Origin of the sequence: Thiocapsa roseopersicina (assembly GCF_900106925.1) — a bacterium.
GTDB classification, from domain to species: Bacteria; Pseudomonadota; Gammaproteobacteria; order Chromatiales; family Chromatiaceae; genus Thiocapsa; species Thiocapsa roseopersicina.
This window is the reverse complement of record NZ_FNNZ01000006.1, coordinates 170,286-225,839: the sequence shown is the minus strand read 5'-3', so window position 1 is coordinate 225,839 and position 55,554 is coordinate 170,286. Positions and strand designations below refer to the sequence as shown.

Sequence of the window (55,554 nt, the reverse complement as noted above, 5' to 3'; positions counted from 1 at the left end):
TGTTGTTCAAGCACCCCGAGGGAGGCCCACCGCTCTCCCTCATACAAGTTGACGATTTAAGAGGAAAAACCCATCAGGGAAGGTGGCCGTACTCACCGGCGCATAGGGCCAAGGCCAAGAGGTGGCGAGCATGCCGATGGAGCGCACCTTGCCGATCTCGTTGTAGAGCACTTGATGCGTATGGCCGTGGATATTGGTGACGTTGGCATAGGGCTCGAGGACCTCGTGCAGCTGCCGCCAATCGCGCACCCAGAAGTTCCACGGGGGGTAGTATTCGTAGATCGGGTTGTGGGTGAACAACACGATCGGCGCATCCTTCGGCCAATCGGAGAGGGTCTCGCCGAGCCAGATCAGCTGCTCCGCTCCGACCGCTGCCCAGGCGCCCCCGAGTGTGCCGTCCAAGGTGGCCATGTGGCCCATCCGCTCCTTCGGGCTCATCTTGCGCGAGGTCCAGAAGTCCTCCGCGCGGCTGACCGTGTCCAGGCCGATGAAACGCACACCCTTGTGATCGAAGGTCCAGGGTGTCTCCCCGAACATGCGGTTCCAGGTTTCGCCCATGTCGAGATACCAGTCGTGCTCGCCGGGGATGAAGACCTTCTTGATCGTCACCTCCTCGAGCAGCTCGGCGCCGAGCTCGAGCTCGACGGGGTCGCCGAGTTGAGCGAGATCGCCGCCGAAGATCAAGAAATCGGCGGGCGGGTCCATCGCCTGGACCTCTTCGATGGCACGGACCGTCTTCTCGACGAAGCGGCTGTTGAGATCCCTCGGATACAGATGCGTGTCGGAGATCCACGCGAATTTGAATGGCTCGCCGCCGGCGGCGAAGGCGAAGTCAAGCGTATTGAGCAAGGGAAAGAAGCCATAGGCCGCGGCGCCGGCTGTGCCGAGAACGAGCGACTTATGCAGGAAGATACGACGGGTCATGCGTATCGCGTTTGACGGCGTCTCGCCGGATCGGCGCAGCAGCCGGTCCATGTCACGCCGATGTAATGCCTGTTCGTTCATCGTTCGGTCTCCTCCAAGACAGGAAAGGTGCGTGCGATATCGACCTCAGGGCTTGCTCAACTCGATGGTGAGCGCCTGGACATCGCCGCCTTTCACCGTCACGGTCGTTTCGGTGTCGCCCGTGTAGCTCTGGGTTGCCACCAGGGTGTAGTCCCCCGGTGGAATGTCGGTCATGCTGAAATGGCCTGTTGCGTCGGTCAGGGCGTAGTAGGGGTTGTCCGCTACGAAGACATGGGCCAGCATCCAGCCATGGGCATCGCATTCGAGGCGGACCATGCCGGGACGCGGAAGCTCTTGGGTGACCTGATCGCCCGCGTTCGGCAGGGCAACGTTGAATGCGGAGCGGCGGCCGTAGAAGGCGCGGGTGTTGTGCAGGACGGGATCCGAATTGTGAATGTCGATCTCGCCCGCGCGAATGATCTGCATGGCGGGATGGAAGCGGCAATCCTTGTTGTCGATGACCGGCGTCTGCTCGGGCTCGCCCCAGGGCTTTCCTCGCGAGACCTCCTTTAAATAGACGACGGCATCCTGCACGCCCTTGTCCGGTCCCACATACACCTGCGGCTCCTCGCGGGGCCCGCCGCAGACTTGACCGTCTTTCGTGGGGATGATCTTTTTGACCGGGACCCTGCCTTCATAGATCACCCGTCCCTCGAGGGTTCCGCCACCGGCGACATCGATGGCCTCGTAGGCTTGCGTTGCCCCGCAAGCGAGGACCAGTGAAAGGATCCCGAGGCCGCTTGCGACTGAGGTTTTGCAGCTCATGAGGTTTCACTCCAGATCCGGTTTCAACAGGGCCCGCCGGTCGATTCGATTCGCCTCGATTTCCGACTACCGCGCTCACCTATACGAATAGGTCAGCGCTCCGAGCAAGCCAAATTGATTGTGTAGATCACGGTCATCGAGAAATGACGATGACGGCCGGTAGGGGCGCCGATGCCGCTTTGTCCTCGTTGACCTCGGGACGGTGCAGGACCGACGATCAGATGCGAGTCGAGCCTGCCGCGTTTGCGAGCGACAGGGGTTCCACGATCGTCGGCAGATTGGCGTGCAGAAATCGCGCTAGCCCTAGGAGCGACGGCGCTCGTGAGTAGCCGCGGCGCCAGGCGATCCCGAGGGTACGGGTGGGCACCGGAGGTGCGAGCGGACGGAAGCAGACCGCGTCGGGTCGACCCCCGACGACATTCGGTGAGGCGGCCAGCGCCGGCAAGAGGCTACAGCCGGCGCTGGCTGCCACCAGTTGGAGCAACATCTCGAGACTGCTTGCCTCGATCGCGTCGGGCCGATCTGCGAGGCAGGTCGCCAGGTAGGCGCTCACCTGGTCGCGCAGGCAGTGCTCCGGGCCGAGCAGCAGCAGGGTGTAGCGGCACAGCTCCTCGGGGAGGATGTCTGTCTCGGACGCCAAGGGGTGGTCCTTGGGCAAGACCGCCATCAAGGGCTCCCGGAACAGCGGTAAGACCTCGATGCCGCCATACTCCGTCGGGAGCGAGAGGAGCAGCGCATCGAGCTCGTAGCTGTGCAGCGCATCGAGCAGACGTGTCGTCGGATCCTCGCGAACGACGAGACGGAAATCCGGGAAGTCGTGTCTCAGTGCGGAGAGCACGCGGGGCAAGAGAAACGGGGCAAGGGTCGGAATTACCCCGAGTCGCACCGTGCCGTCCATCGGGTCTCGCGCCTGACGGGCAAGCTCGCGGATCTCGCCGAGCGCCTCGAGGGCAACGCGCGCCCGTTTGATCACCTCCTCGCCGATCGGGGTGGGACTCACATGGTGATTGTCCCGCTCGAACAGGGTGACCTCCAGGTAGTCCTCGAGCTTCTTGATCTGCATGCTCAGCGTCGGCTGCCCGACGTGGCAGATCGCGGCGGCCCGGCCGAAATTCTTCTTGTCGGCCAACGCCACGAGGTAGCTCAGCTCCCGGATCGTCATGGGTCGCCTCTTGTCGCACGCTCCGAGGCAGGTGCCTCGGAGCGCCCTCGATCGGATGTCCGAACCTTAGAGCCGCGAGCCTTCGATCTCGACATCCGCCCCGGCCCACACCCGCGCGAGCTCGAGCGCAACGCTCTGCGCATCGAGGCTCTTTCCCTGCGCGAGCAGACTCTGCTCCAGCCCGGCCAGGGACCACCCGTTGTGGGGGTAGATCTCGAGATCCTTGCGGTAGACCGCTTCTGCATCCGCTGGCCTGTTCGCGGCGAGCAGGGCCGCCCCGAGGTTTTGGCGGGCCGGCACGTACCAGTCCGAGGGCTCGACGTAGGTCAGCGCGTCTTCCAGACGCACCGCCGTTTCGAAATGTTCGATTGCGGCATCGAGCCGACCGCCCTCCTCCAGCGCGATCTCTCCGGCCAGCACCTCGCGCGCGATCGTGAGAACCTGAGCCATGCTGTTGGTTTCCCAGATGCGCGTGGCTTCCATCTCGGGGTCGTCGGCGATCGATGCGAGCGCCGAAAGCGAGCTCTTCGCCCCGGCGAGGTCATGTGTGCGCGCCAGGGCCAGGCCCCAGGCGTAATGCCATATGCCGGTCGGGTAGATCAGATCCTCCGCGGGTTGCGGTTCGGCGAGCACATCGTCCCAGCGTCCGAAGCGCACCATGACGAAATAAGGCAGCGCCCAGTAATGTTGCAGGGTGGCATAACCGGCCTCGCGCATGAGCTCCTGATCCTGGTGGGCCTGCGTGTGCCGCGCAGCATCGAGGGCCTTGCGGCTCTGCCCGATGAAGCTCGCCGCCGCGGCGAGGAAGTGGTGGTTGTGCGGCATGTAGGCCACCGGGTAGAGACCCTGGGCATGGCACTGCGCGATGTAGGCATCGTCGGCGGCGATGGCCTTCTCGTTGGCGAGCACCGCCTCCTCGTAACGCCCGACGCGGATATAGATGTGCCCCGGCATGTGCACCAGGTGACCGGCGCCCGGCACCAGGTCGCGCAGCCGATCTGCCGCCCCGATGCCGCGCTCGGGATGGACCTTCTCGACGGCGTGGATGTAGAGATGATTGGCCAGCGGGTGATTCGGATGCTCGGCGAGTACGGTCTCCAGTGTCGCGAGGATGGTCCGGGTGACGGGCTTGGGCGAGCCGTCGTCCTCCCAGTAGTCCCAGGGCGTGGTGTCCATCAGGGCTTCGGCATAGAGGCTCGCCGCATCCGGGTCCTCGGGAAAGCGCTCGGCCACTTTGCCCATCGCCTCCGCATAGGCTTGGTCGAGCGCGCCGCGGTCATCGGGTGCCTGCTCGGTATAGCGCTCGGCGAGTGCCTCGATGTAGGTCCTCTCGCGCTCGGTGGCCGAGTCCTTGAGGGCCAGAGCGCGTTGAACGGCGGCATAGGCGCGGGGATTCTCGGCTACATCCATCCCCGCGTTGATATTGGGGCCGAGCACCAAGGACTCCCCCCAGAAGCACATGGCACATTCGGGGTCGAGGGTCTGCGCCTGGCGGAAGGAGCGCGCGGCCTCCTTGTGATTGAAGCCGAACGACAAGACGAGGCCCTGATCGAAATAGCGCTGTGCCTGCGGCGAGTCGGTCGTGATGTCGTGATGATGGTTGCCCATGCCCTCGAGTAAGGGGGCGATCGGTTGCTCGGGGGCAGCCGCGGAGACCAGCGACGTGACCATGAGCAAACCCCAAGACACTGCTGGAATGTCGCGAAGGTTCATGTTGACCTCCCGGACGATATTTAGCCGGCACCGGAATCGGGGGTGTGCGCACCGTATAGATCCTTGTTGCGCCGAGGACCGGGAGAGGAGATGGCCACGGCCGCCCCGGCGGCGATCGGATGCGCGTCCGGATGCTCTCACTTAACCTTAGCAAAATATTCCGATTAGACCAGTCGGGATTCCGTGTGGATGGCCCAAAGATCAGCACTTCGGCCTGCGCATCCTGGAGCACGCAGGGGATCATGCCGAGCAGCTCGACCGGGAATCCAACCCGTGCACCGCATCGGCGTGCAGGATGGTCTCCGAGCTTGAGGTTATCCGCTGCACACGCCCCCGCGCCGCGGCCATCCGGCCCAGCTCGTCCTGGTCCAGACTTACGCTCTCGCGCTGCATTCACGGCGCTCGGCTCCATTCGGAGTCGGGATCCTCACGTGTCTCGGTCGTCTTGCCAGTCCGCTCCTCAGCGTTTAACGTTCAGGCCCGGTTTGTTGCACCGTCAACGCACGGAATATCGCACTTTGGTCGTCCTCCTTGCTCGCGGGGCCACTTTGATTTTTTTCGGGGACAGGATGGATCGCGCCGATCAGCATGCGCAGGGCCAGCGCATCGTCGCAGGGCGGGACGGGGCCGAACCGACCCGGGCAGGAATCAAGGTGCCTGTCGCTGTCCTTCGGGCGCGGTTTCGACATGAGTGACGCCGGCGCCCTGTCGGCCAAGCTGGCATTTGCGCTTGATCAGCTGACTTGGCTGGCAACCTATGCAATCGCCGCATTCGGTGCCGGACAGCGGCTGCTCGCGCCGCTTGCGATGGCCGATCTGGATGCGGGGCTTCGGAGCAGCCTACGCCTTGCAGCGGGCATCGGCGTCTTCGTCGTGAGCTTGTTCCTCCTGGCTGCGACGGGCTTGCTGGTGTCGAACGCCATCCTGCTGCTGGTGTTGTCGGGACTGGTGGCCGCCGCGGCACATGGCCTGACGGTCGTACGATCCTCGCGGAAGATCCCGGTCTCGGTTCGGCCGGGGCAGGTCAGCCCGCGCGAGTGGTTCTGGATCCTTCTGATCCTCTTATCGGTCATCCCGCTGCTCACCCGGGCGCTGCAGATCCCGTTTCAATTCGACGAGCTGATGTATCACCTTCCGACCGCCCGCGATTGGGCCCGGGAGGGCGGCCTGACGGTCAACGAGTCGCTGCGCTACCCGCTGTCGGCCTTCAATTTCCACCTGCTTTACGCGGCCGCGCTGGTGCTCGGCAACGATGTGTTTCCGCATCTGATCCATGCCTTCGCCGGGGTGCTCGTTGCCGTCGGGGTCTACTCGGTCGGTCGTCGTTATTTCGACCGGCGCACGGGCTTCGTGGCTGCCCTTCAGACGATCATCGCAACCCTCTGGTTCTACGAAACGGCCTATGTCGATCTCGGCGTCGGGTTGTTTCTGTTCTTCGGATTCGTGGCGCTCGCGCTTGCCTACGAGCAGCAGGATGCGCGCTGGATCTATCTTGCGGCCTTTTTTGCGGGTCTGGCGGTCGGGACGAAGTACCAGGGTCTGTTCTATCTGCCGGTGCTCGTCCTGCTGGCGCTTGCCGTGGAGCGACGGCCATCGGTCCTGGTGCGGGCCTCGCTCGTGTTGTTTTTCGTGGGTGGGTACTGGTACCTGCGCAATCTCTGGATCTCCGGAGACCCGTTGCATCCCATCGGCGGGCGTTTCTTCGGATATTGGCTCTGGAATGCCGATGATTTGAGGGCGCAGTACCGGGATCTCGATGGGGTTCGCGGTTGGCCCGAGTGGTATCTCTGTGTCGCCGCAGCAAGTGTGTTTTTTCTGAAAGGTTCATCCGGGATCTACCGCGGCCTGGTCGCGGCCGTGCTCGGCTCGGCCCTGATCTGGATCCTGGTCTCCGGCTATCCGCGCTATCTGGTCCCGGTGTATCCGCTGTTGGCCTTGCTCTCGGCCTTTGTCTTTGTCAGGGTGTCGGATCTGATCGGACTCGGCCGCAGGGTCGGAGCCCTTTGGGCGAGGCTCGGCAAGCGCTGGCGCGTCGCGCTCCCGAGCATCCTTTTGCTGATCATCGGGTTCAGCTACATCGACGACGCCAAGCTCGCGTGGGGGCGCATTGCGCCGACTGCCGACGCGCGTGACGCCGTGTTGCGCCAAAGGTCTGCCGCCTACGAGATCCTGAGCGATGTCGACCCCGACGACGGATTGCGCGTTTTTCAGCTCGGCTTCGAGGGGGAGATCTATTACTTCCCCGTGCCGGTCACCGGCGACTGGTTCGGTCCCGGGCGTTACTCGGAGGTGGCCCGTCGTTTGGGCAAGGGTGCGGAGCTTGCCGGTTATCTGGCGTCGATGGACACCAACGCCCTCCTGATCAATCGACGTCATCCGTCCTTCGCGGACCTCGCGCTTGATCCGGATATCGACCGTTATTTTACCCTCGTGCGCCGTACCGATCGCGTCGAGCTCTACCGCTTGAAGGATCGGCGTTGAGACCGCCGCGACGGTCTCGGTCGTTCCGCGCAGGCCCGTGGCCTGCCGCCGGAGTGCGGGCGGTCGAGGCCGGCGTCGTTGCGTCGAGGAGGCGACTATGCATCAATTGATCGAGATCGACGGATCTTCGCCCTGTCCCGATCCGGATCTTGCGGCACTGCGCACGGCGGTGCTGATCCCCTGTCACAACGAGGCCGCGGCGATTGCGGCCGTGGTGCGTGATTTCAGGGCAGCCCTGCCTTGGGCTCGGATCTACGTCTACGACAACAACTCGACGGACGACACCGCAGCGCAGGCCCGTCAAGCCGGCGCCATCGTCCGTCGCGAAACCATGCAAGGGAAGGGCTATGTGGTCTGTCGCATGTTCAGCGACGTCGATGCGGATCTCTACGTCCTCGTGGACGGCGACGACACCTATTGCGCCGCCAGTGCGCCCGGACTCCTGCGACGCCTCGTCGTCGAGCGTCTGGATATGGTCAGTGCCGCGCGCATCGGAGAAACCCGCGAGGTCTATCGCCGCGGTCACCGGTTGGGCAACCGCATCCTCACCGGGATGGTCGCAGGCCTGTTCGGAAATCACTTCCGGGATATGCTGACCGGGTACCGGGTGTTCTCGCGTCGCTTCGTCAAGTCCTTTCCGGCCCTGTCCGCCGGTTTCGAGATCGAGACCCAGCTGACGGTCCACGCGCTGGAGATGCAGATGAAGGTGGCCGAGGTTGAAACGCCGTATCGAGAGCGGCCGGAAGGCTCGTACAGCAAGCTGCGCACCTTTCGCGACGGCTGGCGAATCGTCAAGACGATCGGGGTCCTGTTCAAGGAGGAGCGACCGCTTGCCTTCTTTTCTACCTGTTTCGGCGTGCTGGCGCTCGGCGCGGTCGCTCTGGCTTGGCCGATCTTTGCCGAGTTCGCACACACGGGTTTGGTCCCGCGTTTTCCCACCGCGATACTGGCTACCGGGATGATGTTGCTCGCGTTCCTCTCGCTGGCAAGCGGCTTGATTCTCGACACCGTTGCCCACGGCAGACGCGAGCTCAAGCGGCTGCATTATCTGGCGACCCCGCCCTTGCCGGCGATGGATTCGGCGTCCGAGGAGGACCCATGAGCAAAGCCGGGTGTCCGCAAGCGCGCCTGCGCACCGAGGCGTTGCGTTTCGCGATGATCGGCGCGATCGGGTTTCTGGTCGACGCCGCGGTCTTGACGGGTTTGGTGAGCGGGCTCGATAGGGGACTCTACGAGGCCCGTGCGGTTTCCTTCAGTCTCGCGGTGTCCGTGACCTGGTATCTGAACCGGCGATTTACATTCATCGATCGAATCTCCGCGGACCGCACGCGCGAGTATGCCCGCTATGTTGCGGTCCAGATCGTCGGCGCACTCATCAACCTCGGGATCTACGCCCTGGTTGCGAGTGGATTCCCGGCGCTCGCGGCCTACCCGGTCATCCCGCTGGCCGCCGGTTCCGCTGTTGCGATGCTCTTCAACTTCCTGGCCTCGCGACGATTCGCCTTTATTGCTCCGAGCGTGCAATCCATCCCATGCGCATCACAGCCGTCTTCTTCTCGTACCTCCTCGCCTGCCTCCTCCTTGCCGCGCTCTTGACCTACCCGGTCATGTCGACCGGCTGGCTCGACGAGGATCCGCAGCGGGTGATGGGGCGTTTGGCGCAGGTCTTCATCCTGCTCGGGGTCTGGCCCTTTCTCAAGCTTATGCGGCTCGCGGACCGGACCGCGCTGGGTTACGGTATTGCAAAGCCGGCCTTCCGGCGCGCGGTCGCTCTGGGCTGGGTCGAAGGGGTGGCGATCCTCCTGGTGCTGGCGCTAGCCCTCGTCGCCTTGGAGATCCGTCTGCCCGATGCGGACCTGGAGCTCTGGCCCTTTCTGGCAAAGAAGGCACTCCAGGCCCTGATCGGCGGGCTCCTGATCGGCGTTTTGGAGGAGACCTTCTTCCGCGGTGCCCTTTACACGGCGATCCGCCGGCGCGACGGTGTCGCCTCGGCCGTGGTCTGGACGGCGTTTCTCTACATGCTGGTCCACTTCATGAAGCCGAGTGAATTGCCCGCGGGCGTAGCCTTCGATTGGACGGGCGCGTGGCAGATGTTCGGCGCCGTCTTCGTCGACGTCTTCCAGTGGAAGCATCTGAGCTCGATGGCCGCGCTCTTCATGGTCGGGGTCTTTCTGGCCTTGGTGCGCGAGCGCACGGGGCACATTGCTTGGGGGATCGGGCTGCACGCGGGCTGGGTCTTCGTGATTCAGGTCACGCGGCGGATGACCGACGGCAACCCCGATGCCCCGGCCGCCTTCCTGGTCGGCAGCTACGACGGCATCATCGGCTGGCTGGCGGCGGTATGGATCGGCCTGCTGGCGCTGCTCTTTTGGGGATGGACACGACGTTCGAGGTCCTATGTTGCTTGAGTCGAGTGTCCGGAAGATGGCGGGATCAGCCGCGCAGCCGTTGCTCTCAATCGTCTCCCTGCATCCGGCGGCGAACCTCGGGCAGGTGCCTGCGGCTGATCGGGAGCTGTTCCGCACATTCGCGCAACTGTATGAATGAGCCTCCGTCCGCGCGTTTCTCCAAGCCGGCGACCCGGTCACGCGCGACCAGTGCGTTACGATGAATGCGCAGGAAGCGCTCCGCGAACTCCTGCTCCAACCTACGCAGCGACTCGTCGATCAGGAGCTCGCCGTCGACATGACGCACCGTCACGTATTTGTGCTCGGCGCGCAGATAGATGACGTCCTCGATCCGCACGGTGCGTAGCCCGCCCCGGTAATGGGCGCTGATCTGGCGCCGAGGGGCAGCTCGAGGCGGATCCCGATCGCATGGTGTGCCCGGCCCGACACACCGAGCCGGCGTCGGATTCTGCAGGCGCAACAGTGTCTCGCACAGGCGCTCGGGGCACACCGGCTTCACCAGGTAACCCGCGAGTTGGTTGCCGAACGCAACCAGGGCCTCATGCTCGAAGGCCGTCACCAAAATGACCGCCGGGGCGGGATCCAGCGCGGCCAGTGCTCGCGCAGCCTCCAGCCCGTTCGTGCCGGGGATCTGCACGTCCAGCAACACCAGATCGATCCGCTGCGTCCTGCAGATCTCGATCGCCTGCAGTCCGTCGGTCGCTTCGCCGGCCAGGATGTACCGCCCCTCGGTGTCGGCCAGCAGCCTCCGAAGCCGCTCGCGTGCCTGTGCTTCATCGTCGACGACCAGGATGTTCATAACCTTTTCCATGGATCAGGTCTGGACCGGGTTGACAATGGTGCTTCTTCAGTCGAGCAGGAAGTGCTGCAGGATGCGACCGGTAAGTCCGGCGAGGCGCATCTTCAGGCTGACCTTCCGCCGCCGCGGATGTTCGCTCTTAAAGATAGCCCACGATCATTTTACTCGGTATTGCGCCGTTGCCGACATCTCGTGTTCGGCCTCGGGCGTTTGCCCGGTCCCGGCTCCATGCGCGCGATCCATCCGGCGCAACTCCAGCGTGTAGAATCATGCGATCGCACCCATTCGGATCTCTTAGATGCACGAGCCAAGCTCTTCCGCCAAACCCTGGGCCGGACGCTTCAATGCGCCCACCGACGCCTTCGTCGAAGCCTTTACCGCCTCGGTCGACTTCGATCGGCGGCTCTATCGCTACGACATTCAGGGCTCCATCGCCCACGCCACGATGCTGGCCCGTCAAGGCATCCTGAGCGATGCCGAGCGCGATGCCATCGTGTCCGGGCTGGAAGCGGTGCGGGAGCGGATCGATTCCGGCGCATTCGAGTGGTCAATCCCGCTCGAAGACGTCCACATGAACGTGGAGTCCGCCCTGACCGAGCTGATCGGCGATGCCGGCAAAAAGCTGCACACCGGGCGTTCGCGCAACGATCAGGTCGCAACCGATGTTCGCTTGTGGCTGCGCGAGGAGATCGATCTGATCCGCGCGGCGATCGCTCGCCTTCAAGGCGCCTTGCTGGATCTCGCCGAGCGCGAGGACGAGACCATCATGCCCGGCTTCACCCACCTGCAAGTCGCTCAACCCGTCACCTTCGGCCACCACATGCTGGCTTGGTTCGAGATGCTGGATCGCGATCGCGAGCGCCTGGCCGATTGTCGGCGGCGCATGAACGTGATGCCGCTCGGAGCCGCGGCGCTGGCCGGCACCACCTATCCGATCGATCGGGCCTATACCGCCGAGCTGCTCGGCTTCGATCGGCCGGCGGAGAATTCGCTCGATGCCGTGTCGGACCGGGATTTCGCGATCGAATTCACCGCGGCCGCGGCCATCCTCATGATGCATCTGTCGCGCTTCTCCGAGGAGCTGATCCTCTGGTCGTCGAGTCAGTTCGGCTTCATCGAGCTGTCAGACAGCTTCTGCACCGGCTCCTCGATCATGCCGCAGAAGAAGAACCCGGACGTGCCCGAGCTGGTCCGCGGCAAGAGCGGGCGCATCTTCGGACACCTGATGGGACTCTTGACCCTGATGAAGGCCCAGCCCTTGGCCTACAACAAGGACAACCAAGAGGACAAGGAGCCCCTCTTCGACACGGTCGACAATCTGAAGGGCTCGCTCAAGGTCTATGCCGAGATGATGCGCGAGGTCGCCTGCAACCGGGCGCGGATGCGCGCGGCCGCCGCACAAGGCTTCAGCACCGCGACCGATCTGGCCGATTATCTGGTGCGCAAGGGCATCCCCTTCCGCGATGCTCACGAGATCGTCGGCAAGGCGGTCGGGCTGGGCGTGCGCGAAGGTCGGGATCTGGCCGAGCTGACGCTCGACGATCTGCGCGGTTTCTCCAACGCCATCGAGGCCGATGTCTTTACGGTGCTGACCCTGGATGGCTCGGTCGCCGCACGCGATCACCTCGGCGGCACCGCCCCGGCACAGGTGCGCGCCGCGATCGAACGAGCACGCGCCCGCTTGGCCGGCTTGGGCATGAGCGATGCCCGATAGCCTGGATCAGCTCAACGCCCGACTACTCGCCTTCGCCCGCGAGCGCGACTGGGAGCAGTTCCACTCGCCCAAGAACCTCGCCATGGCGCTCGCCGGCGAGGCCGGCGAGCTGCTCGAGCACTTCCAATGGCTGAGCGAGCAACAGAGCGCCGAGCTAAGTGCCGAGAAGAAACGGCAGGTCGCCCATGAGCTCGCCGACATCCTCAATTACCTGGTCCGCCTGGCCGAGCGGCTTGACATAGACCTCCTGGCCGCCGCCGACGAGAAGATCGCCATCAACGCCGCGCGTTATCCGGCAGACAAGGTGCGCGGGGATGCGCGGCGGGCGAGCGAGTATGGAGACGAGGATACAAGCCTGGACGGTTCTGCTTGACGCGTTGCTGGCGGCAACCGAAGCACGCGAGAACGTCGTCGTCGATCGGTTTGCCAAATCGGCTCCTGATTGGCAAGGAGATTCAGTATGCGCCGAATCCACGATTCGGGGCTGAGGGCCGCAAGCATCAAGTAACCAAAACCATTGAGGGCGAGCGTGGCGAGCTCAGCCGGACGTGCTGGTGATCTGCGATCGGGCGAAGACCGACTGTCGCGGCGTGCGGGGCGGTCCGGACTTCGTCGTGGAGGTGCTCTCGCCGCGCACCGCGAGCCATGACCATGTGCGCAAGCGCCGGGTCTACGAGCGAGCCGGCGTGCGTGAATACTGGCTGGTCCCTCCGGTCGACCGCACCCTAAACGTCTACAGGCTGGAGCAGGGCCGGTTCGGCGGGGCCGAGGTGATGGAGCTGGAGGGCGAAACCCCGGTCGGCATCTTGCCGGGCGTGGTCATCGCCCGAGATGCGCTGGTCGGGCGTCTCGCGCCGCCGGAGGACTGAGTCTCTGCGAATTCCCGGTGCAGCGGTTTCTCGAACCCGCGACCGGTCAAAGCGTCTCGGGCGAAAAGGTATCGCACGCTGAGGGCTCGCCGGTGGTGAGACCGCGTTTGAACCAGCGCACACGCTGTGCCGAGCTGCCGTGGGTGAAGCTGTCGGGGGTGACATGGCCGCGGGTTTGGCGTTGCAGACGGTCGTCGCCGATGGCGGAGGCGGCGTTCATGCCCTCCTCGACATCGCCCGCTTCGATGATGCTGCGCGCCTTGTGCGCGCGGTGCGCCCACACCCCGGCGAAGCAGTCGGCCTGCAGCTCCAGGCGCACCGAGAGCTGATTGGCTTCTGCCTGGCTGGCCCGACGACGCGAGCTCTCGACCTGCTCGGAGATGCCGAGCAGGTTCTGGACGTGGTGGCCGACCTCGTGCGCGATGACGTAGGCTTGGGCGAAGTCGCCGGGCGCACCGAAATCACGACGCAGCTCGTCGTAGAAGGCCAAGTCGATATAGACGCGTTGATCGGCCGGGCAGTAAAAAGGGCCCATGGCGGCCTCGCCCAACCCGCAGGCCGAGCGGGTCATGCCCGAGAAGAGAACCAGCGTGGGCTCTCGATACTGATCGCCGCCGGCCTTGAAGATCTCGCCCCAGGTGTCCTCGGTGTCCGCCAGGACCACCGAGACGAAGTCTGCGAGCTCGTCCTTGACCGCAGCGCTCGGAAGCCTGATCTCGGGTTGACCGGCACCGAATGGATCGCCATAGGGTACTTGGCCGCTCGGCGCCCGGGAGGTCTCCTGAGTCGGCCCCAACCCGCCTTGGGTCAGGAGAAGGCTCGGGTCCACGCCCAGAAGCAACAGGACGACCACCAGGATCAGGCCCCCGAGCCCGCCGCCGATTCCGACGCGGCGCCCCACGCCGAGCGGGCGCCGTCCGCCGAACGGGCTGTCGCCGAGACCGCCGCCGCGGCGATCCTCCACATTCTCGCTACGCCTGCCGGTCTTCCAACGCATGGGTTTTCCTCAGATGCCTAAACCGCGTCCAGAGCCAGATGCTCATTTTCGAGTGAGCTCGACGTTTGGTGTATCCACAACCATTAGCGGGGACGCGGTTTAAAATGAGATATTTTTTAGTATTTTAAACCGCGCCGGCTCCAACGGTCGTCAAACCTGCCGGGGCCAATCCTATCCAAAAACATCGCATACCGGGCCGGGCGCGGTTTAACGTAGACAGAAACGCTGAATCAGCGCCCGCAAGAGGTCGAGCGTCGGTCTGATCCGATCCAGCTCAAGATACTCGTCTGGTTGGTGGGCTTGAGCGATATCGCCCGGGCCGAGGACGATGGTCTCCATCCCGAGTTGGTTGAGGAAGGGCGCCTCGGTGCCGAAATTCACGGCCTCGGCGGTGTGGCCGGTCAGCCCCTCGGCGACGCGCACGATCGCCGAGCCGGCGGGCGTCTCGGCCGGCGGGATGGCCTCGAACAAGGGTTCGACGAACCAGGCGAGCCCGCGACGGTCGGCGACGGTCGCGACTCGGCGACTAAGCTCGGCACGCACTTCGGTTGCGCTCAGACCGGGCAGGAGCCGCATGTCGACATGCAGCTCGCACTCGCCGCAGATCCGATTGGGGTTGTCGCCGCCGTGGATGTGGCCGAGATTCAGGGTCGGGTGCGGGATCTTGAATCCCTCGTGTCGGTGGCTGTCCGCGAGCTCCGTCCGCCAAGCCATCAGGGTGCCCATGACCTCGTACATGCCGTCCAAGGCGTTGTTGCCGAGGGAGGGGTCGCTCGCATGGCCGCTGCGCCCGACCAGGCGAATCGACTCGCCCATGACGCCTTTGTGCAGACGCACCGGGCGCAGCCCGGTCGGCTCCCCGATCACCGCATAGCGCCCCAGCGGCCTTCCGGCCTCGACCAGGGCGCGCGCACCGTGCATCGCGGACTCCTCGTCCGCGGTCGCCAGGATCATCAGGGGCTGCGCGAGGTCGGTCGCGGTCAAGCCGCGGGCGGCCTCGATCGCCAGCGCCAGGAAGGACTTCATGTCGGACGTGCCGAGCCCGTAGAGGCGCCCCTGCGCTTCGGTCAGCTTGAGCGGATCGTGGGTCCAGAGATGGGCGTCGAAAGGAACCGTGTCGGTGTGTCCCGACAGCACCAGACCGCCGGGCCCGCTGCCGAGCGTGGCCAGCAGATTGGCCTTGTCCGGCTGCCCCGGCAACTCCAGGATCTCGACCCGGAAGCCGGCTGACTCCAACCAGGAGGCCAACAGATCGATCACCGCCCGGTTGCTGTGGTCGAAGGCGGGCGTGACGCTGCTCACCGACAGGGTGCCGATCAGCCCTTCGAGCATGGAGGTCAGGGTCGGGGCCTGGCTGGGCATGAAGTGCTCCGCTGCATTGAGACACGAGGCTCGGGTCCGTCGCCCGAGGAGGATGTAGATTCGATCCGATGGCGCCGACCTCCGACGCCTTGCATTTTCCTGCACGACCTGTAGATTTCGCCGACTCTATCCCGCCTTTCCGGCGCCCGCCAGTCCCCACGCCGTCAGCGAAGCCCGTGTCCAATCCAGTGCCCACCGATCCGATCAGCGACACCGCGCCCCCGTCTATACGTCTGCGCCCTGCGGTGCTTGCCGATATGGGCGCGCTGCTTCGGCTCGAGGGCGCGAGCTTCCAGAGTGACCGGCTGACCCGTCGCCAGTTCCGCTACATGCTGACTCGTGCGCAGGCGCGCACACTGGTCGCCGAGGATCCGGAGGGTGCACTGTTGGGGTACGTCATGGTGCTCTTCAGCCGGGCGACCTCGGTCGCGCGCCTCTATTCGATCGCGGTCGCGGCACAGGCGCGGGGCCGAGGGGTCGGTCGCGCGCTCGTCGAGGCGGCGGAGGAGGCCGCCTGGGAGCAGGAGCGCGCCTACATGCGCCTCGAAATCCGGCGTGACAACCTCGCCTCGCAGGCGCTGTTCGAGAGCGCGGGTTATCGGCGCTTCGGCGTGCTCTCGGACTACTACGAAGACCATATGGAGGCGCTTCGGTACGAGAAGACGCTCTCTCCCGGTCTCAAGCCGGAGCTCAAGCGCGTGCCCTTCTACGAGCAAACGCTCGATTTCACCTGCGGCTCCTCGTCGCTGATGATGGCGATGCAGGCGCTGCGCCCGAGCCTCGAGCTCAATCGAACGCTGGAGCTGCGGATCTGGCGCGAGTCCACGACCATCTTCATGACCTCGGGTCACGGTGGCTGCGGCCCTCTCGGGCTGGCCTTGTCCGCACAGTCCCGGGGCTTTTCGGTCGAGGTCTTCGTGAACGATCCGGGTGTGCCGCTGGTCGACTCGGTGCGCAGCCCGGAGAAGAAGGAGGTCATGCGCCTGGTTCACGAAGACATGCTGGCCGAGGCGCAGCGTCTGGGTATCCCGGTCAATCCGGGCACGCTCAGCATCGACGATCTCCAGCAGCGTTGGGACGCGGGCTCGGTGCCTCTGGTATTGATCAGCTCCTACCGCATCTACCGCGAGAAATTCCCGCATTGGGTCGTGATCACCGGCTTCGATGAGCACTTCGTCTATGTCCACGACCCCTACGTCGACTACGACAACGGAGAGACCACGCTGGACTCGATCGATATGCCGATTCCCCGTGACGAGTTCAGTCGGATGGCCCGCTATGGTCGGGTCGGGTTGCAGGCCGTCGTTCTCGTCTCCTGCTAGACCGCGTCCGGAGGGACAGGGCAGGTTTGTGGCTGGATTCGGACTCGCCGGTATCGATCAACGCTGCAGGCGACGCGGTCTAGGATTTTTATTTTTTTCATTCTTTAAATCGCGCCTGTGCCGAGGCGCGTTGGTGTGGATAAACCCGGAACCAGAATGCAACGCGACACATACTCTACGAGCGAGCGCGATTTAAATGGCTGAGCACCTGTTGTTGGTGGAGCAGCAAGGCGACTGGAAGCCGGGCTTTCCGCGTCTGCCCGTGGTGACCGCGCGCGACTATCTCGCGGGCGGCGAGCTGGCGTCCAAGCGCGATCTGCGCGTCATCAACCTGTGCCGCAGCTATCGGTATCTCTCGGTCGGCTACTACTGCTCGCTGCTCGCCGAGGCACGCGGACACAAGGTCATCCCGAGCGTTCGGACCATCCAGGAGCTCTCCAGTCGCGAGCTCTACAGCCTGGCCACCGAAGAGCTGGACGGGCTGGTGCAGCGTCTGCTCGGGCGACGCAAGACCTCGGCACTGGCCCCGACCGCCTACGAGCTGACCATCTGTTTCGGCCAGTGCGACGTCAAGGAGCTGCAGCCGCTCGCACGCGAGATCTTCGAGACCTTCCGCTGCCCGATCCTGCGGGTGGAGTTTCGCCGCCAAGGCACCTGGCGTATCGGGGCCATCAAGGCCCTGCCGCTGGCCGCCGTCACGGCGGACGGGGAGGGGCCTTTGTTTGCGGCGCTGGAGGGTTATCTCTCGCAGCGTTGGCGCCAGCCGCGCGCGCGCCTGTCCTACCGCTACGACCTTGCCGTGCTGCACGACCCCGCCGAGGAGCTGCCGCCCTCCGACGGCAAGGCACTGCAACGCTTCGTGAAGGCGGGTAAGTCGCTCGGCGTGAACGTCGAGCTGATCCAGCGCAAGGACTACAGCCGCCTCGCCGAGTACGACGCGCTCTTCATTCGTGAGACCACGCGCATCGGTCACCACACCTTCCGCTTCGCCAAGAAGGCCGACAGCGAGGGCATGGTCGTCATCGACGACCCGGACTCGATCCTGCGCTGTACCAACAAGGTCTATCTCGCCGAGCTGCTGGCGGCGCACCGCATCCCGCGTCCCAAGACACTGGTGCTGCGCAAGGAGAATCTGATGGAGGCCGAAGAGCAGATCGGCTATCCGATCGTGCTCAAGATCCCGGAGGGGTCATTTTCGCGCGGGGTCTTCCGGGCAGAGGATCGCTCGGGGCTGACGCGGATTGCCGGGAAGCTCTTTAAGGAGTCCGATCTCATCCTGGCCCAGGAGTATCTCTACACGCCCTTCGATTGGCGCATCGGCATCCTGGGTCGCCAGCCCTTCTATGCCTGCAAGTACCTGATGAGCCGCGATCATTGGCAGATCGTCAAGCACGAGAGCGACGGTCGTCACGAGCAGGGCGGGTTCGAGACCCTGCCGGTCGAGGCCGTCCCGCCCGCCGTGATGAAGACCGCGCTGAAGGCGGCCGATCTGATCGGCGACGGGCTCTACGGGGTCGATCTCAAGGAGACGCCGGCCGGTCCGGTCGTGATCGAGGTCAACGACAACCCCAGCTTGGATGCGGGGGTCGAGGACCTGGTGCTCGGCGATCAGCTCTACGCCCGTCTGATCGGCGAATTCGTGGTACGACTCGACCGCCGACGCTCCGGCAAACGCTGACTGGAATACGATGACTCTATCCACCGAATTGCGTCCGCAGAGCGTGCGTCTCTCGCGCTCGAAGGCGACTGCGCTTATCACTCCCGAGGAGATCGCCGCCTCGCCCTTGGCCCGTTATCGCACCTTGGTCGACGATTGGGACGCCTTCGCCGCGGCGCTTGGCCGACCGCTGCCGCCCTGCATCTGGGCCAACCCGACGCGGATCTCGGTCGCCGAGCTGGCCGACCTGCTGGCCGAGCAGGGTCTGGAGGCGCAACCCCTGCCCGGTCTGCCCGCTGCCTTGCGACTCCCCGAGGAGACCAAGGCCGGGCGCAACTGGTGGTACTGTGCCGGTCTTGCCCATGCACAGGAAGAGGTCTCGCAGCTGCCCGCGATGCTGATGGACCTGGCACCCGGTCAGCGGGTGTTGGATCTCTGCGCCGCACCCGGCGGCAAGACCGCGCAGATCGCCTTTGCTCTGGGCAATCGCGGGACGCTCGTCGCGAACGACATCGCCCACGCGCGCATCAAGGCGCTCCAGGGTAATCTCGACCGGCTGGGTGTGGTCAACGTCACCACGACCTGCTGCGACGGCGCCAACTGGCCGAGTGCGAGCGGTCAGTTCGACCGCATCCTGGTCGACGCACCCTGCTCGAGCGAGGGCACGCTGCGGCGCACGCCATCCTTGTTGCCCCGGCTGGATCCGAACAGTGCGCTTCGCCTGGGGCCGCGCCAGCGGGCGCTGCTGCGCAAGGCGGTGCAGCGCTGTCGTCCGGGCGGGCGCATCCTCTATTCCACCTGTACCTTCGCGCCGGAGGAGAACGAGCTGGTGGTGGCCGACATCCTCGCCGAGCACACCGGCATGCTGCGCCTGGTGCCCGCATCGGTTCCGGGTTTCGTCGCGATGCCGGGCGTCACCCATTGGAACGGCCGGGATCTTCCGCCCGAGCTGGCGCAATGTCTGCGGATCTGGCCCCACCATCGCGACACCGGCGGCTTCTTCATGGCGATCCTGGAGAAGAATACGGGCTGCCCCGCGGAGCCGACGCCCGAGTCGGCCGTCCTGGACGACACGGATGCTGCGGAATGGCTCGCCGGTCTCGACGACAAATACGGCCTGGGCGGGGATTATTGGGTCGACTACCGCGCCAACCGCCAAACCCGACGTGGATTGCACCTGATGGCCGCCGATCACGCACCGCCTGCGGTTCCCGCGGCCGAGTCGAGCGGTTTGTTCTTTCATCGTACCAATGTGCGACCGCCTAAGCCCAGCACCGGCGGCTCTCTGCTCTTCGGGCGCGATATCACGCGTTTCGGTGTCTCATTGGATACCGAGCAGCGCGATCGTTACCTGCGACGTGAGATCTTCGACCCGACACCCGAGCAACGGGCCGCCACGCCGACGGGACAGATCATCGTGAGCTATCGTGGTCATGTGCTGGGTGTGGGTGTGCTGCATCGCTCCGGGGTGATCGAGAGTTTGTTTCCGAGCCGTTGGAGTGGCTGCGCGGCTTAAAACGCGTCCCGATGGTTTATGGGATGTTTTCGTGTCGGTAGCGCTTGGCCTTGTCCGCTCGGCTTGGAGCGGACGCGTTTTAAGGTGATCTCAGGGAAAGGGTCTAGCGAGGCGTACGGGGGCGGGGGCGTAGGGGAGTAGGGGCGACTTTAGTCGCCCCTACAGGTTCTGCACCCATATGCAGCCGGAATACTTATTCCCGTAATCGCCTGAGTTGATGTCATTTTTTTAGGAGGCTAGTGATCGATGCGGCGACGCGACAAGAGGTTCGAGGTTGCGGTGATGTTGGCTTGGCTCGGCTCGGGGGCCGCCTTGGCGCAGCAGCCGACCGGACAGGAGGTACAGGCACCGGCTCCGGTCGCTCAACCGACGGTCGAGTGGGCGATTGCGCCCGAAGGGAGGACTCTGCCCGGCGGGATCGTGCTCGAGGAGGGCATGGTGTTGCCTCCGGGGACTGTGCTGCCCGGCGGGGCGATTTTGCCGGGGGCGCCTGCTGTCGCGGAGCCAAGCACGGCGCCGGTTCCTCCGGTTGTCTCCATCCCGACTCCCGAGGCGGTCTCGGCGCCGGAGCCGCTGACTGCGCCGCCGCCCGCACCCGCTATGGAGCGACGGCTTCCCGGCCAGTCGACCCTCGGGGTTCCGCACGTCAGCGGAGGGATCGGTGCCTCCGAGCGCGAGGCGATGGAGCAGGTGAAGTCTCAGTACAACCTGCGGCTCTTGTTCGCCGTTGCCGGGTCCGGGGCCTATCTGTCCAACATCCGCGTGCAGATACAGGATGCAGCCGGACCGACACTGCTCAGCACCGTGACCGTCGGCCCCTGGCTCTACGCCAATCTCGCCCCCGGCGACTATGTCCTGACGGTCGAGCATGCCGGACAGGCACAGACCCGCAATGTTACGCTCCCGACGACCGGGGCCGTGGCCGAATCCTTTTACTGGCCCGCACCATGACACTCTCCATCCAAGATCTCTACGACCGGCTGCAACTCGTACTCGCGGCCCCCGACGACGCGGAGATCCGCGGCGTCAATACGCTTGACCAAGCCGGCTCGCAGGATCTGTGTTTCGCCGAAGAGGCGAGCCAAGCAGATGCCGTGGCGAGCAGCGCGGCTGCGCTCGTTCTGGTCGGCGAAAGCTTTCCGGATGTCCTCGGCAAGCGGCTGCTGCGCGTTGCCGAGCCGCGCAATCTCTTCTTCGAGATTGCGGATTGGTTCGCTCCGGTTGCGGCGAGCCAGGGCATTCATCCGAGTGCATCGGTACATCCTACAGCACAGCTCGGGGAGGATGTGGAGGTCGGTGCCGGCGTGGTGATCGATGTGGATGCCCGAATCGGCTCGGGCTCGCGCATCGGCCCAGGGTCTTACCTCGGCGTCGGGGTGCAGATCGGCAACGACTGTCTGATCGGGTCCAACGTCAGCATCCTACGCGACTCGACTTTGGGTCATCGCTGCATCCTGCATCCGGGTGCACGCATCGGCGGCGACGGGTTCGGCTTCCGCTGGGACGGGACGGCGCACCGCAAGATTCCGCAGCTCGGACGGGTGGTGATCGAGGACGATGTGGAGATCGGCTGCAACAGCTGTGTCGACCGGGCCACGCTGGGCATGACGCGAATCGGTCGGGGCACCAAGATCGACAATCTGGTCCAGGTCGCCCACAACGTCGATATCGGTCCGCACAGCATTCTGGTCAGCCAATCCGGCATTGCGGGCAGCTCGAAGCTCGGGCAAGGCGTTGTGGTGGCCGGGCAGGTTGCGATTTCCGATCACGTGACGGTCGGCGACGGCGCACGCATCGGAGGGCAAACCGGCGTCGTCAAGGATATTCCCGCCGGGGTCGCCGTCTTCGGGACACCCGCGCGTCCGGTCAAACAAGCCCTTCGCGAAAGCGCAGCACTGATTCGACTTCCCGCGTTGCTCAAACAGGTCGAGCGCCAGCAGCAGACGATCGACCGCCTGGAACGCCGTCTGGCAGACTTGGGCGGCGCCTCCTCGAGCACGCCATCCCGGCCCGGCTCATCCGCGAGCACCCTTTCCACTGCAACCCTGTCAGGTTCCGGCGGCGATTGATATCAATGGTTTGTATGTGACAGCTCAATGACGGTCGAATCGCTTTTCCGGGCGATATTTGCTATAAACCTTGCGGTTTTATCACCAAAACGACCGATGAACTGAGGAGATCCAATGTCCTTCAACGCGTTGATCCCGCTGCTGCTCGGCATGTTCGGGCTATGGGCGGCCTACTATATTTTCAAGTTGGTTTTGGCCTATCCCGAAGGGGAAGACAAGGTTAAAGCGATCGCCGACGAGATCCATCTCGGCGCCATGGTGTTCATGAAGCGCGAGATGATGCTGTTGGGCATCTTCTGCGTCGTCGTGCTCGTGCTGCTGACGTGGTTCTTGGGATGGAAGACCGGACTGGCCTTCGTCATCGGTGCGACCGCGTCCGCAAGCGCCGGTTTTCTCGGGATGTTTTCGGCAACCAAGGCCAACGTCCGCACCACTACCGCTGCACATACGCTGGGCGCACCCGCTGCCTTGACGGTCGCCTTCTACGGCGGCTCGGTCATGGGTCTCTTGGTCGCCTCGCTGGGTCTGCTGGGTCTGGGTTTCCTCTATTTCTTCTTCGGTGGTAATCCCGAGGCATCGCACGCCATCCACGGCTTCGGCGTCGGTGCCTCGTCGGTCGCCCTCTTTTATCGTGTCGGCGGCGGTATCTTCACCAAGAGTGCCGACGTCGGCGCGGACCTGGTCGGCAAGATCGAGGCCGGCATTCCCGAAGACGATCCACGCAACCCGGGCGTCATCGCGGACAACGTCGGCGACAACGTCGGCGACGTCGCCGGTATGGGCTCGGACATCTTCGAGTCCTATTGCGGCGCGCAGATCGCCACCATCGCGATCGCCGCGACCATGTCGGCCACGACTCTGGCCGTGTTGGGCGCGCAGTCCTCGCTGATGTTCCTGCCGCTGGCGCTGGCCTCGGCCGGTCTGCTCTGCTCGCTGGCGGGTATCTTTCTCGTCAAGTCCGTCTCGGCCAACAAGCCGGCCACGGCGCTGCGCACGGGCACCATCGGGGCCACGCTGCTCTTTATCGCCGTCTCCTTCCTGGTCGTCTGGATGATCGATGTCTCCAACTACATCTGGTGGTCGGTTCTCGCCGGTGCGGTCGGCGGCATCATCATCGGTCTGGTGACCGAGTACTACACCTCTGCCGCGCCGGTGCGCCGCATCGCCAAGTCGGGCGAGACGGGTCCGGCGACCGTCATGATCTCGGGCTTGGCCGTCGGCATGCAGTCGGTCGTCATCCCGGTGCTGACCATTGCCCTGATCATCTATGTCTCGAGCCACATGGCCGGTCTCTACGGCGTGGGTATCGCGGCGGTCGGCATGTTGGCCACGGTGGGCATCACCATGGCCATCGACGCCTACGGTCCGGTCGCGGACAACGCCGGCGGGATCGCCGAGATGGGCGGTTTGGGTGCGGAGACCCGCAAGATCACCGACTCGCTCGACGAGCTGGGCAACACCACGGCGGCCATCGGCAAGGGCTTCGCGATCGGTGCCGCGGCACTGGCGGCCTTGACCATCATCGCGGCCTACATCGAGACGCTGCATGTGATGATCCCGGACTTCGCCTTGAGCCTGGGTGATCCGGACGTCTTGATGGGCATGCTGATCGGCGGTGCGATTCCCTTCCTGATCGCGGCCATCACCATGACCGCGGTCGGCGACGCCGCCTTCGAGATGATCAACGAGATCCGTCGGCAGTTCCACGAGATCCCGGGCCTTCTCGAAGGCACGGCCAAGCCGGATACCGCCCGCTGCATCGACATCGCCACCACGGCGGCGATCAAGCGAATGATCCTGCCCGGCGTTATCGCCGTCAGCGCGCCCGCAGTCGTCGGCTTCGGCATCGGTCCGGAGGCCTTGGGCGGCATGCTCGGCGGCGCCCTGCTCGCCGGCGTGCTGCTCGCGCTGATGATGGCCAACGCGGGCGGCGCCTGGGACAACGCCAAGAAGTTTGTCGAAAAGGGCAACCTCGGCGGCAAGGGCTCGACCGTGCACTCGGCCACCGTCGTGGGCGACACCGTCGGCGATCCCTTCAAGGACACCTCCGGCCCCTCGATGAACATCCTCATCAACGTCATGGCCATCGTCAGTTTGACGATTGCACCGCTGTTGGGCTGATCGCATCCGGTACGGTGTTTGAAAAGGGGCCGTGAGGCCCCTTTTTCGTGTGCGCCGGTTGCGTTCGCGGTTGCTTGTGTTCTTGTTCATGCTCGTGCGAATAAATTCGCACCTACGGATGCGTGTCCGTGTCGTGTAATATCTTGGCCAACGATCAAGCGTAGGTGCGAATTTATTCGCATCGGGTCAAACGCACCGTGCCTTACTATGCCAACAGTACGCCAGAACGATCTCCAGGGGCAGGCGCCCCAATCGCCTGAAACGCGATTTTCAATCAAGTAAAGAGTGCGCGCATGAAAATGTTTCAAAAAACCAGCATTTTGATCCTGACCGTGGTGGGATTGACAACTGGAGCCTCTGTGGCCCCTGCCGCGATTGTCTATGATGACTTTGGCGGAACGCCAAAGAGCTACACCTTTGGGACGACGGCTGTTACTTTCGGCGAGCTGTTGACCCTGGATCTTCCCGGCGAAGCAAATGTGATACTGGCGCAGACCTTTTCGTCACCTCGGAATTTCTTTCAAATTTACTCCTCTACCATGAGCGGCGCAGTCTTTCAGCGAACTGTGGTTGGTTCATTGTTTTATACTTATGCGTTGGCAGTTAGGGAAACTTGGGACGAAGGAGTATCTGACACAGGCGTAGTGGTAGGTGGCTTCGGAGGAAATATCACCTCATTAGCTACGGGTAGCAGTGGAAACGCAATATATCTTCGCACAGATCCAACCTACATCCCTTTTCGGTTTGTGGATACAAGCGACAACGGTACGAAATATGGCTACATAGAGACCTTCACCAATCTGACCGGCACTGGAATCGATGCTGAAGTGACCTGGACGGTTAATGGATATGCATACGAAACAGAGGCTGGCAAACAGATCGCGATGGGCGCGCGCGAGGTTTCTGAGCCGGCCCCGATCCCCGTCCTCTCCGCCCCCGGCCTGCTGACACTGCTGGCGGGCCTGCTCGGTCTCGGCGGCTTCTACGCGCGTCGGCGGCGCTGAGCCATGCGCCGGCTCAGGTGCCGGTGACTACCGTAACTCCGACCTCTCACTTGATCAGGACGCCGTTTTTTCGGCGTCCGATTTTGGGCGCCTGACTTAGCTGGAGATAAGGTTCGATGAGATCTCCCTATGGCCTAGTGAGCTTTAAGTCGGCTCCCTGCCGACGAGGGTCTGGTTCCTGTCCCACAGCGAACGCAACGTGTGGAGGCGCGACCGTCCGCTACTGGCCGGTTACTGCCGTTGGGACCGGCTGAACCGACCCAAGACCGCCTGGACCGCAGGCACTCGCAACAGCGGTGGGCGAATCCGGTAGGGTCAGCGCAGATTACTCTGAGAAATTCCCGTGGAATAAAGTAAGCGACAACAGCGATCGCAACGGAGGGCAATCTAGGATTCCTTGAGGGTGAAAACTTGTTGCAAACGAGTCAAATTTTTACGGGACGCAAACAGAGCCCTGTCGCCAGATGGCAAGATATTGCTCGGAAGCTGGCTGGGCCGTGCTGCGGGCGGCACGTGCCTGAGAAGGCAATTGCAGTTAGCTTACCGACGCATCGCATCGCAACATAAATAGGTCACGTGTATAGCCGCGTTGGGTCTTACGCGTTTACTCCCAGAGCGTTCGTTGGCTGAACGGAGCCTGTGCCGAGAGTTTAGCCTATGAGCCCGCTACCCATGGCTCGTCGGTCTGAGGCGAAGCCTCGCAATCAATTAATCGATGAAGTGAAGAAAGGGAGGGTCAGCGAGTCAGCCCGCACAAAGCTCCCCCTGGGGTCCCCAAGTTTGAACTCTAAGCGCGTTATGATTGCAAGCCATTGTTTTGATGGTGCCCAGGGGCGGAATCGAACCACCGACACGAGGATTTTCAGTCCTCTGCTCTACCAACTGAGCTACCTGGGCGTTTTGAACTTCACCCCCGTTGCGGGTGGCGAAGCCGCATATTAAAGCCGCAAGAAGCCAAGTCGTCAAGACTTACGATCGAGCGATCAAGCTAAGTTCGGCCCCAAGGTCGAGCCCGTCGCGTCGCGCGGGGCTCCCGCACGTTCCGCGTCTCGCGCGCCTGTGCTATGTTGCGCGGCTTGTCAATCAAGCTGGATCGGTCATGTCATTGGATGCTTCCGACATCGAGAAGATCGCCCACCTGGCGCGGCTCGAGATCGCACCCGAGTCGATCGAGCGCTACGCCGCGGATCTCTCCAACATCCTCGACCTGGTTGCGCAGATGGACGCGGTCGACACCACCGGCGTGGAGCCGATGGCCCACCCGCTGCACATGAGCCAACGTCTGCGTCCGGATCGGGTGTCGGAGCACGACCGACGCGAGCTGTTCCAGGCGATCGCCCCCTTGACCGAGGACGGGCTGTATCTGGTTCCCAAGGTCATCGACTGACGGCGAGTACTCATGCAGAACAAATCGATCGCCCAAATGGCCGCGGAGCTGAGGCTGCGCACATACTCGAGCGTAGAGCTCACCCGTCACTATCTGGAGCGCATCGCGCGCCTGGATCGGCGCCTGAACAGCTTCATCAGCGTCGCGAGCGAATCCGCCCTAGCGGCGGCGGAGCGTGCCGATCGCGCCATCGCCTCGGGCGATGCCGGGCCGCTCGCCGGCATCCCGATCGCGCACAAGGACATCTTCTGCACGGCGGGGATCAAGACCAGTTGTGGCTCGCGGATGCTGGACAACTTCGTCGCCCCTTACGATGCGACGGTCGTCGAGCGCCTCGCCGCGGCCGGGGCGGTGGTCTTGGGCAAGACGAACATGGACGAGTTCGCCATGGGCTCGTCGAACGAGACGAGCTATTACGGGCCTGTCCACAACCCCTGGGACGCGGATCGCGTGCCGGGCGGCTCCTCGGGCGGATCGGCCGCGGCGGTCGCCGCACGGCTCTGCGCGGCGGCCACCGGGACGGATACGGGCGGATCGATCCGCCAGCCTGCGGCGCTTTGCGGTATCACCGGCATCAAGCCGACCTACGGGCGTTGCTCGCGCTGGGGCATGATCGCCTTCGCCTCGTCGCTGGATCAGGCCGGCGTGCTGGCCCGCTCGGCGGCGGATGCGGCCTGTCTGCTCGACGAGATGGCCGGGTTTGACCCGCGCGACTCCACCAGCGCCGATGTCGACGTGCCCGACTACGTCGATGCGCTCGACGACGACATCGCGGGCCTGCGCATCGGTTTGCCGAAGGAGTATTTCGGCGAGGGGCTCGATCCGCGCGTGGCGGCCTCCGTGCAGGACGCGATCAAGGAGTACGAGCGACTCGGTGCCAAGGTGAAGGAGATCAGCCTGCCGAACAGTCCGCTCTCGGTGCCGGTCTACTATGTCGTTGCACCGGCCGAGTGCTCGTCCAACCTGGCGCGTTTCGACGGAGTGCGTTACGGCCACCGATGCGAGAATCCGAAGGATCTCGAAGACCTGTATAAGCGCAGTCGCGCCGAGGGCTTCGGTGCCGAGGTGCAGCGACGCGTCATGATCGGCACCTATGTGCTCTCTGCGGGCTATTACGACGCCTACTATTTGAAGGCGCAGAAGATTCGACATCTCATTGCCGACGACTTCACGCGCGCCTTCGAGGATGTCGACGTCATCATGGGTCCGACCGCGCCGACGACCGCGTTTGAGCTCGGGGCCAAGATGGACGACCCGGTGGCCATGTATCTCAACGACATCTATACCATCGCGACTAACCTCGCGGGTCTGCCCGGGATGTCGATCCCGGTCGAGCCGGTCGACGGGCTGCCGGTCGGTTTGCAGATCATCGGCAACTATTTTCAGGAGGCCCGCCTGCTGAATGTCGCGCATCGCTTTCAGCATGTGACGCATTGGCATCAGGGCGCGCCTTCCGGGTTCGAGTGATCGGCGAGCTCGTCGCTTGGCGCGCCCTGAAAGTCTTGAGAAAGTGAGCGACAGAGACGGCAGGTTTGCCGAACGTACGATCGCGACATAGGTTATAGAGCATGCAATGGGAAACCGTGATCGGGCTCGAGATCCATACTCAGCTCGCGACCCAATCCAAGATCTTCTCGGGTGCATCGACGGCCTTCGGTGCGCCGCCCAACACGCAGGCTTGCGCCATCGACCTGGGTCTGCCCGGCGTGCTGCCGGTGCTCAATGCCGAGGCGGTGCGTCTGGCCGTGCGTTTCGGCAAGGCGATCGGTGCCGAGGTGGCGCCGCGCTCGGTGTTCGCGCGCAAGAATTACTTCTATCCGGATCTTCCGAAGGGTTACCAGATCAGCCAGTACGAGCTGCCGATCGTCGGGGAGGGACGCGTGGAGATCGTCCTCGGCGACGCGGCGGTCAAGTCGATTGGAGTGACCCGTGCGCATCTCGAAGAAGACGCCGGCAAGTCGCTGCACGAGGAGAACCTCGCGGGCGGCGGCTACACGGGCATCGATCTGAATCGGGCCGGCACGCCGCTGCTCGAGATCGTCTCCGAGCCGGACATGCGCACGCCGCAGGAGGCGGTGGCCTACGCGCGCAAGATCCATCAGCTGGTGCGCTGGATCGGCATCAGCGACGGCAACATGCAGGAAGGCTCCTTCCGTGTCGACGCCAACGTCTCGGTGCGTCCGCTCGGCCAGACGCGCTTCGGCACCCGCACCGAGATCAAGAACCTGAACTCCTTCCGCTTCATCGAGCGGGCCATCCAGTTCGAGGTCGAGCGTCAGATCGACGTGATCGAAGGCGGCGGAACCGTGGTGCAGGAGACCCGGCTCTATGATCCGGAGCGCGACGAGACCCGACCCATGCGCTCGAAGGAAGAGGCCAACGATTACCGCTACTTCCCGGATCCGGACCTGCTCCCGGTCGAGATCGATGTCGCCTTCATCGTGGATGCGGTCGCGGATCTTCCCGAGCTGCCGGACAGCATGCGCGAGCGCTTCCACACCCAATACGGACTCGGCGAGTACGACGCCAGTCTGCTGACCGCCGGACGCGAGCTTGCGCAGTATTTCGAGGCGGTGGTGCAGGCCACCGCCGAGCCCAAGCTGGCCGCCAACTGGGTCAACGGCGAGCTGGCCGCGGCGCTGAATCGCTCCGAGATCGAGATCGCGCGCAGCCCGGTCTCCGCGGCCATGCTCGCCGGCCTCATCCATCGTATCCAGGACGGGACCGTCTCGGGCAAGCTCGCCAAACAGGTCTTCGAGGCGATGTGGAGCGGCGAGGGCGACGCCGACAGCGTCATTCAGGCGCGAGGGCTGCGACAGATCACCGACAGCGGCGAGCTCGAGGCGCTGATCGCGGCGATCGTCGCCGCCAACCCCGGCCAAGTCGAGCAATATCGCGCCGGTAAGGACAAAGTCTTCGGCTTCTTCGTCGGTCAGGTGATGAAGGAAAGCAAGGGCAAGGCCAATCCGCAGCAGGTCAACGAGATCCTGATGCGCGTGCTCGCAAGCGACTGATCCCGAGTCCCCGGCGACGGGGTCGGTCAGTCGCGCGTTTCAGGTTCGATGGAGCGATGTCCCTGTCATGGACCCCTTCCTCACTCGAATCGACCCGATTGATCTCGCGATCATCGGCTTCTATCTTCTGATCGTCTTTGCGATCGGTGCCTATCTCGCGCGCCGTACCCATGATGCGGACGATCTCTTCCTGGCGGGGCGGCGGCTCGGCTGGCTGCCGGTCGGGCTGTCGCTGTTCGCCTCCAATATCTCCTCCACGACCCTGATCGGGCTCATGGGCGCGGCCTACACGTGGGGGATTGCGGTCGCCAACTACGAGTGGATGGCCGCACCACTTCTGGTCGTCTTCGCCATCGTCCTGATTCCGCTTTATCTGCGCGCCCGCATCGGCACCGTGCCCGAGTATCTGGAGCGGCGTTTCGACGGGCGCGCGCGGCGCTATTTTTCGGCCTTGACCCTGGTCTCGAACATCCTGGTCGATACGGCCGGCACGCTCTTCGCCGGTGCGATCGTCCTCAACGCCTTTGTTCCGGGTCTCGATCTGTTCACGGCCGCGTTGATCCTGGCCGCCGTCGCGGGGATCTACACCGCCGCCGGCGGGCTTGCCGCGGTGGTCTATACGGACGTTCTCCAAGCCGTAATCCTGCTGGTGGGGGCCTCGCTGGTCACCTACTTCAGTTTCCAGGCGATCGATTTCGACTGGGGCCGGATGGTCGAGGCCACGGACCCGCAGCAGCTGAGTCTCTTTCTCCCGATGAGCGACCCGAACCTGCCTTGGCTCGGGGTCGTGGTGGGTGTGCCCGTGCTGGGTTTTTACTTCTGGTGTACCAATCAGTTTGTCGTCCAGCGTGTGCTGGGTGCTCGGGACATCGAGAATGCCCGCTGGGGGGCGCTCTTGGCGGGATTGCTGAAGCTCTCGGTGATCTTCATCATGGTCATCCCCGGCGTCATTGCGATTCAGATCATTCCGGGCCTCGAGCAGGCGGATCAGGTCTTCCCGTCGCTCATCGCGGAGCTGCTTCCGGTCGGGCTGCGCGGGATCGTGCTGGCGGCCTTGGTCGCAGCCCTGATGTCGAGCGTCGACTCGACGCTCAACTCGGCCGCGACGCTCCTCACGCTCGACTTCATTAAACCGCTGCGCCCGAACCTGACCTCGCGCCAGACGGCCTGGATCGGGCGCATCGCGATCCTTTTCTTCATGTTGATCTCGGCCGCTGTTGCGCCCTGGATCGGCGGTTTCGAGGGGCTCTTCCACTACCTGCAGACCGCGCTGTCCTATCTGGTTCCACCGGTCGCGGCGCTCTTTCTGCTGGGCGCGCTTTGGGCGCGGCCGGGTCCGAGGGCGGCGCTTGCGACCTTGCTGGGCGGTCACGCCGTTTCCGCCATGCTCTTCGCCCTGACTGTCGGGGGGGTGCTGGATCTGCACTTCACCTTGGTTGCGGGGATCCTCTTTGCCTTGAGCGCGTCGATCTTCGTCGTCGTCGGTCTGCTTGAGCCGCATCCCTCGGCTGCCCGTGCAATCGCGCGCGGCGAGATGGTGTGGCGTCCGGCGCTGGCGCGCCCGACGCGCTCGGGCGCCTGGTGGTCGGACTATCGTGTTCAGTCCGCGCTCCTGCTGGCGCTGACCGCGGCCTTGGCGATCGGTTTCGGGTAGAGCAGCATATGTCCCGAGACTCGACGTCGCTGCGGACCTCTCGGCCGCTTGCCCTTGCGGCCGCCTGGATGGGGGTCGCCCTGACCTCCTTCGCACTACTCGCCGTCTCCGCGCGCGAGCTGCTGGACACCATGGAGCCGGTGCAGTTTCTTTTTCTGCGGACCGCACTCGGTCTGCCGCTTTTGGTGCCGCTGGCGCTGTGGTTGGCCCCTGGCTTTTATCGCACCGAACGGTTGCCCCTTCACCTGCTGCGCAACCTCTTTCACTACGGCGGGCAGGTTTTCTGGATCACCGCCATCGGGATCTTGCCGCTCGCGTTCGTCTTCGCGCTCGAGTTCACCACACCCGTGTGGGCGGCCGTGCTGGCGCTGATCTTTCTCGGCGAGCGGTTGAATCGAGGACGAGTCGTTGCGCTTGTCTTGGGAGTGGCGGGCGTCCTATTGATTACGCGGCCCGGCTTGCAACCGCTCGATCTCGGGGTGCTGATCGGGCTGGCGGCCGCGGTCGGATTCGCCGTGAGCTTGACGGCGACCAAGGGGCTCACGCGCTATGACGGTGTCTTCACCATCCTCTTCTGGATGCTGGCGATGCAGCTCCTGATCGGTCTCGTCCCGGCGCTGCTGTTGTGGCGGCCGGTCGACTGGGTAGATGGTCCCTGGCTGCTCGTCGCCGCGGTCACCGGGATCAGCGCCCATCTCGGCATCGCCAAGGCGTTCCAGCATGCCGACGCGACGGTCGTCCTGCCGATGGATTTCCTGCGCCTGCCGCTCATCGCGCTGGTCGGGGCGATCTTCTATGGGGAGGGACTCGATCCCTGGGTCATCGCCGGCGCGGCGCTGATCTTTGTCGGGAACGAGTACAGCTTGCGGCGCGAGCGGAGAGGCTCGGCATAATCGATGCCGGCTTCTCATTAACCCGACCCCGTCGCTGCTCGGCTCGGTGGGGTGATGACGCGTCTCCGCGGTCCCGCGAAGGCGTCGGCTTCGATCCGCCTACGAGGGAGCGATCGGACCGACGGTGGACGGGTGGCCGGTTTCGCGCGGGAGGTCGCGTTCGCCTTGTCTCGGGGGCTCGTAGGTCTCGACAAGATAGAGTGGTCGAGCTTTGGTCTCGTTGAACATTCGACCGAGATACTCGCCCAAGACGCCGATGGCGGCGAGCTGAACCCCGCCGAGAAAGAGGACCGCAACCATCAGGGACGGATAGCCGGCGACGGGATCACCGAAACGCAGCGTCTTGTAGATGATCCAGCTTGCGTAGAGGAACGCCGTCATGGCCGTGACCAGCCCGACATAGCTGGCGACCTTGAGCGGAGCCGTGCTGAAGGAGGTAATGCCCTCGATCGCGAACCCCCACAGCTTGTGGTAATTCCACTTGGTCGTCCCGGCGCTGCGGCGGTCGCGGTGGTAGGTCACGGCGGTTTGACGATAGCCGATCCAGGCGAACAAGCCCTTCATGAAACGATGCTGCTCGCGCAGTCGGCACAGAGCATCGACCGCGCGGCGACTGAGCAAGCGGAAATCCCCCGTGTCCTTTGGGATCTCGATCGGGCTCATACCCCCGATGACGCGGTAGAAATAGCGTGCGCTGAGCTTCTTCAGAGCACTCTCGCCGTCGCGCGACAGACGCGTCGCGTACACCACGTCGTAGCCTTGGCTCCAGCGCGCCATCAGCGCGGGGATCAGCTCGGGCGGATCCTGAAGATCGGCGTCGATGATGACGGTGGCCTCGCTCCGGCTATGATCCAGTCCGGCCGTCATCGCGATCTCCTTGCCGAAGTTCCGGCTGAGATTCAGGATGGCCACCCGCGGATCGGTGGCACGCAGGCGATAGAGGATATCCAAGGTTGCGTCGCGGCTGCCGTCGTTGACGTAGATCACCTCGGCGGTGACGCCTAGCCCGTCGATTACGGCAGTAAGGCGCCGGTGGAGCTCAGCGAGAACCTCGGCTTCGTTGTAGACCGGAACGATGACGCACAGCGTCCGCGGCTCGTTGATAGGGGCCGCGCCGTTCGGGGCGGACAAACTGTAGAGCGAATCGGGAAACTCGAGGCTCATGGCACATCGCTCTCGCGAAAGGTCCACAGGCTATTCAAGACGAAATTGAGTAGAAATACGGTTGCGGTGGCGACCACCTGGACGAGGAGATAATTGAACCCGAGGATGTCGACGCCCGCGTGGACCATCAGCGTGTTCAACAGCCCTGTGGTGACCGCGACGAGTGCGAATTTAGGCCCGGCGTCGTGATGCGCCTTCGTGCTGTTGAAGGTGTATCGGTGATTGAGAAGGTAGTTGACCAGGGCGCCGAGACCGAATCCGAGCGTTGTCGCCGCGACCGGGTCGACGGTCCAGATCTCGACGAGGATGATAAGAGTCGCGTAGTGTACAAGGGTGCCGACAGCTCCGACCAATCCGAAGGCCGCTAGCCTCCGAGATACTGTCGCGAAAGAAGTGGGCATCAATTCTCTCCGGAGGGTGAATTCGTGGACGGCAATCCCGTTGCTGCGAGCGCTTCCAATGCTAGGGTTGTTCTCTCCAGAGGAAAGCAAAGTCGTTGGGGAGCGCGTAGTATTTCTTCATCCATTTCTCGATCTGAGGTTTTTCGTAAGGCATCTTTTCGGCGTATCGAGGCTTAGGAAGTTTAAGTAGGGTCACGGAACTTTGGGGGCTTTTCTCGTGATTTATCTCGTGGCTTGCGGCAATCAGCTTCGCGTGATTGACCGAGTTCACTTCGAGGTTTGCCTTATATCCTGTATAGATGCTCTCTGCATTTGAGGCTGCAAATGGAAGCGCTGCTAAGATAACCGCATAGACGACGGGCCTCGGTCCGACGCAGAACAGTTGAGCGAAAATAAAGGTTACCGGGATCATCATCAAGAAGAAAAATGTCAGCAGAGATCGTCCGGCGACGCCCGGTGCCACTGAGAGCAAAGCCAATGAGGCGACTGCTGCGATATATGTAGAAAGCACGATTGCATCGAACTTGAATTTCGTTCTTAAGAGGAACAGGAGCGCCCCGTACGCAAAAAATGTCGCCGCAAAGAAAAGCGAGAGCGAGATGGTATAGCAAATGCTGATCAATGTCAGCATGAACAGCGTGATAGCAATGGGCTTTGATTTGCGTGCGGAAGATTTAATGAGCAGAACGAACAAAAAGACGAATGACGCAGCGAGTACGGCAAGGAGGATACGCCCTTCCGGGTGGGCGAAAATCCAATGGGTCAATGCCTTGGCGTTAATGGTTAGTGTTTCGGTGAGGCTGTTCGACGGATAAGCAGAGATATTTTTTCTGCTGAAATTTCCAGGTGCGAATGTCGTGATGATGGCAATCAGAAAAACTGGGCTGGTGAGTTTCAAATCCCTAAATGCCTGCGCAGCGTCGAATTTTGGAAGCTGCCTCAGAATCGTATATGAAATCACAAATGCAACGACAGCAAAAGACATCTGCTCATGAAAAGCTGCAGCGCAGGCCAGAAGTAATGTCGAAATGAGGTGGAATGCTTTTCGTCTTTGAATCAAATAGGCGGCGCACAAGAAAAGCGAGATTCCCCAAACATAAGCGACCGAGGCCGAGAACCAATATAGGCCGCCGGCTACAGAATATTGCGGCAGTGACAGAAAATATACAATCGGTACAATTATCAGCGGGTGAAAGACTCTTTTCTGCGGGGAAAGTTTTATTGCCAAAAAAACGATTGAGAGAATGATCCCGACTTGCGCTAGCCTGACATATTCAATGCCGAGTTTGAAGATGTTGATTTGAACAAAGAATGCAACGAATCGGCCCGACCAATTCACGTACTCTCCGTAAAGGAAGGCGAGCAGCTGCGTCAGGGTGAAGTTCCGTCCGGTAAATCCCGTTTGCTCGCCAACATAGGATAAGGTCGCATATCCCCAATCGTCGTGATAGGGAAAGACCATGTTGTGTTGCGCGAACAAGAAAGCGATGAATCCGGAAATGACGAGAGCCGATATGCCGGACGCGATCCTTCCGTGGGCCGGCGGATTGACGCTGCCGGACGAAAGAAGGTTATTTGCCGTGACCTGAAAGGAATGCATGTTCAACTTGAGATACGTCATGGTGTGATTGCAATGAGTCCTTCGATCGAAGTGCGCGGCGCCGCCCTCGAATGATGAGATGGCGCGTCGGGTGCTTCCCTCTCCGCGGGCTGTTGTTCCTTCTTTTAGGTCCCGTTGGCCGCTGAGTTCGCGACCGAGACGAGGGTGTCGGGCGACTGCCGCTGGAACGGGTCGAGTGGTTCGGATGAGCGCCGTGCGATTACGGGCACGCCCGCTGCTGATCTGGCCTGCCGAATCTTCGCATGGGAGCTGGTATGCTGAACACCCATGGGCGACGGACAGCGGCATCTTCGCCCTCTACGGTGGCCGTGATTTCCTAGAGTGTGGATCCGAAGAATGGTTGAGACCGAGGGTTTTAATGATCGTTTTTGGCGTTTGGCGCGCCCGCTTCTGTTTCGGCTCGACGCCGAGCGCGCACACGACTCGACGCTGGCGCTGCTCGGGTTATGGTCGCGTTGGTTCGCGGGCCGTTTGGGTGCGGCGGATCTTGCGCGCGCCCCAGGCCATGCCGTCGACGCGATGGGCCTTCATTTCCCCAACCCGATCGGTCTTGCGGCGGGTCTGGACAAGAACGCCGTGGCCGTGTCCGCCTGGCAGGCGCTGGGTTTCGGCTTCATCGAGGTCGGGACCATCACGGCGCTGGCTCAACCCGGCAACCCGAAGCCACGCCTATTTCGTCTGCCGGCGGACGAGGCGCTGATCAACCGGATGGGTTTCAACAACGCGGGTGCAGATGCGGCGGCGATCCGGCTGGAGCGGCTGCGTGCGCGGGACATCCTTCAGGTTCCCTTGGGCGTCAACCTGGGCAAGTCTAAGGTCACGCCGGCGGAGGAGGCGGCGGACGACTATCGGCGTAGCTTCGAGCGGGTCGGTCACCTCGCGGATTATGTGGTCGTGAATATCTCGAGTCCGAACACGCCCGGCTTGCGTGATCTGCAGCGGGTCGAGGAGGTGACGCGCATCATCGAGGCGATCCAGGGCCCCAATCAGCGTCTCGCCCGGCCCAAGCCTCTGCTGGTCAAGCTCGCACCGGACCTCTCCGACGAGGAGGCGATCGACTGCGCCCGCGCGGCATTGGATGCGGGCTGTTCCGGCCTGATCCTGACCAACACCAGCATCCGCTTTGAAGGGCTCCGCAGCGGCACCGAGGGCATGAGCGGCGGTCTTTCGGGCCGTCCGATCCTGGAGCGGAGCACCGCCCTGCTGGGACTGGTCCGGCAGGCCGTCGGTCCGGACCCGGTGCTCGTCGGTGTCGGGGGTGTCATGGACCCCGCGGGCGCGGCGGCCAAGCTTGCGGCAGGTGCGGATCTCGTGCAGATCTACAGCGGACTCATCTACCGTGGGCCCGGGTTCGTGCGCGAGCTGCTGCGCGGGATTTCGCGCTGAGGCCCACCGCGCCGGGACTTCGTGCATCGGCGCTTCTCGGTGTTTGCGACCTCCGCCCTTATGTGGTCCGGATGGGCTATGGTTTAATGCGGGCTTGCGAGCCAACGACACTGCTTCAACATGATCCTCGACAGCACCCATCGTAAGGCCCGGGTCGAGCGCAACACTCTGGAGACCCGGATCCGCGTGGCACTGGATCTGGACGGATCCGGACGCTCGGACCTGCACACGGGCGTGCCTTTCCTGGACCACATGCTCGATCAGGTCGCGCGACATGGTCTGATCGATCTCGACATCCAGGCCGAGGGCGATCTGCATATCGACGCCCACCACACGGTGGAAGACATCGGCATCACGCTCGGTCAGGCGCTGGCGCAGGCGCTCGGGGAAAAGAAGGGCCTGCGTCGTTACGGTCATGCCTATGTCCCGTTGGACGAGGCCCTGTCGCGTGTCGTGGTCGATCTGTCCGGTCGCCCCGGGCTGGAGTTCAACGTCGACTTTACCCGCGCCATGATCGGCGGGTTCGATGTCGATCTCTTCCGTGAATTCTTTCAAGGTCTGGTGAACCACGCGGCCATGACGCTGCACATCGACAATCTGCGCGGGGCCAACGCGCACCACCAGGCCGAGACGGTCTTCAAGGCGTTCGGACGTGCCTTGCGCATGGCCGTAGAGCCGGATCCGCGGATGGCCGGGATCACCCCGTCCACCAAGGGCGCGCTTTGAGACTGGACCCACGTCGTCACCGTTGCCTGATGTCTCGGCAGGGAGGCGCCTATCCGAAATCCGACAGCGAGTGACCGATCCATGTTGCTGATTCCCGCAATCGACTTGAAGGACGGCCGCTGTGTGCGCCTGCGTCAGGGCCGGATGGACGAGGCGACCGTCTTCTCCGACGATCCGGTGGACACCGCGGCACGCTGGGTCGGCGAGGGCGCGCGCCGATTGCATTTGGTCGACCTCAACGGCGCCTTTGCCGGCATGCCGGTCAACGGGGAGGCCATTCGCGGCATCGCCGAGATGTTCCCCGAGCTCCCGATCCAGGTCGGCGGCGGCATCCGCGACGAGGCGACCATCGAGGGCTACCTGAGTGCCGGCGTGACCTACTGCATCATCGGGACCCAAGCCGTGAAGGAGCCGGTCTTCGTCGAGCGGGCCTGTCGGTCCTTTCCCGGCCAGATCATGGTCGGACTCGATGCGAAAGACGGGCAGGTCGCCATCGAGGGCTGGGCGCACGTGACCGAGCATCTTGCAGAGGATCTCGCGAAGCGGTTCGAGGACGCAGGTGTCGCGGCCATCATCTACACCGATATCGGCCGCGACGGCATGATGAACGGGCCCAATGTGGAGGCGACCCGGGCGTTGGCCGGGGCGATCCGCATCCCGGTGATTGCCTCCGGCGGCATCACGGTCATCGACGACGTGCGTGCGCTTGCGGAGGTGGCAAGCTGCGGCATCATCGGGGCCATTACGGGCCGTGCCATCTATGAAGGGACGCTCGACTTCGCCGAGGGCCAGCGCCTCGCGGACAGCTTGAGCCCGCGTTGAGCCGGGTCCAATTGCACACACGCGCAGCCGGGGAGTGTCGACACCGGAAGCGCTCCGAGGAGATCGAGGATGTCTGAAGATTGGCTCGACGCCATCAAATGGGACGCTCAGGGATTGGTGCCTGCGATCGCGCAGGAGCACGGGACCGGGACCATCTTGATGATGGCCTGGATGAATCCCGAGTCGCTGCAGTTGACCCGAGAGACCGGGCACGCGGTCTACTGGTCGCGCTCGCGCGGGCGGCTCTGGCATAAGGGCGAGGAGTCGGGCCATCAACAGGTGGTGCACGCCATCCGGATCGACTGCGACGCGGACGTCGTGCTCCTGGATGTCGAGCAGAAGGGCGGGATCGCCTGCCATACGGGGCGTCACAACTGCTTTTTTCGCGAGCTCGATGCGCAGGGGCGTTGGGTCGAAGTCGCGCCTGTCCTGAAGGATCCGCAGGCGATTTACGGGAAGGCGTGATCGATCATGAATGACTTGCTCGAGCGGTTGTCGGATGTTCTGGAGTCGCGAAAAGGGGCGGATCCGGGAAGCTCCTATGTTGCAGGCCTTTATTCCAAAGGGCTCGACGCCATCCTCAAGAAGATCGGCGAGGAAGCGACCGAAACCGTCATGGCGGCCAAGGACGGTGTCCCGGAGAAGATCGTGTACGAGGTTGCGGATCTCTGGTTCCACACCCTGGTTCTGCTCGCTCAGCAGGGGCTCGGTCCGGCCGATGTCCTGGCGGAGCTGGACCGACGTTTCGGCCTCTCGGGGTTGGAGGAAAAGGCCGGTCGCGGGTCCTGATCTGGACGCGGTTTAATCACCGACCTCGGGCCACCGAAGACTAACCGCGTCTTTGGGATTGCGGTATGATCCGGGCGCTTCGGGTCCCTTGGACAAAGGTGCCGAAGACATCGAGAATCCAGCCGATGGAATTCGTTTCGTCGGCCTCCCCACTGAATCGAGTCGACCGTCTCAATACGACGGTACGGAGGAAAACATGGGCGCTGGTGGCATCAGTATCTGGCAGCTTCTGATCATCCTGGTCATCGTGCTGCTGTTGTTCGGAACCAAACGACTAAAGGGTATCGGCTCCGATCTTGGCAACGCGATCAAGGGCTTCCGCAGTGCCATGTCCGAGAGCGAGAAGGCCGAGGCAGAAGCCGAAGCCAAGCGGGTCGAGCAGACAGCCGAGAAGCGCGTCGCCGACGGCGAACCGGTCAAACACGAGCCGGTGAAGCCATCGGACAAGTCCGCCTGAGGCGTTCCCTAAGCGAGGCGGTCACGCGAGGTTGCCATGTTCGACATGGGTTTCTGGGAGCTTGTGGTGATCGGTGTCGTGGCCCTCGTCGTGATAGGGCCCGAGCGCTTGCCGAAAGTCGCGCGTATTGCGGGACTTTGGCTGGGGCGCGCGCGCCGCACCCTGGCGTCGGTGCAGGACGAAATCCGGCGTGAGCTCAAGGCCGACGAGCTCAAGGAGATTCTCGACAAGCAGGCGCGCAGCCGGCCGCTGGAGAGCATTCTCGAGGAGCCGGCGAAACGCAACGCCTCGCCTGCCTCAGGCACCGAATCCGCTCGCGAACCCCAGCAAGGCCAGCCATCCGCCGGGCTCGGCGAATCGACCTCGGCCGCCCGGCCGACCGAGCGAGACGCTCCCGCGAGCTGACCGCGCCGATCCGGCGGACTGATCCACACACGTCGGGCAAACCGACGCATCGCTCGCCCGATCCGCACGCCGAGCCGCCATCCAACCAGCGACGAGAACATCACCCATGTCCCCCGCGATGCAGCCCGACGATCCGGGTGCCGAACAGCCTTTCGTCTCCCATTTAATCGAGCTGCGCGATCGTCTGATCCGCATGTCGATCGCGATCTTCGTGGTGTTCTTGGCGCTCTTCCCGTTCGCCAACGAGATCTACACCTTCGTCGCGGCGCCCTTAATGGCGCAGTTGCCCGAAGGCAATACGATGATCGCGACACAAGTCGCCGCGCCCTTCTTGACGCCCTTCAAGTTGGCCCTGATCGCTGCGGTTTTCCTCTCGATGCCCTTCCTGCTCTATCAGTTTTGGGGGTTCGTCGCGCCCGGGCTCTACAAGCACGAGAAGCGCCTGGCCACGCCGCTGCTGATCTCGAGCATCTTCCTGTTCTACATCGGCGTCGCGTTTGCTTATTTTCTCGTCTTCCCGCTGATCTTTGCATTTCTGTCGGCATCCACTCCGGACGGAGTTGCGATGATGACGGACATCTCGGCGTATCTGGATTTCGTGCTGGCCCTCTTCTTCGCCTTCGGAATAGCCTTCGAAATCCCGATCGCCACGATCCTGCTGGTGGCCGTCGGGATCACGACCCCGGCCGACCTTGTCCGGATGCGTCCATACGTGATCGTCGGCGCCTTCGTTGTCGGCATGCTGTTGACACCGCCCGACGTCATCTCTCAGACGTTGCTGGCCGTGCCCATGTGGTTGCTCTTCGAGCTGGGGATCGTCTTCTCGAAGGTCCTGGTGCGCAAACGCGCGAACGACACCGACGAAGACCCGGATCCCGACGCCTCGGACAGCGCGTCCTCGCGCGCGCCATCAACCCCTGACGGTCCGATCGGCGGATCGACCATGGGCCGAGTGACGCCTCGACCCCAGACGCGCGAGATCGGGCGCGATCTCGATCCTCACTTCGACGACCCGGATCGCTGGCAGCCCTTGAGCGAGTCCGAGATGGAGGCCGAGCTGGATCTGATCGAGGCCGACGAGATCCTGGATGCGCCTCGGCACTTCGGGCCGGACGCCACTCAGACCACGCAAACCGCGATCCCCGCTGGTGCTCCGGCGATCAATTCGGTCGAGGAAAAGATTCGGCGGGCGAACCGGCTGCGCGAGCTCGGCAGCACCTTCGCCGCGCGCACGGTCCTCTACGAGGTGCTGGAGGAGGGGGATGCCGACCAGCGGCGGGTGGCACGCAACATCCTCAATCAACTCGACGAGGCTTGAGGCTGTTCCAAACCGCTCTCCCTCGATCGGCGTTCCGTTCACCTGCGTTTCGGTCGGCTGCCGGTCGAGGCTTGTCGCTCTGCCGGCGCTGCTGCCTACCATCGCGCGATTACCCGTCACCTGCGATGGGCCTATCTCGCGGCCGTTCTCGTTGCGGCGCAGGTGTTCACGGTCTCGTTGTCGGGGGATGAGCCTTTGGCTGAGGGGGGCTGCCGGAACCGCCCTCGACGGTCACCACTGGCCCTACTCGCCATGCATGCCGAGGTTCCCGGCGCCTTGCGGGCCGCCGCGTCGAGCGTGTCGAGTCTCTCGGCCCGCGCTGCCGGATAACGCGTCGGCCGTACTACGCGACCTCTTCAGTCACTCCGGGGCAGTTACGGTGCCGAGCGCGCATCGGTCGACACCTGTGCTGAAATAATTGCTTTTTTCAATGCCATTGCTACGATAGTATAAATTTATGCCACCATTCAAAGATCGGAATCCCAATGGGCTCAGGATCCCAAATTCACTATAAGCAGAATCGACTCAAACAATTGCGCGCCTTTTGCCATGCGGCGCGCACCGGCAGCGTCAGTGCTGCAGCCGAGAAGATCTTTCTCAGTCAACCCACCGTATCGTTGCAGATCCAGGCGCTGGAGCGCGAGTTCAGCACTGTATTGTTCGAGCGGCGCGGCCCCAAGATCAAGCTGACTCCCGAGGGCGATTTGCTCTTCCAGATGGCCGAGCCCCTGGTCGAGGGTATGGACAAGCTCCATGAGGCCTTCGCCACGCAATGCGGTCGCGTCGACCGGGGCGTTTTGAACATCGCCGCCGGTGAGTCGACCATCCTCTACATCCTGCCCGACCCGGTGCGAGCCTTCGTCGACCAGTATCCGGGGATCGAGCTGAAGATGCACAACGTGACTGGCCGCGACGGGCTGGCCATGTTGCGCGCGGACGAGGTCGACCTCGCCGTGGGCTCGATGCTGGATGTGCCCGACGACATCACCTATCGCCCGTTCGTGACCTATCAGCCGACGCTCATCACGCCGAAGGACCATCCCCTTGCGGGTAAGGAGTCGGTGACCCTCGAAGAGATCGCCCCCTACGGTCTGATCCTGCCGCCGCGGCATCTCAGTACCTGGCGGATGGTCGATCTGGTCTTCAAGCAGCACAACCTGGCCTACCGGGTCACCCTGGAGGCGGGCGGCTGGGAGGTCATCAAGAAATACGTCGAGTTGGGCCTGGGGATCTCGATCGTGACGGATGTCTGTCTGACCGGTGACGAAAACTTGAGTAGAATCCCCCTGTCTCAGTATTTCCCGAAGCGCAGCTACGGTATTGTACAGAGGCGCGGGAAATTTCTGTCGCCCCAGACCAAGTGCTTCATGAAGACGCTTGATCGCGCGTTTGCCGACCGGATCGTGGAACCGCAACCTCAAAACGTGGGCGATGTCGAAGAATGGGAAGATGCTTATCTGGGATGATGACCCTGCGCTCGGCCGCAGAGGACGGCACCGAAGGCTTTTCGAGGGCGGCATGACGTGAAATTTGCTCTCGTGCGCATAGCGAATGTGCTTGATCCGAACAGGATTCGTGCACAATTAAAACCAACCGTGTACCACTGACATCAGGTGAGTAGAGCCCAACAACTATGGAACTCACAAAACGCATCGGGCAGCGCCTGCGCGCTGCGCGCCAAGATCAGAAGCTGAGCTTATCGGAGCTCTCGGGTCGCACCGAGTCGCTCTCCAAATCACGCATCAGCAACTATGAGCAGGGGATTCGCCGCATGGGTCTCGAAGAGGCCCAAGAGCTTGCCGTGGCCCTCGGCACCGTGACCCCGACCTACCTCTTGTGTCTCGACGACAAGGATCCGCTCTCGGTTCGAGAGCGAGAGCTCGTGGAGTATTTTCGGCAGGCCGACGAGCGAGGCAAGGAGACGATCGTCAAGGTCGCTTCGGACCAGTCCGGCTTCGTCGCGGACTAGCGTCGGCATGCCGCCGTGCGCGGCATGCCTTCGGGTCGATTTGTTCTACTTGTAGGCGCCGACTCCGCAGAAGAAGCCCTGGTCGTTCGTCATCACATAGCTGGTTTTCTCGCGAATCTCCTCCGTGCCCGGATAGGGCCAGTTATAGTCGACCCAACCTTTGCCCGTGCTGCTCGCAACGGCGATCATGTTCTTGAAGAGCGTGTCGCCGTACTTGTCGAAATCCAGAAGATTTTTGCCGACTAGCTCTGGTTTGATCGCGTGCGACAACATGACGCCGTCCATGTCCATGCAGAAGACATAGAGGTCGCGATCCTGGAAGCCGCCGTCCGCAGCGGCAAAGGCCGCAAAGGCCTGCTCGCTTCCCATCTCGTTGACGGCAGCCTGCGCTTTCTGAGAAAGGGCCTTGGCTTCGTCCGGCGAAGCCATCTCCGCGGCGATTGCGTTGCCCGTGAGCATCATCGCCACAGCTGCAAGCAGAAGTTTGTGCATTCTCCATCTCCTTATATTGTTTATAGGGTTTTGCCGAAACGACGATAGTACAGATCCCGGCTTAGATCCAGATTGTTCGATCTTGGCGCGGCGATCGTCCCCGAACGCCCCATTTCATTCTCCGTTTGCACGAATCCGGTGCGCCCTCTCGCCTGCGACCTCGCGCGGGGCCGCCAAACATGGGGCATCCGTTTTGGCCTGATTCCTGCTAGTTGTGCTGCCGGACGTCCTCGTCCCCGAAGCCATCACCCATGTGACGCATGACGAACAGGAGCCAGAACGTATGCTTAGACGCGACCCGATCAAATCGGTCTTGCTCGGCACGGGCCTCGTGCTTGGATTGACCGCCGGATCTATGGCCCAGTCCGCGGACGACACCATCAAGGTCGGGGTCCTACACTCGCTCTCGGGCACCATGGCCATCAGTGAAACGACACTGAAAGACACCGTCTTGATGCTGGTGGACGAGCAGAACAAGAAGGGCGGTCTGCTCGGCAAGAATCTCGAGGCCGTGGTGGTCGACCCGGCATCGGACTGGCCGCTCTTCGCCGAGAAGGCACGCGAGCTGCTGACCCAAGACAAGGTCGCCGTGGTCTTCGGCTGCTGGACATCGGTGTCGCGCAAGTCTGTGCTGCCGGTCTTCGAGGAGCTCAACGGTCTGCTCTTCTACCCAGTCCAGTACGAGGGCGAGGAGTCATCCAAAAACGTCTTCTACACGGGTGCAGCGCCGAATCAGCAGGCGATCCCGGCGGTCGATTATCTGAAGAACGAGCTGGGTGTGGAGCGTTGGGTGCTCGCCGGCACGGACTATGTCTATCCGCGCACCACCAACAAAATCCTCGAAGCCTACCTCAAGCAAAACGGGGTCGCCGAAGAGGACATCATGATCAACTACACGCCCTTCGGTCATTCGGATTGGCAGTCCATCGTCTCCGATATCAAGCGCTTCGGCTCCGAGGGCAAGAAGACCGCCGTGGTCTCGACCATCAACGGCGACGCCAATGTTCCCTTCTACAAGGAGCTGGGCAACCAAGGCGTCTCCGCCGAGGACATCCCGGTCATCGCCTTCTCGGTCGGCGAGGAAGAGCTCTCGGGCATCGACACCAAGCCGCTGGTCGGCCACCTCGCTGCCTGGAACTATTTCATGAGCGTCGACGACCCGGCCAACAGCAGCTTCATCGAGACCTGGCACGGCTTCACCAAGAACGACAAACGCGTGACCAACGACCCGATGGAGGCGCACAAGATCGGCTTCGATCTCTGGGTTCAAGCGGTCGAGAAGGCCGGCACGACGGATCCGGACGCGGTACAGGCCGCCATCATCGGCCTGGAGACCAAGAACCTCACGGGCGGAACCGCCAAGATGCTGCCCAACCACCACATCACCAAACCGGTGCTGATCGGCGAGATCCAGGAAGACGGACAGTTCGCCGTCGTCTGGTCGACGGAAGAAGAGGTCCCCGGCGACGCTTGGTCCGATTTCCTTGAAGGATCCAAGGATCTGACCGCCGATTGGACCCCGCCGGTCATGTGCGGCAACTTCAACACGGTGACCAAGACCTGTCTCGGCGCTCAGGCGCAATAGTCATTGAACCGCGTCCAGCTGGACGCGGTTCAAGTGTTCACGTGAATTGGGAAAGGAGTTACCGGCGTGTTAGGTGCGAATTTATTCGCACGCATGCCGGTTTCGTCCGCGGGGCGTTCGGCGGCGCTAACGTCGGGGCTGTGCGAATAAATTCGCACCTACAGGCTGGGCGCTGAGTTTCCGGGCATTGCCTTGGTGTTGTGAATGGGCGTTATCAGAGAGCTTCCGACCGCAGCGAGTATCACGATGCCCATGAATCCGACATGCCGATCGCGACGATTCCCGCACCTAGGGGGCCTTGGTCTCGTCTTTGGTGTCCTGATTCTGATGATGCTGCCGCTCGGCAGTATGGCCGATGAGATCGACGCGGCCTTGATCGACCTGAGCGACCGTTCGTTCGAGGTCAAGCAGGCCGCGGTCGATGTGATCGCCGCCGGCGGCGACCCGCGCGCGGGGACGCTCCTAGAAGCCCTCTTGGGCGGTAACCTCTACGCGCGCGAGTCGGATCGACGTCCGGTGCTGGTCGCGCCCTCTCCCGGCGGGTATCGGCTGACCGACGCGCTTGACGGCAGCGACCTCGGCGAGGTCGAGCGCGGCGCGGTGAAGAAGATCACCATCAACAACCGCATGCGCAACCAACTGCGCACGGCGATCGCCGCCCTCACGCTCGCGAGTCCCGATCCAGAGATTCGCCTCAAAGCTGCGCAACAGATGCTGGGCGACGCCAACCCGATCGTCGTCGAGGCGATCCGCGACCAGCTCGGGCGCGAGGACGATCAGCGCGTCCGCGATTACCTGGATCTGAGCCTGGCACTGGCCAGTTTGCGCGACGAGGCCCCGGCGGCTCGGCTTGCTGCAGTGAACGCGCTTTCGGGGAGTCTCTATCCTGCCGCACGCAACGCCCTGACCAAATTGCTGAGCGACGAGCCTGATCCGGAGGTCCGTGCCGCCGCCGAGCGCTCGCTCGCTGCGATCGAGCAGAAGCTCAAGCTCAACGCGGCGGCGGAGACGCTCTTCTTCGGGCTCAGCCTCGGCTCGGTGCTGGTGCTCGCCGCCATCGGTCTGGCGATCACCTTCGGGGTCATGGGCGTCATCAACATGGCCCACGGCGAGCTGATCATGATCGGGGCCTACACGACCTATCTGGTCCAGCAGGCGATGCCCGGATTCCTCGACTACTCGCTGTTTGTCGCCATCCCGGCGGCCTTCGTGGTCGCGGGCTTGCTCGGGGTTCTGATCGAGCGCAGCGTGATCCGCTTTCTCTACGGCCGACCGCTCGAAACACTGCTCGCTACCTTCGGCATCAGCCTGATCCTTCAGCAACTCGTGCGCACAACCATCTCGGCCCAGAACGTCGCGGTGCAGAATCCGTCCTGGATGAGCGGTGCGCTTCAGATCAATCCGGCGCTCGCTCTGACGTACAACCGGCTCTACATCCTGATCTTCGCCTTGATGGTCTTCGTCGCCCTGCTGCTCATCCTCAAGCGCACCGCCTTGGGGCTGCAGGTGCGCGCGGTCGCTCAGAATCGGGCGATGGCGCGCTCGATGGGCGTACGCTCGGCGCGGGTCGATGCGCTCACGTTTGGTCTGGGTGCCGGCGTGGCGGGCGTCGCCGGTGTCGCTCTGTCCCAGCTCACCAACGTCGGTCCCAACATGGGGCAGGCATACATCATCGATTCCTTCATGGTCGTGGTCTTCGGCGGGGTCGGAAACCTCTGGGGGACGCTGGTTGCCGGCTTGACCCTGGGCGTTGCGAACAAGCTGATGGAGCCCTGGGCCGGCGCGGTGCTCGCCAAGATCCTGGTGCTGGTCTTCATCATCCTCTTTATTCAGAAGCGCCCGCGCGGGCTCTTCCCGCAACGCGGACGCGCGGCCGACGGGTAAAGATGTCGGATTGGGCGTTCCGTCACGAGGATGGCTATCGGGCGACGTACGTCGACCCGATCGACAGGTTGAGTTTTTCGCGGTTTTGGAGACACGAGCATGGGTGTGGCCAGTGTGATGAGGGGCGACAGAGGCGGACAGGCGATGCTGGCCGTCCTGCTGGTCGTCGCGGTCGTGGTGCCGATCCTGAATCTGATGGTGCCCGAGTCCAGCCCCTGGCATGTTTCCACCTACACGGTCACGCTGCTCGGTAAGTATCTGACCTATGCGCTGCTCGCCGTCGCGGTTGATCTGGTGTGGGGTTATCTGGGCATCCTGAGTCTGGGCCATGCCGCCTTCTTCGGTCTCGGCGGCTATGCGATGGGCATGTATCTGATGCGTCAGATCGGCGACCGCGGTGTCTACGGTCACCCGGTGCTGCCGGATTTCATGGTCTTCCTGAACTGGTCGGAGCTACCCTGGTTCTGGCAGGGCTTCGACCTCTTCTGGTTCGCCGCGCTCATGGCCATCCTGGTCCCCGGGACCTTGGCCTTCATCTTCGGCTATCTCGCCTTTCGCTCGCGGGTCACCGGCGTCTATCTCTCCATCATGACCCAGGCGCTGACCTATGCCCTGATGTTGGCCTTCTTCCGCAACGAGATGGGCTTCGGCGGAAACAACGGCCTGACCGACTTCAAAGACATCCTGGGCTTCGATCTAAAGAGCGACGCAACACGGATCGGACTCTTTCTCGCCTCGGCGGGTGCATTGGCGCTCGGCTATCTGGCCTGCCGCTGGATCGTCACCTCGCGGCTCGGTCGTGTCGCGGTTGCGATCCGCGACGCCGAGGCGCGCACACGATTCATCGGATACCGGGTCGATCGGGTCAAGCTCGCCATCTTCACCTTCTCGGCGATGCTCGCAGGTGTTGCCGGGGCACTCTATGTTCCGCAGGTCGGCATCATCAATCCGGGCGAGTTCTCGCCGCTCAACTCCATCGAGCTGGTGATCTGGGTGGCCATCGGCGGTCGGGCGACGCTGTACGGCGCCGTCATCGGCGCCATCCTGGTCAACTACGGCAAGACCTACTTCACCGGCGCCTTCCCCGAGGCATGGCTCTTCGCCCTGGGCGCGCTCTTCGTCATCGTCACACTCTTTCTGCCCAAGGGGATCGCCGGCTTGGTCGGTATGATCAGGACCTGGCGACGATCGCGATCCCCCGCCGAGTCCGCAGCGGAGGCCGCACCATGAAACCGGTCGAGCAATTGCGCGAATCCATGCGCAAGGACCGGCAGTGGAGCTTCATGTACTCCATGCTGGACCTGGATCTGGATGTCAGCCAGGGCGTGATCCTGTATCTGGAAGGCGTCAGCGTCAGCTTCGACGGCTTCAAGGCGATCAATAACCTGAATTTTTACGTCAACGCCGGCGAGCTGCGCTGCGTGATCGGTCCGAACGGTGCCGGCAAGACGACCATGATGGACATCATCACCGGCAAGACCCGGCCGGATACCGGCAGCGCCTATTTCGGGCGGACCATCGATCTACTGAGACTTTCCGAGCCCGAGATCGCCGCGCTCGGGGTCGGCCGCAAGTTCCAGAAGCCGACCGTCTTCGAGTCGCACAGCGTCTTCGAGAACCTCGAGCTCGCAATGGCCGGAGACAAACGCGTCTTCCCGACCCTGTTCGCCCGACTCGGCGGCGAGCAACGCGACCGCATCCACGAGGTCCTGGGCATCATCGGTCTCCAGGAGCAGACCCACCGCGAGGCCGGCGCACTCTCGCACGGCCAGAAACAATGGCTCGAGATCGGCATGTTGTTGATGCAGGATCCCCATCTTCTGCTGGTCGACGAGCCGGTCGCCGGCATGACGCACCAGGAGATGGACCGCACCGCTGAGCTGCTGCTCTCGCTGGAGGGCAAGCACTCCGTAGTGGTCGTCGAGCACGACATGGATTTCGTCCGCTCCATCGCCAAGCGCGTCACCGTACTGCATCAGGGCTCGGTCCTCGCCGAAGGCAGCATGGACGAGGTGCAGAACGACCCGCGCGTGGTCGAGGTCTATCTGGGGGAATGAGCCCGGCTAAAACGCGTCTCGTGCAACATGCGATTTGATCGCTTTGAACGGGCCGCTCATGAGCCCGCGACCGCAGCGGGGACGCGTTTTAGGAATTTTTTTCTTTTATCTTTTTTATCTTGAATCGCGTCGACTCCGAGGTCTTTCGGGGCATCGACGCGGCGGTACATGACGACATCGACTCAAACCTCGGACGCGATTCAATGCTTGAGATTTCGGGACTCAACCAGTTTTACGGCGAGAGCCACACACTCTGGGACCTGGATGTCGAGATCCCGCAGGGTCAGTGCACCTGCGTGATGGGTCGCAACGGAGTCGGCAAGACCACACTGATGCAATGCATCATGGGGCTGCTCCCGTTGCGCTCGGGTTCCCTGAGCTATGAGGGCCAGGATCTCGCCCGACTCACCGCAGAACGCCGAGCACCTCTCGGGATCGGCTATGTCCCGCAAGGTCGCCAGATCTTCCCGCTGCTGACCGTCGAGGAGAATCTGCGGATCGGTCTCGCCGCGCGGCCCGATCGCGCCAAACAGATCCCCGGCTATATCTTCGAGCTCTTCCCGGTGCTCAAAGAGATGCTCGGGCGACGCGGCGGCGATCTCTCCGGCGGTCAGCAACAACAGTTGGCCATCGGCCGAGCACTCGTCATCGACCCCAAGCTCCTCATCCTCGACGAGCCCACCGAAGGCATCCAGCCCAACATCGTCCACGAGATCGGCGACATTATCCGCCGTCTCATGACCGACCTGAACCTCACCGTCATCCTGGTCGAGCAGAAGCTCCCCTTCGCCCGCCGCGTCGCCGATCGTTTCATCATCCTCGATCGCGGACGGCTGATGGCGAGCGGGGCCATGCCCGATCTGACCGAGGATCTCGTCAAGCAATACCTGACGGTGTGAGTCCGAGCAGCGCCCCGTTGCGCGGGGTGCTGCCTCGATGAGTGCCTCGGTCACGTGCGTTTGTTGCGGGCCGCGAGCATTTCCGCCTAGTGTCCCATCCTACCGGCCGTCACTCCGTCACTCCGTCACCGGCAGCGTCTCGCGTTTCCGATACACCGTCCCCTGAAAGAGCGCGATCAGGGTCTGGTCGTCGTCGCGGATGCGGATCAGATAGGTGGCGAGCTTGGGGTTGATCGAGACCTCTTCGGCCTCGGCGACGAGTGTCCCGCCACGGGCGGCGGTCATGTAGGAGATGGAAACGTTGATCCCGAGCGCGACGGTGCCGTGTGAGTTGGAGGCGACGGCGAAGACCAGATCGGCCAGACTGAAGATGGCTCCGCCGTGGACGACGCCGACGGCGTTGCGGTGGTGATCATGGATCTCGAGCTTGGCCTTGGCCCGGCCGGGCGCCATCTCCAGAAGCTCGATGCCGACGTGTGCAGCGAAACGGTCCTTGAGAAAAAAGTCCTTCAGATCGGCCTGGGTTGGCTGAGCGGGCAGCTGGGGGTTCGTCATGGGTCTCTCCTTCACGACTGATGGTCCGAATGTCGTCGAGCGGGCATGCAACCCCTTCGCCGGACGCGGTGTCGAAGTATACCCTTACAGGAAACCGGGCAACCGGATCGGATAGTGACCCATGATCCCAGTGAACTATCGCGCCCCATGGGCGACGCTTCTTTTGCTTCAATGCGCAGTGCTCGTCCCGGCGACGGCGTACGGCGGGCTCAACGAGCCGCAACGCATCATCCAGCAGGTCTCGGACGGCCTGATGCGGGTGCTTCGCGAGGATCGGAACCTGCTCAAGACCGACCCCGGCTATGTCCATCGTCTGGTCGATGAGCTGTTCCTGCCCCATGTGGATGTTCCGCGTGTCTCGGCCCTGGCGCTCGGACCCTATTGGCGGGATGCGACGCCGGAGCAGCGCCGGGTGTTCCAAGCGGAGTTTCAGCGGCTCTTGATCCAGACCTATTCCTCCGCGCTCGACGCCCTCAGCTCCTGGGACATCCGCTTCCTCCCCATGCAGCTGGAGCCCGGCGCCACACGCACGCTGGTTCGCACCGAGATCCAGCAGCCGGGCGGGCAGCCCGTGCGGGTGGACTATCGGATGGCCTACAGCGACGGGCGATGGCGGGCCTACGACGTGGCGGTTCAGGAGATCAGCCTGCTGGCCTCGTATCGGAATCAGTTCACGTCGGTTGCGCAGCGTCGCGGCATCGACGGGTTGCTTGAGGAGTTGACCACCCGGAACAACACCCGGCGTTGACCAAAACCGCGCCCGGTGCAATATGCGTCGTGTGTTGGATTGGCTTGGCCGCGCCAGCACCGATAACTGTCGGAGCTGGCGCGGTTTAAAGAGGATTTATTTTTCAAAATCTTAAACCGCGCCGGCTCCAGCGGTCGTCAAGCCTGCCGCGGCCGATCCCATTCAAAAAACTCGTATACTGCGCAGCGCGCGGTTTAATTACCGAGCAAGCGTCGGCGCCAGTGCAAATCCGCGCAGGTTCCTGGAGAACCGTTCCAACGCCTGAATCCCCGTCGCCTCGGCCTGCTGACACCAATCCTGAAGCGCGTGAAGCAACGCCTCCTGGCTGGGCGCCTTGCGGTCCCAGATCTCCTGCAGGCGCTCGCGAAAGTGATAGACGGTGGCGAGCGTCTGATTCTTGGCAAGGATCTGCTCCAAACTGCCGCGAGCGGCGAGGTCGAGTCGCTGGCCCTCGGTCAGGAGCAGTCTTCGCGCACGCCTGACCAAGCGTTTGCAGTGCTCCGCGTCGCGGCACAGCTCCTCGCGCGAGACCGGGACCATCACCTCTTTCCCGTAGCGCGCAAAGACGTGCATCCGGCTCGTGATCACCGCACGCAGGGTCTCGAGATCCAGTTGCGACTTGCCCGGGACCACCTGCGGGTTGGGTGCGACCCGGCGGACCTTCGCCAGCCGCAGTGCCGTGAGGATGCGGATATACATCCAGCCGATATCGAATTCCCACCATTTCGACGCGAGTCGCGCCGAGCTGGGGAAGGCATGGTGATTGTTGTGCAGCTCTTCGCCGCCGATCAGGATGCCCCAGGGGACGATGTTGGTGGAGGCATCCGGCGGCTCGAAGTTGCGATAGCCGAAATAGTGCCCGACGCCGTTGATGACACCGGCGGCGAAGATGGGGATCCAGAGCATCTGAACGGCCCAGATCACGATGCCGTAGACGCCGAAGAGAACCACATCCAGGACCAGCATGAGCGCGACCCCCTGCCAGGAAAAGCGGCTGTAAAGCCGACGCTCGATCCAGTCATCCGGGGTGCCTTGGCCGTAGCGCTCGACGGCTGCGCGATCGCTCGCGGCTTGTGCGTAGAGCTCCGCGCCCTCGCCCAAGACCTTGCGCAGGCCCAAGACCTGCGGGCTATGCGGGTCCTCGACGGTCTCGCACTTGGCATGATGACGCCGATGGACGCCGACCCATTCCTTGGTCACCATCCCGGTCGTGAGCCAGAGCCAGAAGCGAAAGAAGTGCGAGACCGCCGGATGCAGATCGAGCGCCCGATGCGCTTGTGCACGGTGCAGATAGACCGTCACGGCAACGATGGTGATATGGGTCATGCCGAGCGTGATGAGCACGGCGGACAGGATGTCGACGTCGAGCAATCCGTAGAGCGTCATGGATGTCCTGAAGGAGTGGTGGTGGCGTGCCGAGCCGGGCGTGGCCGGTGGCGATCTGTCCCTTTGCGGTTGTCCGGCTGATACAGCACGGCAGATGTGTCGAGACCGTTCGTTGTCGTTGTCGTAATCGACCATCGATACGACAACGACAATGATCTCGGGCGGTCTCGGAATCTCTGCACCGCTCGACTAGGGCTTTTCTCCGACCGCTCTTTGTAGCATCAGGTTCCCGACCGCGTCCAGATCGGCCCGCCAGCCGGGGGCGAGCCAGGTGGTGGCCAGTGCGTCTGCGATGATCGCCGGTCCAAGCAGCCCGCGCCCTTGACCGAGATCCTCGCGTGTCCAGCAGGCGACCGGCGTCGGACATCCGTAGGCAGCGGAGCTTCCGGTCGGGCTCCCTCGGCCGGACGCCCCGATCGGCGGCAGCTCAAGATTCGGGATCGGGCCGCGTACGCGCACCCGCAGATTGACCAGCTCGACCGGCAGGTCGAGCCGGTGACCGTAGCGATCCCGGTGCTGCGCGTGAAACGCGGCGATGGCGTCCGCGACGCTAGCCCAGTGCAGGTTGAGCGTATGGGATTGGCCGCGATAACGCAGATCGAGCGAGCGCTCGACACGCAGATCAGCGCGGGCCACGCCTTCCTGCTCCAGTTCGGTGATCCCGGACTCGGCGAGCGCGTCGAGCGCCGCCGCGATCTCGGCATCGCCGGCGTCGGCGAGCAGTCCGAGGCGCGTCCGGGTCAGGGTTCGTCCGGCCGGGGTCACTAGCATCCCGAGTGCCGAGAGGACACCGGCATGCACAGGCACCAGGGCGCGTGTCATGCCCAACGCCTCGGCCAGGGCGCAGACATGCAGACCGCCGGCACCGCCGAACGAGGTCAGGATGAAATCGCGCGGATCCAGCCCGCGCTGCACCGAGATCACCCGCAGGGCGCGCGCCATATGCTCGTCGGCCAGACGGATCACGCCCAGCGCCGTCTCCTCGATCGAGAGCCCCATGGTGTGCGCGAGTCGTCCCAGGGCGGCACGGGCGGCGTCCGGGTTCAAGCGCATCCGCCCGCCGAGGAATCCGTTCGGGTCGAGCCGCCCGAGCACCAGGTTGGCGTCGGTCACGGTCGCCTCGCGTCCGCCGCGGTCATAGCAGGCAGGTCCCGGGTCGGCCCCGGCGGACTCGGGTCCGACCAGGAGCATGCCGCCTGCATCGAGCCGCGCGATCGAGCCCCCGCCGGCCCCGATGGTATGCATGTCGACCATCGGCAGCGCGACGGGGAAGCCGGCGATGTGCCCGTCGGTGGTGAGACGCGGCTCGCCGTCGACTACGGCGACATCTGTGGAGGTCCCGCCCATGTCGAACGTCAGCAACCGCGGACAGCCGGTCTGCGCCGCGGCGAAGGCCGCCCCGGCGAGTCCGCCGGCCGGACCCGAGAGCAGCAGGCGCGCGGTGTGCCGGGCGGCCTGATTCGCCGTGACCGCCTCTCCGCTGCTTTGCATGACCGAGACCCGTGCCCCCGACAGACCGTCGGCAAGGCGCCCGATATAGCGTGCGACGATGGGCCCGATGCGCGCGTTGATCCAGGTGGCGATCCCGCGTTCGTATTCGCCGACGAGCGGCAGGACCTCGGAGGAGCGCGCGACGAACAGGCCCTCGGGCATCGCGTCCTCCAAGGCCCGCTCGGCACTGTCGTCCAGATAGGAAAAGAGCAGGTTGATCGCGACCGACTCGGGGGCGAGCCGCATGACCGTCGTCTTGAGCGCGTCCAGGTCGGCGGCGGTCAGGGGTTCGACCCAATCGCCGTCGGCGCCGAGACGTCCGCCGGTCTCGACACAGAGCTCGGGCGGAACCGGCGGAAGCCGTGCCGGCGGTTGGAGGTCGTAGAGGTCCGGTCGTGCTTGGCGACCGATGGTCAAGAGATCGCCGAGCCCGCGATTGGCGACATAGAGTGTTCGGACGCCCTTGCCCTCGAGAACCGCATTGGTCGCTACCGTGCTCCCGTGGATGACGTGCAACCCGGCCGGATCCAGACCCAGCTCGGCGATCCCGCGCAGGATCGCCTGCTCGGGCGCCGCCGGGGTCGAGAGGACCTTATGCGTCCGTACCCGGCCGTCGCGCCATAGCACCAGGTCGGTGAAGGTCCCGCCGGTATCGATGCCCACGATGATCATGGCCGATGAGCCTCGCGCTTGAGGGTCGCTTGGGTCGCAAAGGCCGACAAGGCTTGATCGGACCTAGTCGCCGGTCCGGACGCGGGTATCGGCCAACGGCTCCTCGGCCTCGGGCGGGGGCGGTGCAATCGAGCGCACGCGCAGATGCAGCGCGGCCTTGGCGAGCAGGTGCGCACTGACCGGGGCCGTGATGAAGAGGAAGAGCGTCACCAGGATCTCATGCAGGCTAAGCCCCTCGCCGCGGGTACTGAAGTAGAGCACCGATGCAATCAGCAGCGCGCCCACGCCGAGGGTGGTGGCCTTGGTCGGGCCATGCAGGCGCGTGTAGAAATCGTCGAGCCGGGCGAGACCCAAGGACCCGATGAAGGTGAAGAGCGCACCGACGACGATCAGGACCGACAACATCATCTCAAGCATTCAATCGCGTCCTCGGCGTGATGGATAGAGGCTGTACCGGATCATACCCACGTGGCCCCATCAGAGCATGGAGTCGACGCGATTGAAGAAAAAACAAAAGGAATTAAACATTATGAAAGCGCGTCAGCTCCAACGCGAACAGATGCCCGCGACGCTCGCCAAACCCTCGAACATTACAAAAGTCCACCAAAAGACGCGCTTTCATTATTCGATGATATCGCCGCGCAGGAGATATTTGCAGAGTGCCACCGTACCGACAAACCCCATCATGGCGATCAAAAGCGCGGCCTCGAAATACAGCGAGCTGCTCAGATGGATCCCGAGCAGGACCAGCAAGGCGATGGTATTGATGTAGAGGGTGTCGAGCGCCAGGATGCGGTCCGGCTTGTCCGGCCCCC

At 63.4% G+C, this 55,554-nt stretch carries 51 protein-coding genes, 1 tRNA gene and 1 pseudogene (1 of these 53 cut by a window edge); 35 read left to right on the top strand and 18 right to left on the bottom strand.

Annotation, left to right across the window (positions count from 1 at the left end):
• Nucleotides 1-39: 39 nt before the first annotated feature.
• From BLV04_RS09115 to BLV04_RS24865, 5 genes are all read right to left on the bottom strand, one after another.
• Nucleotides 40-1,005, bottom strand: coding sequence for a metallophosphoesterase family protein (locus BLV04_RS09115; RefSeq protein WP_093030315.1), 966 nt, complete (start codon nucleotides 1,003-1,005; stop codon nucleotides 40-42).
• Nucleotides 1,006-1,050: 45 nt separating this feature from the next.
• Entirely contained in the window at nucleotides 1,051-1,770 is a 720-nt protein-coding gene (locus tag BLV04_RS09110) for a carboxypeptidase regulatory-like domain-containing protein (protein ID WP_093030312.1), read from the bottom strand.
• A 217-nt stretch (nucleotides 1,771-1,987) separates the two neighbouring features.
• Complete coding sequence (locus tag BLV04_RS09105) at nucleotides 1,988-2,932, bottom strand: LysR substrate-binding domain-containing protein (RefSeq protein WP_093030309.1); 945 nt, start codon at nucleotides 2,930-2,932, stop codon at nucleotides 1,988-1,990.
• Nucleotides 2,933-2,998: 66 nt separating this feature from the next.
• Nucleotides 2,999-4,645: a tetratricopeptide repeat protein gene (locus BLV04_RS09100; protein ID WP_139191892.1), complete on the bottom strand. Its 1,647-nt coding sequence runs from the start codon at nucleotides 4,643-4,645 to the stop codon at nucleotides 2,999-3,001.
• 240 nt (nucleotides 4,646-4,885) lie between these two features.
• Nucleotides 4,886-5,038, bottom strand: coding sequence for a hypothetical protein (locus tag BLV04_RS24865; RefSeq protein WP_175534557.1), 153 nt, complete (start codon nucleotides 5,036-5,038; stop codon nucleotides 4,886-4,888).
• 294 nt (nucleotides 5,039-5,332) lie between these two features.
• Here BLV04_RS24865 and BLV04_RS09095 point away from each other — a divergent pair, with 294 nt between their 5' ends.
• From BLV04_RS09095 to BLV04_RS09080, 4 genes are all read left to right on the top strand, one after another.
• Nucleotides 5,333-7,126 (top strand): ArnT family glycosyltransferase, encoded by a 1,794-nt coding sequence (locus tag BLV04_RS09095; RefSeq protein ID WP_175534556.1) that lies wholly within the window; start codon nucleotides 5,333-5,335, stop codon nucleotides 7,124-7,126.
• A 97-nt stretch (nucleotides 7,127-7,223) separates the two neighbouring features.
• Nucleotides 7,224-8,228 (top strand): glycosyltransferase family 2 protein, encoded by a 1,005-nt coding sequence (locus BLV04_RS09090; RefSeq protein WP_093030300.1) that lies wholly within the window; start codon nucleotides 7,224-7,226, stop codon nucleotides 8,226-8,228.
• Nucleotides 8,225-8,722: a GtrA family protein gene (locus tag BLV04_RS09085; protein ID WP_093030297.1), complete on the top strand. Its 498-nt coding sequence runs from the start codon at nucleotides 8,225-8,227 to the stop codon at nucleotides 8,720-8,722. Before BLV04_RS09090 ends, BLV04_RS09085 begins: the two co-directional genes overlap by 4 nt.
• Nucleotides 8,659-9,534 carry a CPBP family intramembrane glutamic endopeptidase gene (locus BLV04_RS09080; protein ID WP_093030294.1) on the top strand — a complete coding sequence of 292 codons (876 nt, stop codon included), beginning with the start codon at nucleotides 8,659-8,661 and terminating at the stop codon, nucleotides 9,532-9,534. The genes BLV04_RS09085 and BLV04_RS09080 overlap by 64 nt, the downstream gene beginning before the upstream one ends.
• Before the next feature lie 46 nt (nucleotides 9,535-9,580).
• On the opposite strand, the gene BLV04_RS09075 is transcribed toward BLV04_RS09080, so the two are convergent.
• Complete coding sequence (locus tag BLV04_RS09075) at nucleotides 9,581-10,333, bottom strand: LytR/AlgR family response regulator transcription factor (protein ID WP_093030291.1); 753 nt, start codon at nucleotides 10,331-10,333, stop codon at nucleotides 9,581-9,583.
• A gap of 298 nt (nucleotides 10,334-10,631) precedes the next feature.
• Between BLV04_RS09075 and argH the strand changes: the two genes are divergently transcribed.
• From argH to BLV04_RS09060, 3 genes and pseudogenes are all read left to right on the top strand, one after another.
• Nucleotides 10,632-12,047: an argininosuccinate lyase gene (gene argH, locus BLV04_RS09070; RefSeq protein WP_093030288.1), complete on the top strand. Its 1,416-nt coding sequence runs from the start codon at nucleotides 10,632-10,634 to the stop codon at nucleotides 12,045-12,047.
• Nucleotides 12,037-12,420, top strand: a complete 384-nt coding sequence (locus BLV04_RS09065) for a nucleotide pyrophosphohydrolase (RefSeq protein WP_093030285.1) — start codon at nucleotides 12,037-12,039, stop codon at nucleotides 12,418-12,420. The genes argH and BLV04_RS09065 overlap by 11 nt, the downstream gene beginning before the upstream one ends.
• Nucleotides 12,421-12,589: 169 nt before the next feature.
• Nucleotides 12,590-12,916, top strand: a pseudogene (locus BLV04_RS09060) (Uma2 family endonuclease); the annotation flags it as partial.
• Between the two features lie 46 nt (nucleotides 12,917-12,962).
• On the opposite strand, the gene ypfJ reads toward BLV04_RS09060, so the two are convergent.
• Nucleotides 12,963-13,913, bottom strand: coding sequence for a KPN_02809 family neutral zinc metallopeptidase (ypfJ, locus tag BLV04_RS09055; protein WP_093030282.1), 951 nt, complete (start codon nucleotides 13,911-13,913; stop codon nucleotides 12,963-12,965).
• Between the two features lie 207 nt (nucleotides 13,914-14,120).
• A complete protein-coding gene (gene argE, locus BLV04_RS09050) occupies nucleotides 14,121-15,275 on the bottom strand; it encodes an acetylornithine deacetylase (protein ID WP_093030278.1) in 1,155 nt (384 codons plus the stop codon).
• A gap of 257 nt (nucleotides 15,276-15,532) precedes the next feature.
• Here argE and BLV04_RS09045 point away from each other — a divergent pair, with 257 nt between their 5' ends.
• The 7 genes from BLV04_RS09045 to BLV04_RS24365 all read left to right on the top strand — a co-directional run bounded on the left by BLV04_RS09045 (nucleotide 15,533) and on the right by BLV04_RS24365 (nucleotide 24,964).
• Nucleotides 15,533-16,597, top strand: a complete 1,065-nt coding sequence (locus tag BLV04_RS09045; RefSeq protein WP_093030358.1) for a peptidase C39 family protein — start codon at nucleotides 15,533-15,535, stop codon at nucleotides 16,595-16,597.
• A 196-nt stretch (nucleotides 16,598-16,793) separates the two neighbouring features.
• Nucleotides 16,794-18,275 carry a RimK family ATP-grasp domain-containing protein gene (locus tag BLV04_RS09040; RefSeq protein ID WP_093030275.1) on the top strand — a complete coding sequence of 494 codons (1,482 nt, stop codon included), beginning with the start codon at nucleotides 16,794-16,796 and terminating at the stop codon, nucleotides 18,273-18,275.
• A 10-nt stretch (nucleotides 18,276-18,285) separates the two neighbouring features.
• Nucleotides 18,286-19,770 carry an RsmB/NOP family class I SAM-dependent RNA methyltransferase gene (locus tag BLV04_RS09035; RefSeq protein ID WP_093030272.1) on the top strand — a complete coding sequence of 495 codons (1,485 nt, stop codon included), beginning with the start codon at nucleotides 18,286-18,288 and terminating at the stop codon, nucleotides 19,768-19,770.
• A gap of 246 nt (nucleotides 19,771-20,016) precedes the next feature.
• A complete protein-coding gene (locus tag BLV04_RS09030) occupies nucleotides 20,017-20,721 on the top strand; it encodes a carboxypeptidase-like regulatory domain-containing protein (protein ID WP_093030269.1) in 705 nt (234 codons plus the stop codon).
• On the top strand, nucleotides 20,718-21,839 hold the full coding sequence (lpxD, locus tag BLV04_RS09025) for a UDP-3-O-(3-hydroxymyristoyl)glucosamine N-acyltransferase (protein WP_093030266.1): 1,122 nt from the start codon (nucleotides 20,718-20,720) through the stop codon (nucleotides 21,837-21,839). The genes BLV04_RS09030 and lpxD overlap by 4 nt, the downstream gene beginning before the upstream one ends.
• Nucleotides 21,840-21,953: 114 nt before the next feature.
• Nucleotides 21,954-23,960 (top strand): sodium-translocating pyrophosphatase, encoded by a 2,007-nt coding sequence (locus BLV04_RS09020; protein WP_093030263.1) that lies wholly within the window; start codon nucleotides 21,954-21,956, stop codon nucleotides 23,958-23,960.
• A gap of 293 nt (nucleotides 23,961-24,253) precedes the next feature.
• The gene (locus tag BLV04_RS24365; RefSeq protein ID WP_139191891.1) at nucleotides 24,254-24,964 is read left to right on the top strand and encodes a hypothetical protein; all 711 of its coding nucleotides are present in this window, start codon (nucleotides 24,254-24,256) and stop codon (nucleotides 24,962-24,964) included.
• 821 nt (nucleotides 24,965-25,785) lie between these two features.
• Here BLV04_RS24365 and BLV04_RS09015 read toward each other — a convergent pair.
• Nucleotides 25,786-25,861 (bottom strand) — tRNA-Phe (locus tag BLV04_RS09015).
• Nucleotides 25,862-26,063: 202 nt separating this feature from the next.
• Here BLV04_RS09015 and gatC point away from each other — a divergent pair.
• The 5 genes from gatC to BLV04_RS08990 all read left to right on the top strand — a co-directional run bounded on the left by gatC (nucleotide 26,064) and on the right by BLV04_RS08990 (nucleotide 31,912).
• Nucleotides 26,064-26,351, top strand: coding sequence for an Asp-tRNA(Asn)/Glu-tRNA(Gln) amidotransferase subunit GatC (gene gatC / locus BLV04_RS09010; protein WP_093030260.1), 288 nt, complete (start codon nucleotides 26,064-26,066; stop codon nucleotides 26,349-26,351).
• Between the two features lie 12 nt (nucleotides 26,352-26,363).
• Complete coding sequence (gatA, locus tag BLV04_RS09005) at nucleotides 26,364-27,818, top strand: Asp-tRNA(Asn)/Glu-tRNA(Gln) amidotransferase subunit GatA (RefSeq protein ID WP_093030257.1); 1,455 nt, start codon at nucleotides 26,364-26,366, stop codon at nucleotides 27,816-27,818.
• A 101-nt stretch (nucleotides 27,819-27,919) separates the two neighbouring features.
• Nucleotides 27,920-29,365, top strand: a complete 1,446-nt coding sequence (gene gatB / locus BLV04_RS09000) for an Asp-tRNA(Asn)/Glu-tRNA(Gln) amidotransferase subunit GatB (RefSeq protein WP_093030254.1) — start codon at nucleotides 27,920-27,922, stop codon at nucleotides 29,363-29,365.
• A gap of 67 nt (nucleotides 29,366-29,432) precedes the next feature.
• Nucleotides 29,433-31,019, top strand: a complete 1,587-nt coding sequence (locus BLV04_RS08995) for a sodium:solute symporter family transporter (RefSeq protein ID WP_093030251.1) — start codon at nucleotides 29,433-29,435, stop codon at nucleotides 31,017-31,019.
• Nucleotides 31,020-31,027: 8 nt separating this feature from the next.
• Complete coding sequence (locus BLV04_RS08990; protein ID WP_093030248.1) at nucleotides 31,028-31,912, top strand: DMT family transporter; 885 nt, start codon at nucleotides 31,028-31,030, stop codon at nucleotides 31,910-31,912.
• 99 nt (nucleotides 31,913-32,011) lie between these two features.
• Here the strand turns inward: BLV04_RS08990 and BLV04_RS08985 are convergent, their stop codons facing one another.
• From BLV04_RS08985 to BLV04_RS08975, 3 genes are all read right to left on the bottom strand, one after another.
• A complete protein-coding gene (locus tag BLV04_RS08985) occupies nucleotides 32,012-33,076 on the bottom strand; it encodes a glycosyltransferase family 2 protein (RefSeq protein ID WP_093030245.1) in 1,065 nt (354 codons plus the stop codon).
• Nucleotides 33,073-33,477, bottom strand: coding sequence for a GtrA family protein (locus tag BLV04_RS08980; RefSeq protein ID WP_093030242.1), 405 nt, complete (start codon nucleotides 33,475-33,477; stop codon nucleotides 33,073-33,075). Before BLV04_RS08980 ends, BLV04_RS08985 begins: the two co-directional genes overlap by 4 nt.
• A 61-nt stretch (nucleotides 33,478-33,538) precedes the next feature.
• Nucleotides 33,539-35,386, bottom strand: a complete 1,848-nt coding sequence (locus BLV04_RS08975; RefSeq protein ID WP_139191890.1) for a hypothetical protein — start codon at nucleotides 35,384-35,386, stop codon at nucleotides 33,539-33,541.
• Between the two features lie 48 nt (nucleotides 35,387-35,434).
• On the opposite strand from BLV04_RS08975, the gene BLV04_RS08970 reads away from it, so the two are divergent.
• The 10 genes from BLV04_RS08970 to BLV04_RS08925 all read left to right on the top strand — a co-directional run bounded on the left by BLV04_RS08970 (nucleotide 35,435) and on the right by BLV04_RS08925 (nucleotide 42,970).
• Nucleotides 35,435-36,484, top strand: a complete 1,050-nt coding sequence (locus BLV04_RS08970; RefSeq protein WP_093030236.1) for a quinone-dependent dihydroorotate dehydrogenase — start codon at nucleotides 35,435-35,437, stop codon at nucleotides 36,482-36,484.
• Between the two features lie 120 nt (nucleotides 36,485-36,604).
• Entirely contained in the window at nucleotides 36,605-37,210 is a 606-nt protein-coding gene (hisB, locus tag BLV04_RS08965; RefSeq protein ID WP_093030233.1) for an imidazoleglycerol-phosphate dehydratase HisB, read from the top strand.
• Between the two features lie 81 nt (nucleotides 37,211-37,291).
• Nucleotides 37,292-38,032, top strand: a complete 741-nt coding sequence (hisA, locus tag BLV04_RS08960) for a 1-(5-phosphoribosyl)-5-[(5-phosphoribosylamino)methylideneamino]imidazole-4-carboxamide isomerase (protein WP_093030230.1) — start codon at nucleotides 37,292-37,294, stop codon at nucleotides 38,030-38,032.
• Between the two features lie 69 nt (nucleotides 38,033-38,101).
• Nucleotides 38,102-38,497 carry a phosphoribosyl-AMP cyclohydrolase gene (gene hisI, locus BLV04_RS08955; RefSeq protein WP_093030227.1) on the top strand — a complete coding sequence of 132 codons (396 nt, stop codon included), beginning with the start codon at nucleotides 38,102-38,104 and terminating at the stop codon, nucleotides 38,495-38,497.
• A gap of 6 nt (nucleotides 38,498-38,503) precedes the next feature.
• Nucleotides 38,504-38,821, top strand: coding sequence for a phosphoribosyl-ATP diphosphatase (locus tag BLV04_RS08950; protein WP_093030224.1), 318 nt, complete (start codon nucleotides 38,504-38,506; stop codon nucleotides 38,819-38,821).
• Between the two features lie 196 nt (nucleotides 38,822-39,017).
• Nucleotides 39,018-39,278, top strand: coding sequence for a twin-arginine translocase TatA/TatE family subunit (gene tatA, locus BLV04_RS08945; RefSeq protein WP_093030221.1), 261 nt, complete (start codon nucleotides 39,018-39,020; stop codon nucleotides 39,276-39,278).
• Between the two features lie 36 nt (nucleotides 39,279-39,314).
• On the top strand, nucleotides 39,315-39,683 hold the full coding sequence (gene tatB, locus BLV04_RS08940) for a Sec-independent protein translocase protein TatB (RefSeq protein ID WP_093030218.1): 369 nt from the start codon (nucleotides 39,315-39,317) through the stop codon (nucleotides 39,681-39,683).
• 106 nt (nucleotides 39,684-39,789) lie between these two features.
• Nucleotides 39,790-41,001, top strand: a complete 1,212-nt coding sequence (gene tatC, locus BLV04_RS08935) for a twin-arginine translocase subunit TatC (protein WP_175534555.1) — start codon at nucleotides 39,790-39,792, stop codon at nucleotides 40,999-41,001.
• Nucleotides 41,002-41,486: 485 nt separating this feature from the next.
• Nucleotides 41,487-42,467: a LysR family transcriptional regulator gene (locus tag BLV04_RS08930; protein ID WP_093030215.1), complete on the top strand. Its 981-nt coding sequence runs from the start codon at nucleotides 41,487-41,489 to the stop codon at nucleotides 42,465-42,467.
• 167 nt (nucleotides 42,468-42,634) lie between these two features.
• Nucleotides 42,635-42,970 carry a helix-turn-helix domain-containing protein gene (locus BLV04_RS08925; protein WP_093030212.1) on the top strand — a complete coding sequence of 112 codons (336 nt, stop codon included), beginning with the start codon at nucleotides 42,635-42,637 and terminating at the stop codon, nucleotides 42,968-42,970.
• Nucleotides 42,971-43,015: 45 nt separating this feature from the next.
• Here BLV04_RS08925 and BLV04_RS08920 read toward each other — a convergent pair whose 3' ends face one another.
• On the bottom strand, nucleotides 43,016-43,462 hold the full coding sequence (locus tag BLV04_RS08920) for a cache domain-containing protein (RefSeq protein ID WP_093030209.1): 447 nt from the start codon (nucleotides 43,460-43,462) through the stop codon (nucleotides 43,016-43,018).
• A 283-nt stretch (nucleotides 43,463-43,745) separates the two neighbouring features.
• On the opposite strand from BLV04_RS08920, the gene urtA reads away from it, so the two are divergent.
• From urtA to urtE, 5 genes are all read left to right on the top strand, one after another.
• Entirely contained in the window at nucleotides 43,746-45,047 is a 1,302-nt protein-coding gene (gene urtA / locus BLV04_RS08915) for an urea ABC transporter substrate-binding protein (RefSeq protein WP_093030206.1), read from the top strand.
• Between the two features lie 327 nt (nucleotides 45,048-45,374).
• Nucleotides 45,375-46,931, top strand: coding sequence for an urea ABC transporter permease subunit UrtB (gene urtB, locus BLV04_RS08910; RefSeq protein WP_245731807.1), 1,557 nt, complete (start codon nucleotides 45,375-45,377; stop codon nucleotides 46,929-46,931).
• A gap of 99 nt (nucleotides 46,932-47,030) precedes the next feature.
• Complete coding sequence (gene urtC, locus BLV04_RS08905; RefSeq protein WP_217633678.1) at nucleotides 47,031-48,161, top strand: urea ABC transporter permease subunit UrtC; 1,131 nt, start codon at nucleotides 47,031-47,033, stop codon at nucleotides 48,159-48,161.
• On the top strand, nucleotides 48,158-48,988 hold the full coding sequence (gene urtD / locus BLV04_RS08900) for an urea ABC transporter ATP-binding protein UrtD (RefSeq protein WP_093030200.1): 831 nt from the start codon (nucleotides 48,158-48,160) through the stop codon (nucleotides 48,986-48,988). Before urtC ends, urtD begins: the two co-directional genes overlap by 4 nt.
• A 203-nt stretch (nucleotides 48,989-49,191) precedes the next feature.
• Complete coding sequence (gene urtE, locus BLV04_RS08895; RefSeq protein WP_093030350.1) at nucleotides 49,192-49,887, top strand: urea ABC transporter ATP-binding subunit UrtE; 696 nt, start codon at nucleotides 49,192-49,194, stop codon at nucleotides 49,885-49,887.
• 117 nt (nucleotides 49,888-50,004) lie between these two features.
• Here the strand turns inward: urtE and BLV04_RS08890 are convergent, their stop codons facing one another.
• Nucleotides 50,005-50,442 (bottom strand): PaaI family thioesterase, encoded by a 438-nt coding sequence (locus BLV04_RS08890; protein ID WP_093030197.1) that lies wholly within the window; start codon nucleotides 50,440-50,442, stop codon nucleotides 50,005-50,007.
• A 121-nt stretch (nucleotides 50,443-50,563) separates the two neighbouring features.
• Here BLV04_RS08890 and BLV04_RS08885 point away from each other — a divergent pair, with 121 nt between their 5' ends.
• Nucleotides 50,564-51,190, top strand: a complete 627-nt coding sequence (locus tag BLV04_RS08885) for an MlaC/ttg2D family ABC transporter substrate-binding protein (protein WP_093030194.1) — start codon at nucleotides 50,564-50,566, stop codon at nucleotides 51,188-51,190.
• A gap of 198 nt (nucleotides 51,191-51,388) precedes the next feature.
• On the opposite strand, the gene BLV04_RS08880 is transcribed toward BLV04_RS08885, so the two are convergent.
• From BLV04_RS08880 to BLV04_RS08865, 4 genes are all read right to left on the bottom strand, one after another.
• Entirely contained in the window at nucleotides 51,389-52,576 is a 1,188-nt protein-coding gene (locus BLV04_RS08880; protein WP_093030191.1) for a DesA family fatty acid desaturase, read from the bottom strand.
• Between the two features lie 189 nt (nucleotides 52,577-52,765).
• Nucleotides 52,766-54,739, bottom strand: coding sequence for a hydantoinase/oxoprolinase family protein (locus BLV04_RS08875; protein WP_093030188.1), 1,974 nt, complete (start codon nucleotides 54,737-54,739; stop codon nucleotides 52,766-52,768).
• A 63-nt stretch (nucleotides 54,740-54,802) separates the two neighbouring features.
• Nucleotides 54,803-55,156 (bottom strand): Na+/H+ antiporter subunit G, encoded by a 354-nt coding sequence (locus BLV04_RS08870; RefSeq protein ID WP_093030185.1) that lies wholly within the window; start codon nucleotides 55,154-55,156, stop codon nucleotides 54,803-54,805.
• A 204-nt stretch (nucleotides 55,157-55,360) separates the two neighbouring features.
• Nucleotides 55,361-55,554: the 3' portion of a K+/H+ antiporter subunit F gene (locus tag BLV04_RS08865; RefSeq protein WP_093030182.1), read on the bottom strand. It continues 76 nt past the right edge of the window; only the last 194 of its 270 coding nucleotides appear in the window; its start codon lies off the right edge, out of view; its stop codon occupies nucleotides 55,361-55,363.

Bases quoted from the DNA above. Each gene is read 5' to 3' on its own strand.
- BLV04_RS09115 (WP_093030315.1), bottom strand. From the start codon at position 1,005: ATGAACGAACAGGCATTACATCGGCGTGACATGGACCGGCTGCTGCGC.
- BLV04_RS09110 (WP_093030312.1), bottom strand. From the start codon at position 1,770: ATGAGCTGCAAAACCTCAGTCGCAAGCGGCCTCGGGATCCTTTCACTG.
- BLV04_RS09105 (WP_093030309.1), bottom strand. From the start codon at position 2,932: ATGACGATCCGGGAGCTGAGCTACCTCGTGGCGTTGGCCGACAAGAAG.
- BLV04_RS09100 (WP_139191892.1), bottom strand. From the start codon at position 4,645: ATGAACCTTCGCGACATTCCAGCAGTGTCTTGGGGTTTGCTCATGGTC.
- BLV04_RS24865 (WP_175534557.1), bottom strand. From the start codon at position 5,038: ATGCAGCGCGAGAGCGTAAGTCTGGACCAGGACGAGCTGGGCCGGATG.
- BLV04_RS09095 (WP_175534556.1), top strand. From the start codon at position 5,333: ATGAGTGACGCCGGCGCCCTGTCGGCCAAGCTGGCATTTGCGCTTGAT.
- BLV04_RS09090 (WP_093030300.1), top strand. From the start codon at position 7,224: ATGCATCAATTGATCGAGATCGACGGATCTTCGCCCTGTCCCGATCCG.
- BLV04_RS09085 (WP_093030297.1), top strand. From the start codon at position 8,225: ATGAGCAAAGCCGGGTGTCCGCAAGCGCGCCTGCGCACCGAGGCGTTG.
- BLV04_RS09080 (WP_093030294.1), top strand. From the start codon at position 8,659: ATGCGCATCACAGCCGTCTTCTTCTCGTACCTCCTCGCCTGCCTCCTC.
- BLV04_RS09075 (WP_093030291.1), bottom strand. From the start codon at position 10,333: ATGAACATCCTGGTCGTCGACGATGAAGCACAGGCACGCGAGCGGCTT.
- argH (WP_093030288.1), top strand. From the start codon at position 10,632: ATGCACGAGCCAAGCTCTTCCGCCAAACCCTGGGCCGGACGCTTCAAT.
- BLV04_RS09065 (WP_093030285.1), top strand. From the start codon at position 12,037: ATGCCCGATAGCCTGGATCAGCTCAACGCCCGACTACTCGCCTTCGCC.
- ypfJ (WP_093030282.1), bottom strand. From the start codon at position 13,913: ATGCGTTGGAAGACCGGCAGGCGTAGCGAGAATGTGGAGGATCGCCGC.
- argE (WP_093030278.1), bottom strand. From the start codon at position 15,275: ATGCCCAGCCAGGCCCCGACCCTGACCTCCATGCTCGAAGGGCTGATC.
- BLV04_RS09045 (WP_093030358.1), top strand. From the start codon at position 15,533: ATGGGCGCGCTGCTTCGGCTCGAGGGCGCGAGCTTCCAGAGTGACCGG.
- BLV04_RS09040 (WP_093030275.1), top strand. From the start codon at position 16,794: ATGGCTGAGCACCTGTTGTTGGTGGAGCAGCAAGGCGACTGGAAGCCG.
- BLV04_RS09035 (WP_093030272.1), top strand. From the start codon at position 18,286: ATGACTCTATCCACCGAATTGCGTCCGCAGAGCGTGCGTCTCTCGCGC.
- BLV04_RS09030 (WP_093030269.1), top strand. From the start codon at position 20,017: ATGCGGCGACGCGACAAGAGGTTCGAGGTTGCGGTGATGTTGGCTTGG.
- lpxD (WP_093030266.1), top strand. From the start codon at position 20,718: ATGACACTCTCCATCCAAGATCTCTACGACCGGCTGCAACTCGTACTC.
- BLV04_RS09020 (WP_093030263.1), top strand. From the start codon at position 21,954: ATGTCCTTCAACGCGTTGATCCCGCTGCTGCTCGGCATGTTCGGGCTA.
- BLV04_RS24365 (WP_139191891.1), top strand. From the start codon at position 24,254: ATGAAAATGTTTCAAAAAACCAGCATTTTGATCCTGACCGTGGTGGGA.
- gatC (WP_093030260.1), top strand. From the start codon at position 26,064: ATGTCATTGGATGCTTCCGACATCGAGAAGATCGCCCACCTGGCGCGG.
- gatA (WP_093030257.1), top strand. From the start codon at position 26,364: ATGCAGAACAAATCGATCGCCCAAATGGCCGCGGAGCTGAGGCTGCGC.
- gatB (WP_093030254.1), top strand. From the start codon at position 27,920: ATGCAATGGGAAACCGTGATCGGGCTCGAGATCCATACTCAGCTCGCG.
- BLV04_RS08995 (WP_093030251.1), top strand. From the start codon at position 29,433: ATGGACCCCTTCCTCACTCGAATCGACCCGATTGATCTCGCGATCATC.
- BLV04_RS08990 (WP_093030248.1), top strand. From the start codon at position 31,028: ATGTCCCGAGACTCGACGTCGCTGCGGACCTCTCGGCCGCTTGCCCTT.
- BLV04_RS08985 (WP_093030245.1), bottom strand. From the start codon at position 33,076: ATGAGCCTCGAGTTTCCCGATTCGCTCTACAGTTTGTCCGCCCCGAAC.
- BLV04_RS08980 (WP_093030242.1), bottom strand. From the start codon at position 33,477: ATGCCCACTTCTTTCGCGACAGTATCTCGGAGGCTAGCGGCCTTCGGA.
- BLV04_RS08975 (WP_139191890.1), bottom strand. From the start codon at position 35,386: ATGCCGCTGTCCGTCGCCCATGGGTGTTCAGCATACCAGCTCCCATGC.
- BLV04_RS08970 (WP_093030236.1), top strand. From the start codon at position 35,435: ATGGTTGAGACCGAGGGTTTTAATGATCGTTTTTGGCGTTTGGCGCGC.
- hisB (WP_093030233.1), top strand. From the start codon at position 36,605: ATGATCCTCGACAGCACCCATCGTAAGGCCCGGGTCGAGCGCAACACT.
- hisA (WP_093030230.1), top strand. From the start codon at position 37,292: ATGTTGCTGATTCCCGCAATCGACTTGAAGGACGGCCGCTGTGTGCGC.
- hisI (WP_093030227.1), top strand. From the start codon at position 38,102: ATGTCTGAAGATTGGCTCGACGCCATCAAATGGGACGCTCAGGGATTG.
- BLV04_RS08950 (WP_093030224.1), top strand. From the start codon at position 38,504: ATGAATGACTTGCTCGAGCGGTTGTCGGATGTTCTGGAGTCGCGAAAA.
- tatA (WP_093030221.1), top strand. From the start codon at position 39,018: ATGGGCGCTGGTGGCATCAGTATCTGGCAGCTTCTGATCATCCTGGTC.
- tatB (WP_093030218.1), top strand. From the start codon at position 39,315: ATGTTCGACATGGGTTTCTGGGAGCTTGTGGTGATCGGTGTCGTGGCC.
- tatC (WP_175534555.1), top strand. From the start codon at position 39,790: ATGTCCCCCGCGATGCAGCCCGACGATCCGGGTGCCGAACAGCCTTTC.
- BLV04_RS08930 (WP_093030215.1), top strand. From the start codon at position 41,487: ATGGGCTCAGGATCCCAAATTCACTATAAGCAGAATCGACTCAAACAA.
- BLV04_RS08925 (WP_093030212.1), top strand. From the start codon at position 42,635: ATGGAACTCACAAAACGCATCGGGCAGCGCCTGCGCGCTGCGCGCCAA.
- BLV04_RS08920 (WP_093030209.1), bottom strand. From the start codon at position 43,462: ATGCACAAACTTCTGCTTGCAGCTGTGGCGATGATGCTCACGGGCAAC.
- urtA (WP_093030206.1), top strand. From the start codon at position 43,746: ATGCTTAGACGCGACCCGATCAAATCGGTCTTGCTCGGCACGGGCCTC.
- urtB (WP_245731807.1), top strand. From the start codon at position 45,375: ATGATGCTGCCGCTCGGCAGTATGGCCGATGAGATCGACGCGGCCTTG.
- urtC (WP_217633678.1), top strand. From the start codon at position 47,031: ATGGGTGTGGCCAGTGTGATGAGGGGCGACAGAGGCGGACAGGCGATG.
- urtD (WP_093030200.1), top strand. From the start codon at position 48,158: ATGAAACCGGTCGAGCAATTGCGCGAATCCATGCGCAAGGACCGGCAG.
- urtE (WP_093030350.1), top strand. From the start codon at position 49,192: ATGCTTGAGATTTCGGGACTCAACCAGTTTTACGGCGAGAGCCACACA.
- BLV04_RS08890 (WP_093030197.1), bottom strand. From the start codon at position 50,442: ATGACGAACCCCCAGCTGCCCGCTCAGCCAACCCAGGCCGATCTGAAG.
- BLV04_RS08885 (WP_093030194.1), top strand. From the start codon at position 50,564: ATGATCCCAGTGAACTATCGCGCCCCATGGGCGACGCTTCTTTTGCTT.
- BLV04_RS08880 (WP_093030191.1), bottom strand. From the start codon at position 52,576: ATGACGCTCTACGGATTGCTCGACGTCGACATCCTGTCCGCCGTGCTC.
- BLV04_RS08875 (WP_093030188.1), bottom strand. From the start codon at position 54,739: ATGATCATCGTGGGCATCGATACCGGCGGGACCTTCACCGACCTGGTG.
- BLV04_RS08870 (WP_093030185.1), bottom strand. From the start codon at position 55,156: ATGCTTGAGATGATGTTGTCGGTCCTGATCGTCGTCGGTGCGCTCTTC.